The following is a 57,671-nucleotide window of genomic DNA, read 5'->3' as shown; positions in this document are numbered from 1 at the left end:
TAACCCAGTTTAAAAACAACCAAGCTTCTTCAGGATGCTTCGATTTCGCCGTAATAGCCATATTCCAGCTTCCGTTCGGCGTCACCTGCTTCGCTTCTTTCCACAGCGGAGCGACGTCGTAATCTTCGCCAAGTTTGAAGTTCGGGAAATTCGCAGCCAGGCTGCCGAACGCCCACGGTCCGTCAACGTGGATCGCCACTTTGCCGTTAGCGAACGCATCCTGCGGAAGCTCCTTCGGAGCGACCTTCTCGCTGTTATACAGAGACCTCCAGAATTTCAGCGCATTCTTGTTCGCGTCGGAATCCAGAAAGCCCTTCGCTGTCTTCGCATCCGGGCTCAGCACGTCGCCGCCGGCTTGCCATAGAAACGTCATTTCCGAGAACGGAGCGCCTTCATGACCGGCGAAGCCCCATGGCGTCGGATTCCAGCCATATACGCCCTTTGCCGGATCATTCAGCTTCTTGGCCGCATCGAGCACCTGCTCCCACGTCCATGCCTCGTCAGGGTTCTTGGAAGGAAGCGCGATACCCTTCGCCTTGAACATCTTCTTGTTGTAGAACATCGCCAGACTCGCGTCATTATTCGGAGCGGCGTAAATCTTACCGTTATACGTCAAGCTCTCCAGCACCGGCTTCGCAATATCGTCTTTGTTGCCGTCCTTGTTCATGTAATCATCAAGCGGCAGCAGCGCGCCTTGATGTGCGTAAGAAGCCAGCGTCGGCCCGTCAAGCGCCATAATGTCCGGCGGATTTCCGCCCGCGAGCGATGTACGGATTTTTGTCTCGTACTGATCGTTCGGGATCAGCTCCATCTTCACCTTAATGTTCGGATACTTCTCTTCGAAAGAAGCGATTCGCTTCTTCAAGGAATCGGCCTCCGGCGCGAAATCATGCCGCCAGAAGCTCAGCTCCACCGGCTCCGCGTTCGCCGTATCATTCGCATTCACAGCCGTACCTGCATTTGCATTCGTGCTTGCATCGGCGGATGCCGCCGTATTATTCGATGCTTTCCCGCCGTTTGTTTCATTGTCGGAGCCGCAGCCGACCAGGCTCATGCTCACTGCCGCCGTAAGAAGTAGACCCGCAACTTTTTTCATTTGCCCTATGACCCTACCTTTCGTAAACTCTTATGTTATGCTCGCAAGTTCATGTTACCATCGCTGGCCGAGCAGCAGAATTCAATCGTTTAGGTTAATTGCATACAAAATTATCGGGTTGGCGCGCCTATGCTCCGGTTCCTGTATTCATTCGGACTGACCCCATACATTTTCTTGAAGACGCTGCTCAAGTAGCTGGAGTTCGCGAACCCGACCAGCTCCGCAATATCGGCCAGGCGCAAATTCGGATCGGCCAGCAGCTCCTCCGCTTTGCCGATGCGGACCTGGATCAAATAATCGCTGAATGTCGTGCCGATCTGCTTCTTGAACAGCTCGGACAAATACGTTGTATTGATATGAAAGCGGTCTGCCAGCATCGATAGGCTGATTTCGTTCATATATTGCGAATCGATATATTGGCGTACCGTCTCGACGACGGCTGCGCCCCCGCTTGTCCGAGACCGCTTCATTCTTGCGATCGCAAAGGAAGCGAGCTCCTCCAGGTATTCAGCAGCGGCTTGCGGCGTCGTGAACTTCCATTGCGTGATGGGGAAGAGCCAATCCTGCGTTTGCTCCAGCTCAAGCCCGTTCTTCGTTAGCGCCTGATGCAAAATAAAGACGACACGCAGCATGAAGGAATGGATCTCCTGCAAGGAAATGCCACACATCTGCAGCGGAAGCGCAATCGCTTGAACGAACCGTTCCAACTCCCCTTCATCCAGCAGAAGCAGGAGGCGCTTCTCCAGCTCCGGCTGCAGCGGGTCCGAGGTGTTTGCCCCAGGCTTTACCATAATCGTCTGTGTCACTGCTCCAGCCTGGCTCCTGCTCCACTTCACAAAGGAGGAGACGAATGCCTGCCTGACGGCGGTCAATTCACGCACAGCATCCCCGACGGCAATGACCGTCTCTACCCGGAGATGGCCATGCAGCGAAGCATGAATTTGCGCAATAAGCGCCGAAAGCACCCGCTCCTCCTGCTCTTCGGTATCCGTAAATAGCAAATAATGCATCATGTTCGGGTAGCTCGGATGATGAAAGGCAAAGACATGCTCCTCGAACGCATCGTGCTGCGCTATTTCGCGGCATACCATCTGAAAGGCAAGCCGAAGCAGCCCGCGGCTTCCTTCCGCCTCCGCCACCCGTCCCTCCGGAAGCCGCATCTCGACGCACAGAAACCGCAGCCGGACGTTATCCCGGGAGAACGGCTTGAACTGAAGGGTCGCAATATCACTGCGCAGCGGCAGCAGATGATCCTCGCCTTCGTCGCTTATAAGCGCGAGCATCAGCTGCTCTTTGGCCGCGGACATCGATTGCTGCAGCTGCCGCTGCACGTCCCGATGCTCCCACTCTTTCACGATCTCTTCATCCAACTCGCCACGAATCTTCTCGATGATTTCCCTCAGTTCGCTGCGAACGACCGGCTTCAGCAAATAATCGCGGGCTCCGCATTGCAGCGCTGCTTTCACGAAGTGAAAATCGTCGAACCCCGACAATACAATCACTTTCAAGTAAGGGAACTTCGCCGAGGCTCGCTTAAGCAGCTCCAGCCCGCCCATGACCGGCATCTTGATGTCGGTAATCATGAGATGATAGTCGCTCTCGTCCAGCCGATCGAGCGCTTCCTGACCGTTGTTGGCCTCGCCCGCCACTTGAAAGCCAAGGCCGCTCCAATCCATTTTGAGTCTCAATCCCGTGCGAATTTCCTGTTCGTCATCAACGAACAATACGTTGTACATTCACTTCGCCCTCGCTTCTCGGAATCTGTAAAGTAATTTCCGTTCCATGCTCGGGAGAAGAACGAATGCTGACTTTCAAGCGTTCGCCATAATACAGATGGCAGCGCGCAAGGACGTTGCGCAAGCCGATTCTTCTTCCCGAAGCGCCCAATACGTCCGACATTTCCCCTTGCGTCATTTGGGCGTAAATCTCTTGTATCATTTCTTGCGGCATACCAGGGCCATTGTCCGAAATCTGGATCAGCAGATCCTTTCCCTCGCCGCGGACGCCTACGCGTACGAGTGCCGTGCTGGCATTCTCCAGGCTGAATTTAACCGCATTCTCTACAAGCGGCTGAAAAATAAACTTCACGATCGACTCGTTCCCAAGCTCCGTCTCCGCCGAGATGGCAATATCGAGACGATTGCCGAAACGAATGCGCAAAATCGACACATAGTGGCGGATGTAGCGCAGCTCCTCCTTCAGCTGGACCAAATCGTTATCCGTCCGCAACGAGAAGCGAAGCATCTGACCGAGCGATTCCGTCACGTCCACAACATCGTCTGTTCGCCCCTGGGCAGACAAGCTCCCGATCGCTTCGAGCGTATTGTAAAGAAAATGCGGATTAATCTGCATCAGAAGCGCCTTGTACTCCGCATCCTTGCGCCTCATGTTCGCATGAAACTCCGTCTCAATGAGAAACCGCAGCCGCGTAACCATCGCATGGAACACCCGGGTCGCATAGCCGACCTCCGTTCGTTTGCGCGGCATGCGCTCTACAATTTGCCGTTCCGCAGCGGCGAGCTCGCCTCTTTCCGCCAGTTTCATCGACTGGACGAGGAGTGACAACGGATTGGCGATACTTTTGGACAGCCAGTAAGCCGCAGCAATCGTAAGCAAGAGAAGACCGCCTGCTACCGCAAGCATCGTCTGCTGGACGCGTGTCATTTTTTGAAACAGCTCCGACTCGGGTACCTCGCCGATAACGACCCAATCGGAACCGAGGAGCTTCCGGTAGAGCACGAGATGGCGTTTTTTGTAAGGGGTTACAATTATTTTGCCTCCGGAATGCTTATCGGCCTGAATAGCTGGCCATACGGACGAGAAGCCCGACATCTCCGGCGGGAGCGTCTGGTTCAACACCGGCATCCCCTTCGCATCCAGCAAATAGACGCGCCCCGTCTCGCCGAATTTGATCTTCTGCAGCGGCTTCAGAATGTCCTCGGACAGCACGTTCACCTTCAAAATACCGATGTTCTGGAAGGAGCTGAGGTGCACCAGATTGAACAGGAGGCTGTTCACCTGCTCATGCTGCAGCGAGCTTGGCTGGTATTTATCGAGATGGGCCGACGTCCATCGCCGCTCCTCCTGCTTGAAGGCCGTGTACCATTCGCTCTTCATGTAAGAAGCGTCGCGGAAGGTTTGATCGCTGATCCCTACCGCTACCCCGTTACTGTCAAACAGCGTGATGGACGAAATATAAGAATGGTTAAGCGCGATGGAGGACAGAAATTTGCGCAGCTCCGCATCCAGCAGAACCTTCCTGTTCTCCGGGAGGCTCGGGTTCATCTGGCCGCCGATCCATTGCTGGGTAACATCGTTGCTCAATACCTGATTGGCCACGTCTTCCACCTGATTGGTCAACGTGTTCACAAAGGACGCATACTGATCCATCGTTTGGGAGGTCGATTCCTCGATTGAGTTGCCGATCTCCTTATTGGACATTTGCGTAAGCACGAGCACCATCGCCGTAAAGGGAATGATGAGCAGTACGATGAACGTGATGAGCAGCCGCTGCCGCAAAGAATAAAACATGGCCCTTCCCTCCAAAAACGCGCATGGCTCCCCTCAGAACCGCTGAAGGGAGCATCGCATATGGCTTCTGTTTAATTGGTTGCTTCGTTGAATAGCGAATAAAGGTTGTAAATCGACTGCACCGTTTCGATGCGAAGCGCATCGGACTTCGGAGCGAACATTCCTCCGCTCTGCCCGTTCATGAGGCCGAGCGCCGCCGCCTGCGCCACTGCATCCGCGGCCCAATCTGACATATTCGCCGCGTCCTTAAAGGAAATCGGCGAGCCGGACGGTTGCCCGTCTGCGGCAGAAGCTCGCATCTTGTAGTGAAACGCCCGGATCAGCATGACTGCAATTTGCTCTCGCGTAATCGGAGCGTCAGGATCGAAGCTGCCGTTGCCAAAGCCCGTAATGATCCCGGCCTCGCTTGCTGCTGCTACGCTGTCTGCATACCAGCTGTCCGACGCAACGTCTGTAAATGCCGCTTCGTGCTCTGCGTGCAAGTCAAGCAGCCGGGATAGCATCGCAGCGAATTCAGCTCTAGTCGTCTTCGCTTCCGGCGTAAATGCCGTGCTTGACGTTCCTGTAACCAGATGCTGCGCTGTCATCACCTTGAGTGCCGCGTTCCCCCAGTGAGCGGCAGCGACATCCTCATACGTTTTATCGTATTGGAGCAGCGCCACATGCACTAAAGCGCTGCCAGCCCAATTCGCTTGATGGCGGTTCCGGTCAATCGCGCCGGGGATGAACACCCAGGACTTCGCCGCTTCATCATAACGGTACGCGCCAAGCAGGCGGTCATCCACTTGCTTCGGATCATAGTGCAGCGTCAATTGTCCCGGAATGTCGCCGCTGCCTGCTAGTTCGATGATCTTGCCGTCCTTATCCACCGCCGAGAACGCAACGCTTGTCACGCTGCCTACCAGCCGAAGCTGTAAGCCAGGCACGCCCGCTGCATTCGTAAGCGCCGCGCCTTGCTCCGCCGGAAGCGTGCGGATGGAAATGACAAGCTCCGCCCCTTGACCAACTGCTTGCAGCAAGGACTCGGCGGCCGCAAGCGCAGAAGCGTGAATTGTCGCCGTGCCTGCCGTTCCTTGTACGATCAGGTCACCTTTACCCAGCTTCGCGAGCGTATCTCCCGGCAGCAGAAGGCCGTCTTTGCCTGCCGGCAGGCTGATCGTCACTTTGCCCGCCTGCGAGGAATGCCACTGTTCCTCGGAAATCGCGGTCAGGTTATCCGGCAGCGGCTTCGCCGATGCCGTTACAGGCGGAAGGACCGGAGCCGATGCGGTTTGCACGGTCAAGATGAGCGAATTCTCGCTCCAGTTGCCCGCGGCGTCACCGGCTTCAACCTTAAAGCTGTAGGTGCTGCCTGCGCTCAGGCCGGTAACCGGATACTGGCGCGTATCGCCCGCTACCGTTGAAAGCAATCGACCGTCCCGATATACGCGGTATGCTTCCACGCCGGTATCGTCGGCGGCCTCGCTCCATTGCAGCTGCACGCTTGTTTGCGTCACGGCAGATGCCGTAAGCGCCGCACCGTCTTCCCAAGCGGGAGCCGCCAAATCCTCATTCTGCTGCTGCAGCGTCAACGCATGCGCAGTCGGGCCGTTCGTGCTCCAATTGCCCGCTTCATCCTTTGCTTCCACTTTAAAGTCATACGCCGTGTTCGCGGTCAGTCCGGCAAGCTCGTAGTCGGTTACACTTGCCGGAACGGTGGCGATGACCGCGCCGTTTTGATAGATGCGATACTGAGACAAGCCGTTTTCGTCCGCCGCACCGCTCCATTGCAGCTTCATGCCTGCAGACGTGACATCGGATGCGGACAGCGTGCCATTCACCCAGACCGGCAGCTCCGTGTCCCACGGCTGTACCTGCAAATTGTCGTATTCAGCCGTACCCTGGAACGCGAAGAGGCCGAATTGTCCTGAGGCGTATGTGTTGTCGGTGTAATCGATCGCTAGCGCGTCGTCCAAGTACACTTTCATATTAGCGCCTTTCGCGACAACCTGGATATGGTATGTGCGATCCGTCTGTTTCGTAAAACCTGTGTAGCTTGCCAAGACCGCATACGGCCTCTTCGCCAGCTTCAAGCCATCGAAGATGCTGAAGATGACGTCATATCCTTGCGAGCCGCTTCCATTCGTGCGGAAGCTGATGCCCGCCGAGTTGCCGGAGATAAGCTTAACATCCGCGCTGTAGCTGAAGTCCTGGCCTTTCTTATTGAAGATATTCCAAGCGTCAAACCAGCTGTTAGGGGTATCATACTGCACCTTCATGCGATCCCCTGCGTTGCTCCACATACCGCCGTTCGGCGACCAGCCCGTCGTGTCACCATCCTCAAAGTCCTCTGTGAACGTCTCCGTTCCCGCGACGGTGACGTTCGCCGCATTCGAGAGCTGCGTCACGCCGTCCAAAGTTACGGACGCCGTAATTACAGCGGTACCGAACCCTTCCGCTGTAACGGTTCCGCCGGCAGATACAGCCGCGATCGACGGATTGCTGCTTGCATACACAATGTCAGCGGAGGCGAGATCGGCGGCAGTGTCATCCGTCATCGTACCGCTTACGACAGCCTGCATCTCGGCTCCGATGTTAAGCTGATCGGATGCAAGCGTCAGCACGGTTTGTTTCAATATCGGCCTCTCCATATCCTCCGAAACATAGAGTATCGCAGCGTTAGAGTGAACGGTAGTTCCGTGGAGTGTCACGTCCGCGCTAATGCTTGCACTCCCTGCTCCGACAGCCGTAATGTGGCCGTTCTGATCGACCGTTGCCACCGCTTCATCGCTGCTGGCATATACAATCTGCGCTTCGCTAAGATCCGCGGCCTCCTCCGTGTTCAGCTTGCCCGTGAGCTGCACATTCGTCCTTCCGCCTCTCAGCAGTGTCGCGCTATCCAAAGTGGCGGTCACCTGATCCAGCTTAAACGACGTTTCCGCCAGCAGATTATCGAATAGCACCGTGCTTTGGAACGAGAACAGGCCGAACTGGCCGAATGTGTAACCGTAGTCCGTCTCGTTGTAATCGAGCTTCAGCACGCCATCCAGGTAAACCTTGATATTGGCGCCCTTCGCCACAACTTTGACGTGATACGTTTGGTTGTCGGCGAACGACGCAGATGCCGTTTTGAACGCACGATACGGCCTTCCCGCGAGCTTCACGCCATCGTACTTATCTAGAATAAGGTCATAGCCGACTGTGCCCGTTTCATTCGTTCGGAAGCTCAGGCCTGCCGCCGAGCCGCTAACGAACGTCACATCTCCGCTGTAGACGAAGTCGCCGCCTTGCGCGTCTACGATATTCCATGAATCCCATCCCGTCGGCTGCAAATTGTTCACCTGTGCCTTGCCGTCGACGACGCTCCATACGCCAGGCCCATTCTGCGCCCAACCATCCATATTCCCATCGTCGAAGCTGTCCGAGAAGCCTGTAAATTGCGAAGGATCAATGACCGTTACGGATACGGAATTAGGCGAGACTACCGTAATGCCGTTCACCGTCACCGCCATCGTAATCGTCGCCGTTCCGGCTGAGAGCGCGTGAAGCACACTGCGATTCTCCGGATCGCTGTCGGCCGGATCGTACGTTACGCTTGCAACGCTCGGGTCGCTGCTGAAATACTCTATATTCATGCTAGCCGGCATATAGCCGAGGAACCACCACTTATCATCCTGCAGCTTCGCCCAAGGCCATACCTGGGCGATCTGTCCCACGAGCAAAGTCAAGCTCGTCGCGTCGTTCTTGAAGTAGATCTCCGCATGGGACAGCTCCTCCACGTTCAGATGAAGCGTGTTGGACTGCTTCGTCACCCCGTTGATCGTAACAACCGCATATACATCCGCGGAGCCAACCTTGCCTGCCTTCAGCGCCGAGCCGGTGTCCTCCAGCACTTCGGGATCGCTAATGACGTACTGGCGCAGCGCTGGAACATGAGTCACATCCAACGTTTCTCCGTTATCGAACGTCGCGATGACCGGAATTTCTTTCTCCTGAGTCATCAGCAGCGTATTGGTCTTGTAGCTGGAGATCGAGACGCTCTCCAGTGCCGGAATGCTCACGGAAGCTGCGCTGTCCAGCGCAAGCGCGTTATCGAACGCGGCGCTGCCCCGCACGTACAAACCTGCATGCCCGCTGGCATACGTCGAATCGATAATATGGAATACTTTGGTGCCGTCCAGGTAGCCCATCAAAATCGGACCCGATGCTACAACCTTCAACGTATAGGTCCGATTCACATTCACATGCATCGGCTGCTCATAGAGCACCGTGCCGTTTCTATCTGCAAGACGAAGCTCTCCTTCCGTACCCGCTGCCGCATCAAGCACGAAATCATAGCCCTGCGTACCCGTCTCGTCCGTTCGGAACGTCAAACCGGCCGCGCTTGACTGTGCGAGCAACACATCAGAAGAGTAGATCAAATCCTGCTGCACATTAGCATTCAGGAACGAATCGCCGTCCTCACTTTGTCCCTGCAGAACGCCTTGCTCCGTATCAACGGTCCAGCTATCAGCAGCCTGTGACGACCAGCCGCTCCAATCGGCAGCTTGAGAATCGCTTGAAAAGCTCAAGTGCGGAAGATCAGCCTGTACCTCATAGACAGAGGAAGCCGTACCGACATCCCCTTCCACCCATACCCATTTGGAATCCCCGGAAATCTGTTCCTCATACCGGCTTGCATTCAGTTCCGTTCCATCCTCTATAACGGCGTCAATCACGGCGTCTTTCGCAAAAGGACCGAACCGGAACTTCGCTCCCGAAATGGCTTGCTCCGCAGAAATTTCAAGCTTTGCCCGCTCCGGCTTGATATCGTAGTCATACGAAATCTTCGTTTGCGCAATGTCTCCGCCATCCGTGCGATAATGCGCGGACCAGCCGTTGACGTCCACACCGTCCCAGCTGCTTGGTAGGCGGGGCACGATAGCGAGATTGTCCGTTCCTTCGAGCGAATCGTCCAGCCCCGCCATAATACGGACATTTTTTAAGGTCACGATATATTCAACGAGGTTCATATCCTCGTTACTTCCGCCATTGCCGATTTCATTCGGCTCCGCGATGCCGTGATCAGACTTGTTAACCTCACGCACTAGCAGCCACGGCGACGTTTCTTGGACCCCTTCATTGTCGTTTGCAAAATTCAGGTCCGTGCTGTTCCAAATGATGTGCTGCAAGTTTTTCTTAGCCATCTCCATCCGGTCACCCATTAGCATGGACAGCAGCGGCCACCCGCCGCGTTCCGAAAGAACGCCGTAATCGGTCCCAAAGCCGCGATTATGCCCGTAAAGCTTCCAATCCTCCCAGAAGTTCTCCGAATGATAATTTAACGTGTTGTTCGTTACTTCGCGCCAATCCTCAACAGCATGATTACGGGTATCCGCCGGGGCTTTATAGCCGTAGTACAGCTCCTCCTGGCCTCCGACGCCGAACCAGCCAGCATTAATCCACGGTGCATCGCTGCCGTCCGACGCTTCGCCGTTCAGCGAGTAACGCCAAGTATCCTTCTTGATCGTATGTCCCAGCCACGAAATATCGTCATGGGCAATCAGGTTATTGTCGATGCCATCCGCTAACGAATCAGCAGCCGCAAGCCAGCTGGCTTGTTCGGACGTATAGCCCATCTTGCCCGCCGCTTCCGCTCCGGCAAGGAGCACAAAATAAGCAATCGAGTTATTGTAGATCCCGTATCCTTTATTCGTCGTTTCCAGACCCGTTCCTTTAATCAGATGGTACGGATTATTCCCGATCTGTTCCACATAGTAATCCAGTCCGTCCTTCATGATCGGCCAAGCCTTATCCGCGTAATCGCCGGTATAATTGTCGCCTTTGATCAAATACGCGATCGTGGCGAATACGAGGCCGGCAGCTCCGTTGTCGCCGGAGTAATGATTGCCCGCGCTGCGGAAGAGCGACGCCTGCTTCGCTTCGTCCGTGTAGCCCCAGCGCGCCATCTCCAGCATGGCAGGAGCGCTGTCGGCAACCCAATAAAGCAGCGGAAAAATCCCGTTCGGAAGAGACGAGTCGATAAATCCGGTGCTCTTCTCCGTCATCATGTCCATATGGAAAAACATTGTATTATTTACAAGCCGCGTCCAGTTGCGCGCCATTTCGTTCCCTTTAAACACCACTTTCAGCGCATTGTCGGAAGTCGAGCCATCGGTTACTTCGACCAGACTGACGAAGTCATAGGATGCGCCGGGAGCGGCTTGAATTTGAACCGAGTTGGCCCCGTCCTTGATGTAAGACGTGACGTCCCAGTCCGTAATCCGCTCCTTGCTCGCTTCGCGCGTCGTCTCGACCGAGCCGTCGCTCCCCATATCGAAGGTGTGGCTGCCGGCGCCGCCGATCAAGCCCGCGAGCAAATAGTATTTCTTCCCTGCCGCGGGAGCAGGCTGATTCCAATTGAAGGTTAATTTCCCTGTCGAGCTTGCCGTTGTGACGTCCGTAGTCGCGGAGGTCAGCTGAAGCGAATTGGCCGAGCCCTTAAACTCACTTGCCGTGCCTTCATAGTAGCCGGCCTGCCAAACGATAGCCGACGTGTCCCAGACGATATGCTTGATGCGATCCCGCCAGGCGGACGACCGGCCAAGCTCCAGCCAGAACAGATTGACGCCTTCCCCATCCGAAGGATCGGCATCCTCGAACTTCAGCTCCACGTAGCCATCCGCCCACAGTGCCGGATCGTCCAGCGTAAATTCCCATGGCGTCTGTACGCCAAGACCGCTGTTGCCCGTATTCAGCAGTGTCGTGCCTTCGGCTGTCAGCTTTGTTTCGCCGATCGTTTCCATCGAAACATATAAGGGTGCCGGAGTCGAAGGGTCGATCGGAATGCGGTAGGAGAAATACGCATCCCCGTTCGCCACCCGCTTCGTTACCTTCTTATGCCAACCGTAACGTGCGAAACTCTCGACCCCATCGCCCTGGCTTGCGATTTTCGCTTCGGAGCCGAAGTTCTGATTGAGGTAGCGCTCCTTCACGATCGAGCCGACCATGCGGTTGCCCTGTGTGTCCGAATTGCCTGCATCCGCTCCTGCATAGATGCGAATTTGCCCAGGCTGCGGCGAATCGGCAAACGTTCCGGCCGTCTCCGGCTGGGAAGGCTCGCTCGCATACGCAGCGCTGGCGAATACAGGCAGAGCCGAGCTGAATACGATTAGTGCAGTTAGCCACACCGCTATCGTTTTGTTGAATCTTCTGTTCAATCCTGTCACCCCGATTAGGATATATATTTGATAGCTAAAACTTTACCCGATAATGAAAGCGCTTTGAATTTCAAATATTCGGGACTTTCAGTACAATCTTATCGGTTCAGCTTCATATCCAGCGGGGAGCCGTAGGCCAAAAAAGCCGAGCGAAATCAAGGCAGGAGCCTGATTTCACTCGGCTGTTGGAATGTATCCGGACAAAATCCGGGATTCAGCTCGCATAAAGCCTCACAGACAAAACAAAATCCGCGTGTGGTAGGCTGTTACTTGCTGTATGCGGATTTATGTTGGCATTAATCTTCCTCATCATCTACGACGTAAGTGTAATACGATCCGGCCAATTCATCGTGGAATCCCCATCCAATATGACTTGTATCCGTTACAATTGCACTTAGTCTTTCCTTGAAGAGATGCAACAACCCTTCGTTGGTGTCTTGATTGATCTTTTTTAATGCATTGTGATATGTGGAAGCGATACTATTATAGAATGGCTCGTTGATATCCCCATAATCATTGGTAAACCTCACACCCAGTTCAACATAATGAATCATTAATTCGATCGTTCTGGCCTGATTGCCGCTAAGCTTGCCAAATTCAGAGATTGCTTTCTTCGCTTCTGCCAGTTTAAGCTTAGGATAACCTCGATCAGGGTAGAACTGTTGCACAATTTTCTTTTTCGCTTCCTCAAACAACTGATCTTCCGTATTCTCGGGCTCCAGCAGCATATGAATGTACTTCTTAACCTCGGGGTTCGATCGATAACAATCGACTATTATGGATACCAATTCTTCCGTTTTATAGGTTTTTAGCTGTTTCTTCAGCGCTGGAATTGAAAGCTTGCTCATGTTTCTCCGCTCCCTATTAATTTAAATTTACGTTTCTCCTTTACAACTCCATCCCCCTATAACCCATTGCACGATAACCTTTTACTCTTTTCTTGTACATGCTCATCAGCAGAGGTACCTGGATATCGATATAATCATAAATCCGGACCTCTTGCTTATTCGCATGTGATCGGTGCAGCCTGCCCGCATACTGCTGCAGACTACCTTTCCAAGAGATGGGATGGACTAGAAATAACGTATCCAACCTGGCATCGTCGAATCCTTCACCTATCAATTTGCCAGTTGCAATGAAGACCCTCTCTTCCGTATCAGGGATGCTCGCTATCCGCTGCCGCAGCTCCTCTCGCTGCTTTTTCCCCATCCCGCCTCGCAGCACAATCACATTCTTCGCGAAATTATCCAACTTCTTCTCAAAATACTCCACATGTGCTGTCCGCTCCGTGAGCAGAATTGGCGATCTTCCTTCCTCCAAGCACTTCAGAATATCGTCAAAAATAAGTTCGTTCCGCGCTTCATCTTCAATTAACTCCTGATAGATCGTCTGTATTGATGGAGTTGGCGTTTGAATGGATAACTGGAATGTCGTGTACCTCGGCAGCACTTTATGTTCAAATCCTCTAACATAAGCTTGCGACTTCGCATCAATGCGAGTACGAATAGGACCGCACTGCATAAGCACGATAGGTTGCTGTCCATCCTGCCGGGTAGGAGTAGCCGTCAGACCAACAACGTATTTGGCATTTGCCTTCTTCAATACTTGCTCGAAACTAAATGCCGATATATGGTGGCACTCATCAACAATAATTTGGCCATACTCCGTTATATAATCTTTAATCTGGCCTTTATTATTTAAGCTTTGAATGACGGCTATATCGACGATCCCTGTTCGCTTCTCCTTACCGCCTCCAATAATACCAATATCTTGTGGACTCCGATCTAGAAAAGTTGCTAATCTTTCCTTCCACTGATCCATCAATTCTCGCCGATGTACCAGTATCAAAGTATTTACTTTTCTAGAAGCAATTATGGATGCTCCTACCACCGTCTTCCCAAAAGCTGTTGTAGCCGAAAGAATCCCCGTATCATGCGCAAGAATGGACCTGGCTGCAGCATCCTGAAGGATTGAAAGCTGACCAGTAAAATTCACGTCCACTTCTATCCCCTTGTTTCTCTCATCGGTGATTACCAACTCCACGTCATGCTTCTCGAATAGATTAATAACCAATTGCAAACAACCTCTTGGTAAAGCAATATGTTTGGAATAGTCCTCCGTGCAGCTTATTACACGCGGTTTTCCATACGTAGGCAGCCGCATCGCTTGCGTTTTATAAAAGTCAGGATTTTGAAAGGAAGCAAGCCGCCTGATTTGATTCATGAACTTCACCGGTAAGCCATTCTTCTCAACATAAATCATATTCGAATGAACAAGATACACCTTCGGTGGAAGAGGTAAATTAACCAAGACTTCATCCATATCCGGCTGCTGTTTCTCCCATGGTTTGTCTTCGTCCATTGTATCGTCCCATGTACCGACGTTTAAGAGGCTCGAATTTCTAGTCAACTCATGAACGCGATTCTGAACCTCGGCAAGGGTCATTTTACTTAAACCAGACAAGAAGCTCCACTGATCCTCGTACGGAGTAAAGTTCTCGTCTATGAAAACCGTATTTCCGTCTTTGCGGGGACCTCCTTGCAGCGGTAGAGCAATCAAATTGCCGAACCCACCTCTTGGCAGCGTATCCTGATTGGGAAATAACCTGTCGTATGAATCCAAACCAAGCTCATATCTTGTTTCCATCGTTCTCGTTAAAAGCGCACAACCGAATTTTCGAGCCAAACTGGCTTCAATGGACTGGTCGAAGAATATCCAAATATGCCCTCCGTTCCCTGAACGGGAACGTTCCAAGGCAGCCGGCACCTTAGATTGTCTGCATGTATCCATGACAGCAGCAGCGTCCTGCTTCCAATTGTGCTTATCGAAATCGATAGCGAGAAACCAGCACTTTTCATCTTCAAGCATGGGGTAAATTCCGATCGTCCTATTAAACTTGGCATCGAGGTGATTAGAAATAGTCTCATCAGTTACAGGAATAAACTCTCTATGCGAGCAGTCCGAACATTTAATCTGAGGCTTCTTACATACAAAAGTCCACTCGTTCTGACAAGCAGGTGAGTATCCTGACTTACCCGCCTTGTTCTCCCATCTGTTTGGGTATAAGTCATCACGGCCTCGAAATAAGCTGCGAAATAATTGAATCTTCTCCATCGGAGTTGAGTAGTTGTGGACACTTCCCTTGATAGGTTCTATATTAGCCTCAGGAACTTTTACTACGGAAGTATCGGTGTATATAGAAATTTGACTCGCATTAATCAACCCTGAATTGTCCTTAGACATCTCTTCAATTTGTTGCTTTAATTGGCGATTCTCAAGACTCAATCGTTCGACCTCTCTCAATGCCATCTCAAGCTTTATTTCCAGATCCTTCATAGTTCCTCCGGTGCATGAGCGTTAATATGACCAGTTTATCATATGAAGAATGACGACTATAACAAGAAAAACCGTCCATTCACTAAGTTAGTGATAAACGGTTAGTCATAGTAGCTATAGCTACATCGTGGATAAAGCCACGCGGAAAGGAATAGCTCGGCTTTCATAACTCCCTCAGCAACAGCAGGGTCCTGTTGCATGAACTGGCGAGCTTCTCTCTCGCCTGTTGCTTTGAAGATGACAATCCCGAACGTCGTCTCATCCAGCGGCGACGTTCTTCCCGCCATAATCAGCGTGCCTTGCTCCAGGTGTTGCTTGAGGTATTGGAGTGCTTGCTTACAACAGCGTTATGGTCTTCGGTCCAGTTCGCTTCGTTGTGTAGAAGAGGGATTAGGCGGAGTGTGTAGATGTATTGTTGGTTTATATGAACAGTCCTTTACTTAGATTAAATTTATAACTTTAGCGCACCGTGGAGGAATTAAGCTAGGATACTTTAAGCCCTGATAGGATGAATCTGTAAAAAAGCCAGTAATTCCTCTAGCTGGGTGCCTAACAAACAGTCTCCTGCCATCACCTAACGTCAAACTCCAATTGTCAGGCATCATGAACCTCAATCAGGTAGATATGATCTTGACTTTTCGCACTTCCTCCAACTGTTCTGGTGTAAAGCCATGGGATTCTGACAATGCGTAGAGCAACTCTAGGACATCTGCCAGTTCTTCGAGTGCTTCAACATCCGACTTTGCGGATAAGTACTCCTCTGTCTCTTCGTTCAACTTAACTCGGAGTTCCTTCCGATACTCTTCTTCATCCAATTTACGTATCGACATCGTACTCCCATTGTTGCTGATAATTTCCGGAATGAGATCCCGGACAAGTTTATTATAAATTGGCATGTTATTAGCTCCTGGCTATACTTTTGAGTTCATTTCAATGTTATTTCATTTCGAATCGTACAGTTTTTGAAAACAACTGGGATAATCCATACATATCATTTGCTTCACAGGAAAAATTTTGTTTAGTTCTCTATTATTTCTAGCTATTTAAGAGAGTTAACTACTTAATCGGTACGACTATTCAGCGCTCCTCCTTAACTCCTTAGATATAACGACCTAAATAAAGAGCAATGCCTTGTGGCATCGCTCAAATATGTTCCTATCTATCTGTCCATATTAAATAAAGTTCTGTTATTTTATCCCCTTTAAACCCGCATTCCACCGTTACTCGATTAAATAATGTTCTGCTAAAAATCCGTGATTTCCCCCTTTTTCTCCTCACCTTTTTTATCACAACTTTATTTGAGTTTGAATAATGTCTTGATAAAAAAATCGGGGAAAGGCTTATGGGATAAGGGTTTTCCCTTTTTCCACTTGTCCTTTCCCCTTGTTTATCACGAGTTTATTTAATTTTTAGCAGGACTTTATTTGATATGGCAAGACTTTATTTATTGTTCACACTATCATAAATTAACAATACTACCGATTCCACATGCACCGTATGCGGGAACATGTGGGAGTTGTTTGAATACTGTGTTAGTTAGATAAGACCCTTGATTTATAAGGGTTTTATCCAACTCGTATTGTTCGATTTGTTTGAGTTTTATTGGTTATTGACGATGTTCGTCAACAAGTCGTCAACAAAAAACGAAAGTTTAAAAAGTGCTCGAGAAAAAGTTGAACCTTTACAAATTCATGTTTAAGAGGCAAGCAATAATTAGGAAGTACTTACTTCATTTAAATTAGTTGATCCTTTAATCTAACGGTCTAATACAGATTGATAATCTTTTGCACTGTTATTTATAAGTTTATCAATCCAACCCTAGAAACAAACGAACTCAGTTTATTTTTTATTTCAGTTAGAATGAGTTCTCTGAAATGTAAAAGCTTATCTTCATTCTTCAAATCGATTTGGGATTCGCTTTGTACAAAATGAAAATTAAAAACCATTTTAACGATTCTACCTTCAATTAGAATATTGGGAGTGCAATAAATGTCATCAGTTTCATTTATGTACAAGAAATTGGAGTCCTCTACCATCATTCCGTATAATGATCGCACTCTCTTTAGCTTAGTTTGTGCATAATCGCATGCTGAAGAAATGTCTAACTTTATTAATGTATTTTTCTCAGAATTAATACTCTCCGAATTTTTAAATATTGAGCTGCTCATTTCAGCAAACGATGTACCATTCTCAATCTTGTATAAGCCCCCTGGCTTACTAGCCTCTTCTTTAATAGCACTTTCGCAAAGTAATTTAAAATTACTATGGCCCGTCATAGTCAAATATTTGTTATGTAACTTTATGAGTATCTCATTATCTGTATGAGTTGAAATATCCGAAACTGATTTAAAAGATATATGATCAGCAGAGCCACTTTTCTTCACAACAAATTTGCTTTTCTTAGTAATTGAATACTCATCTTGACCAAACATTTCCTTTATAGCAGGTTCTTTAATAAATATATAATCTTCTTCATTTATTTCGAGCTGAACTAACTGATTCCAAAGAGCGTCAGGCAACATGTAATTTAATGTTGAAAATGCATTAGTTATGTAGGCTTTAGCTGTTTCACCCAGAGACTTTCCAGCATTGGCTGCCGCCAAATGCTGAATCAGTGTTTTTATATTATTATCCCAGTGAGCATCAAGTTCGGAAAGCAATGAAATCTCATTCACAAGGTTTTGGGTTGATTTATTCACCAAATCTTCCCACATCAATAGAGCTGCTAAAGAATTCATTCCCTTCAGTTTTTCATCTAAATGTTGAAGCAATCTATCAATTATATCATCTTTAAAATCGACCCGCTCAGAAGTCTCTAACCCCTGGTTTTGTAATATTTGTAACACGTGTTCCTTAATTTCGGTATTTTTGTTATCTTCTAGTGTAGCTGCTATTTCCTCGTATATTTCATTTTTTTCAATAATTCGCTCAATAAATTGGTTTTTTTCTATATTTGTTATTAAAAAAGGTCTGGGCACATCAGTATGATTTTCTAGCTCCATTTTAAAGTCTGTAAAATATTCATTCGTGTGCTTACTCCAAACACAAAGAATGTAAGGTCCATTGTTAATACTTATTGAGTGTTTCATTAATGTAAATAAATGACTTACTATTGACCTAGAATCTGTAACATAAGAAAATCGCATATCAAGAAAAACTAGTCGAACTCCTTCGAGTGGTTTTAATGGTTTTGAATGGACCTTCCCGTCCCAATATAATGTATAGATTTCTCTCTTTGATAAAGATTGCATTATTGGTAAGGCTTCTTCAATTCTATCGTCAATGATTAATACTTTGTTAAAAAATGATGCTTCCAAAATCACTTAGCCTCCTTAAAAGATAGTGCGATAATAGCGCCTTGTTTATACTCGGTAGGTAAATGTATGTCATTAAAATCTGGAAAAAACAGGTTGCCCCCATGTTGCTTCATAATTTCGCTAGCCAAATGAAGCCCTAATCCCATTCCGCCTGGCCTATCAGTTATAAATGGTTTTGTTATTATTTCTGTAGGTATAGTGAAGCCTTTCCCATTATCAGCTATAATCACGCTTATATATCCCGAGATATCTTTAGTTATATCAATATATATCTTTTTATTAGGAACTTTTGCATAATGTAGCCACCAAATCGAATTATCAATAATATTTATAATAGTACTTGCTAAAAGACTCTCATTACCCTTAACTTTTTCATTTATATTGAGGTATGACTTATCAATCTCAACTTCATGTGCTGAAAGTCTAAAATCAACCATATAGAGGGATTGATCGATCATTTTCTTTAAATCAAATGATTTTATTGATTTAGATTTAACGACAGAAGCATAACCGTCAGTTAAATTCCCTAATCTTTTGACAAGGGATTTTACATGGTCAGAAGTTTTCTCTGAATTTATAACGTATTCAAGCTCTGCAAGTATTTTTTCTATTTCATGCAAAACCACGCTCATACTCAATCCTGCACTTGAACTCTTTTGATAAATTTCTGTAATATGCTTATAATCCCTCTCAATATTTTCTAAACATCCGTAAATCTCTTTCTTCACCGCATTATCTTGAATTTTATTGTTAATTTTTTCTTTTAAAGTCGCAATTTCAGCCATAACTGGCTCCGATTTAGATGTTACCCCATAATACTTTCTTAAATATTGTTTATCTTTTGCTCTGTCTCTTTCAAATTTCTGAACCGCAAAAGTAACAGCATCCCGAAAGGTTCTGTAGGCAGTGTCCTCAATGAAACCTTCTCGATTAGTTTTTTCTCGCAGATCCGAACTTTTATCCCTGTTTACATTGACACTACCTAAGACAAGGTTAGCACTTATTTTATCTCCGGGAGCATTTACGCGACTAGATTCCAGACCTAGCCAATCGTTTTCACCGGACGTATAAATTTTAATGTTATCTCTATAGACAAATATCCCACCATTTGAGCCCATGTATTTTTTCAATCCACTTAAATCCCGGTCACCTAATTTATATATTGAAGAATCTAAGTCAAAGCTAAGTAACTCAATCTCAACATCACCAATGTTATATTGGGATATATCGATAGGTGCGAGTTCCTTCCTTCTCTTCCCTTTTTCGGTTACTACTCTCTGTTCAAGTACCATATCAATTTCTTCAATCTTATCAATTCTTTTCTCAAGTTTAGAAAGCGAATTCCAAGGTATAAACTCATATTTATAATCTCTGATTTTATTACCAGAAAGCTTCATACTAGCTTTGAATAAGGCATAGTCTTTTATTTCTTCAAATTTCAACAATCCTTTTAGCCAATCTTCTTTATCAACTCTGAAATCAATACTAAAAGAATCTAGAGCTTTAAATGGCGAATTCAATGATGTAATTGAACGTTGTAAATCTCTGGTTTTGCCCCGTGTCCAAGTACCCTTAAGTTTTTCAATAATAATCTTTGTCCCTTTTGGACTATTGTTTATATATTTGATTGTCGGCTTTCTTTCGATAATATTTATCGGAACATCTGAAAGATACTTGCTTGAATTAAATTTCTCCCAATCAATATGTAAAAAGACCTCATTATTTCCCTCTGAACGGGTAATCAAAGTAATTTTGTTTCCTAATTTATGAACACCAAATCTTCCTATTCCTTTTTCCCCCATAGGAAGTCTATTAAGTTTACTTTTCAACTTTTTTCCTAACATTTCCTTAAGTTTCTCTTCTTTAAAGTCAGTCCCAGGTTCCATCCAACAATTCTTTACAATTTCTAAAGACATTCCATCACCATCATCTTCGATAACAATCCTTGAAAGATTAGGTTCATCTAAATTTTCTATAGAAATCCTCACATTTTTGGCATCTGCGTCATATGAGTTTTTAATTAATTCTAATACGGCAATATTTTCATCTTTTATTAGTTGTTCTCCTAATTGGGACATTAATCTAGCTCTCGGCTTAAATGCTACTGCTTCCATTTATGGTCTACACCTACCTTTTCAGATACTCATTAAATTCATAATTCGACATAAGGGACTATTTACCTGCACCTAGTTTATTGAAGATCCTGATATCCGATTCTTAAATAATTAACCTTGTATTTCAATCAACCATATAACCACTTCTTAAAGGGCAATTGAATCAACCAAATTTGAATACTTTATTTAAGTAAACAATATATTGGACAGTAACTACTTATTAAAAAAGCTATCCTTTTTTTCATCAAAAGGATAGCTCTATTTGCCGATCTAATTTATTCTCTAACATCTGCTTAATTTTTTCGGCGATTTTCTCTGCCATCAAAGGCGGGACTGCATTTCCAATTTGTGTAAAAGTCGCAGTCCTTGGTCCTTCAAAAAAAAAGTTATCAGGGAACGACTGAATTCTTGCCGCTTCTCGTACAGATAAAGAACGTAACTGTTTAATATCTGGATGAATGTAATAATGGCCGTCCTTCGCAATATGTGCAACCATAGTATGAGAATAATTCAAGTCCATGGCTACAACCTTAAAACGATCCAAAAATGCGGTAATATTTTTATGAGTTCTATTTTCCTCTGGAATATCCGTGTATTTCAAACGCTTTTTCTCAATATCCCATTTATCTATTGCTAGCCTGTAAATTCCTCTGTCATGTTCATTATGAACCCTACTAATATGCTGTACTAAAATGTCGTCATCCGATCGGATACCGTATTTTGTAAGATACTCGGAAGGTGGCGTAGCATAAAGATAGTCCTTTGTCTCTCCGGGTTGAAGTGCAGGCACATCATTAAGAATATCTGAGACTAAGTATTTATGATTACTTTCACCAAACTCTGGGTAGAAAAAATCAGTCCCCTTCACCCACCCAATCAATATAACACGACGTCTTTTTTGTAAGACTCCAAACATGCTTGCATCAAGAATTCGCGCTTCAATATTGTATCCAGCCTCATCCATAATCCTTTTTACATCTTCGAATAACATTCCCTTTCCCGCGGTCAGAATACCAGGTACGTTTTCGAAAACAAACAACTTGGGTTTGTACTTCTCTAAAAATTTCACATACTGCTGATATAAATAATTTCTAGGATCGTGCTCTTTATTATAAGGATCTCGCGCTCGACCAACTAATGAATAAGCCTGGCAAGGGGGGCCCCCAATTAGAACATCTACAGCTGAGTTTTCTTTATTTTCGAGACTTTCGTCAATGGTTTGGAATAATTCATCAATACTCTGATTAGAAATTTCTCTATTCAATACAGTTTTTAATACCTTAGAATCTACTTCCTGATAGAGTTCATCTCTGCTAATTAGATTTTCAAGGTATCTATGATATACGTCTAATCTGCCGTTTTTTTTAAGATAGTGATATGCTGCACGTGTTTTAAGAGTCTGAGCAGCGTAAGCATCCATCTCAATATGGGCCACCGGTTCAAAACCTTGACGTATAAATCCTTCTGATAAACCACCGGCACCTGCAAATAAATCGATAAAATTCATAGACAATACTCCCGAAATCAATATTATAACTCATTATACCAGGTTAGGAGACAAATATAAACACTACGAAGTAATTCGCTGATCATCCAAGAAAAATCCAAGCATATCTAAATCAGCTAATATTTTTTCAGCATGTATCGCTTGTTTAATAGAAGGCGTAGTTCCTTGCTTAGCTATTTTCCCCAAACTAAAGGCGAGACTTCTCTGCCAAGGGAGCAAGCTATTAGTTTCTTTACTCCAAGCCGCTATATCAAACCATATTTGTGAATCAATTTTTTTGATCTTATCAATCAGCCTTAAATGCTCACTTTTATCATCACTTATCTCTGTCTGTTCAACTTCAACCAATTCTTCGAAGAGTTCGGCAGAAAGTTTAATCTCGTGTTTTTTAAAGCCATCCCAACACTCGGCCTTCTTACACCATTCGGTTACGTTTCCATTTCCAGGGGCATTAATTATGTGACGATGAGCATACCCAGAAATTTGAATAATCGCCCTCTCTAGCGCAGGTGAAATATCTTGTTCTCTCCAAATTCTATCAAGGTTTATCCTTTTTTGAGTGGCATGGGTTAACCACGCCAAAGTATAGGTTACAATATTTGCTCTATATCCTCCATACCTCTGTTCATGAACGAGTTTCTCAGTTTTATGAAATAATATTGCCTTGGCAACAAGCCTTTCAAAATATCTTTGATCTGGAAGAGAAGAGACCGATTCTTCGCTATTAATAACAGTAAACTCATTAAAGTTTTTTTGGGCGCCTCTGCTCACAAAATAAGGTAACTGATTCCAAGTATTCTCAAATTTAGCTAAATCAGTTTTAGTAAACAACTGACTTTTGGGGTGAGTAAAATCAAACTGCTTCTTTTGTGCTGCAGTAGAGGCACGACCTTTCTCATCCAAGTACTGACCTCTGGCTCTCTCATAGAACCATCTAGTCTGTCTCTGCAAGCCATTTTTCGCGGGTGCCCAAATCGTCCTTGAAAGTTCTTCAACTTTGCGATGAAAAGGATCGTTCGCTGAAAAATCAGCTGTTTGAATTTTATTTTGATTATTCGCATATTCAGAAATACGAGGGACAATTTCGTCAATTTTACTTGAGTCTAATATTACGGTCAGTTTAACTTGTACATACAAATCATTCATATCTGCCTTGTCTTTTTTAAAAGCATGATAAATTGAGGCGGTGGTTTGACCGCCATTTACAATCTGGAGATCCTTTACAGCTTTCATGGCTATTGTCCCATTATCTAAATTTATCAATTCGATGTTCTCGGCAACAGCAGAAAGGCCGTTATTGTATGCTAAGAACATGTGTGGTTCAAATCGGATAGTGGAACGAATTCCTTTATTGACATTGCCTCTTGCCTGCAGGAAAGACCTCACATTGCGTTCCAACAGTCTGGGACCAAATTGGCCGTAAATACTCACAAGAACCTGTCCGGGAAATATAGCTAAATATGTCATATAGTCCGGATTTTCTTCGGGCATGGGCAAGCAAGGAATTGCTTGCCCGTGCTCAGCGAAATCGATTTCTATCGCTTCCCGTTTCTGTCCGGAACTCCATGAACGATATAGCCTCTCAATATCCCACACCTGTATCTGTATCGGGATGCCATTTACCGAAGGCTCTTCCAAAACAACTGACTTTGCTAATCCATCTGTTATGTATACAATTTTCAATTCTGTTAATGTTTCTTTGCTCTCAAATAGTTGTAATGCTAAATCAAATACAGGTGATGCTTCCTCTAGTGAAGTATGCAAACCAGACAAAGCTTTTTTAAAAAAATTTATACCCCTTTTGGTTGCAGCCTCCACATCACTTTTACGTACTGATTCAGGGGGACATGCCGCAGTGTAATTTGCCATAAAAAGAACCATTTGGTCAAGCTCTTCAGAAAAGCTATAACCATTAATCTGCATGCCTCTTCCACGGTAAGAGCAGACATCACTGTCTTCAATTTCATCGAATTCAGATAAGTAGTCCATAAATAGTCTCGTAAACTGGTCCTCACGGAAATTCTCTTCGCCGTCCATTTCCGATAAGCTAATAATCTCTTGTTGAAAGTCTTGTGCGAACTCTAACAAATTATTACCCATAGGAAGCAGCATCCCCTATCATGCTCAGCACAGCATTTTCTTGCACCAAGTAATGTTTACATTCAGATATCATAATCGAGTACTTGACGTCTCCAACACCTTCAATTAGGTCATTTTCTACGATCCTCGGGAAGCCTTCAGTTACCTTAAAAAGATTGTATTCCCTAATGCTATAAACCGGAACTTTATAACGCTCAGAATGTATATCCAAATAGCCTGATTCAAACAATTTATCCTCAAATAGTTCTGTCACTAGAGGGGCATTATCAATTTTTTCTCTAATAACTTGAATAATTTGATTCAGGGAGAACCCTAGACCGGATTGATTATCCAAGGAAAAATGGCATAAATACAATTCTCCAGACTGACTATTATCTAATTGCCTTTCGCTTGAAATATATACTTTCTGGTGCTGTTTACTTATTGAAGTCTTCACTTCTAAAGCGCAAGTCTGAAATATGAAGTCATGAACGGTTCTTTCCGGACCTCTCCAAGACCTGATGACAGTATGACTGTTTACTCCAAATTCAATTAAACGATTCAGGAAATAAAGTTCACCAAAGAGCCCCCTCTGGGCTTCTTCTCCAAGCCCCTCAAAGTGGAACCTCTCCAAAAATTTTTGCCACCTTAAAAGCCTCGAGATAACAATTTCTACTGAGCGCTCAGTGTCCTGTGGACCAAGATGCCCCAAGATATCTTTTATTAATGATACAAACAAATCATGAAACTGCGTTTTTTTAACAATAATGAAAAGCGAAAGATAATTCTCCTGTTCATCTCCCAGATACCGAATGCTTGCCTCAAAACCGTTTGTTTGAGGCAATGCGCCTAAATTTCGTAATACTTTATACGGAGCTTCGAACACAAATAATCGTTTTCCAGTTTCAATCTCAACACCCAGGAAAAGATTATTTTTCCATTGAGGCATAATAAGTCTCTTAATTATGCCATTTCTTCCGTCTCCTGCTTCAATAGATTCTTCTATCTGTCGCCAAACAGACTCAATATTGCTCTTCATCGTCGCCATATACATTTCTCCAATAAGTGGTATCAACAAGGTATTCAATCTGTACTGACTTATGGCTTTTCGGAAAACTAATGGAATAACCGATTATGGGTTTTTCAGAATCTGGGTAAGGAGCACGCAGAGGATAAAGCAATAACAGTCCTTTTTGCTTAGACCTAACAGCTCTTATATATGGTCCACTCGGCTCCATCGGTTCTTCCATCCCTCTTCTTTTCGGATTGTTCCTCCAAGCTGTAATGGTCATTTCTAAAGCAGAGGTTATTTCTGATTCATCTAAATCATACTTGTATTCATCAACAGGACTGAGCAATCTGCCTTTTGGTAACATCCATTTTTTTGAATCTTTCTCACTATCGTCTCTTCTTTCTATAAGTCCAACGTCTAAACCTGCTATTTTATCCTTCGTTCCTCTTCTGCTGGATATTAATATCACAGTCCATTCCTTAAGCTCATCTTCAAGTAATAACTTTTGGATATATTTGCATAAAGTTGATGGTTCAGCTTTTCGGGACAAGGGATGCGTCCTATATCCTTCAAGCAATTCAATTATTCTTTTACCTGTAATTCCCGTCCACCGCCATGAGCCATCAATAGGTTCTGGTGTACTTAATTGGGAAAGCCAACTGTTTACGTGCGAATAATTTTTCTCCGCAATATCTTTGTTCTTGTGGAATACTACCGTCTCACTAATCCCCCCTGAAAATGAAACTGCCATTTTTGTTCCATGTTTCAATTTGTTTGAGGCAGTGATTTGCAATCCATCAGGATGAGTACGAACCCTAAGACCATAATCCATAGGGGTTCCTCCCGTAGCTGCCATGTAATCAAATTCCTTGCGAAGCTCTTCATTAGCCATAGCTATATGTTTATACCAGCCTATAAGCTCCTCGCTGGTATAAAGTCGGCATAAGTCCAAATATCCTGGCCTGTATCCAAACCATCTTCCCATCTGCATTAGGGTGTCGTACATTTTAGATGCACGTAGATAATAACTTACACTTAAGCCTTCCAAAGTAATACCGCGGGATAATTTGTCACCACCAATAGCGATAACACTCATACCGTTCGGGTGGTCCTTATAGTCTAAAACATCTTTTGCAGAACCGTTTATGGCTTTAATTTGAATTTTCGCCGCGGCGTCATATAGATGCTGTTCAACCTTTTCCCACTCTAAGTTTGTTATTTGGGGATCATCCACAACTTTCTGAATTTCAACTGTTGCATTCGAAAAATCTTCTTCCCAGATTTGTTTTAGTTCATCAATTATTGGGTTTGTGGAATTCCCGGAACCAAACTCTAATAGATTTTGAACTCTTGTCAGTTCTTGAAGAACAAGATCCTTTATCAATCCCTGAACAACCGTAAAGCGTGTGATATGAATTAGCATCGACTTATGGTCAGTATTTTGCCCTCTTGCCATCCTTGCTGCACATGAAATAACAAATACTTTAATTGCTTTTTTAAGTGTAGGTGGGAGTGATTTTACAGGAAAATCTTTTTTATGCCGATCCGGGATATGAAGTTCATAATCATCAACTTCCTCAACAATGGGTAGCCCCGGATGTTCATCTAATCCGAGCTCTCCATTATCGTCTAATCCAAATACCTGCACTGGACCTATGTAGTTAGAGGGAGCCGGCAGATTAATGATAAAACTCCGAGGGAAGAGGTCCTCCCCGTATTTTTTTACATTTCCACTGTCGTCCGGTGGATATATAAATATATTAGCAAATGGTGTTGCAGTGTAGCCTACATAAGAACTTTTTTGAAAGGTTTTTAAAAGCTGTCTAATTAATCGGTTTATTGTGGTGGGATCGGTATTTTCCAGTATTGTTCCGTTCTCATCTCTTTTAGCTTGCTTTCCATCGACTGAAGCATTATCAGCTTCATCATCTATAACCAACAACGGAATATTATCGCGCGTTATCTCTCCCGTTTCGGGATCAACCCTTCCGTCACTTTGAATCCATCGTAAAAGATTCTGAAGCACCGAAGCATTCTTTTTTACTACTAATATAACCGGGTCACCACCCAACATAAATCCAACATTTCTGGCAATTTGGGTTCGGTAATCCCCGTCTTCGGCACTGCTAGTTAATGAATGAATAACCAAATCACCATGTTCAACAAGTTTGCCAACACCGACTTTTCTGTTAGAATTGCTGTATTGCCTACTCAACCGCGTATCATAGCCGAGAAAATCCTCGTCTAGTCGGAGCTGTGTTTGACTACGCAAATCATTATGTATTCCCGCCATAACAATGATAAGTTTATATCCCGCATCAGCAGCCTTACATATGAGTCCTGTATAGTTAAGGGTTTTACCGGACTGCACATAACCTACCACCATGCCTCTTCTGTCCCACTCCCCCTGTCTTTTAGGATCTTCCAAGCTGCCTAAAATATTATCTGTGAGTCCGTGAAGTTTAGAGATAACAATAGAAGGATATGATTTGACATCTTCTAAATAATGTCTATATCGATTCCAAAACCCCCAAGTTATCTCACTTTTTCGATCAGGTAACCAAACAATATGATCGCGATCGTCTCTGAGTTGAGTTTCATTTGCAACATACACATTATTAATACTTAATAAATCCCGATATAATCTTTCTTCATCAATAATTTGATCTGGATAAAGTACATGTAACATTGCCAATACAGGTTGTATTGAGTTTTTAATAATATCCGATGTAACAATATCGTATTGCCTTAATATTACCATGACATGGCTTTTGGCAACGTCCAATAAATTCATGTATTCTCCTCCTCAAATTCTTCGCAACGGGCTATAACGTATTCCTTATACAAATCAAATGGCTCCATTGCTAACAATCTTTTTTTTATATCATTTATCGTCAAACCTTGATTTAATAACGCCTTAATGCTATTTTCCAATGCTGCATTTAACTCTTTGGGTGGCTCATCTTCAAAAGGGCCTTTTATATTATCTGATTGCTCCGAATAGTTAAGTAGAATCATTGGGATTGGAATTGTCTCCTCCAGCATTCTTAGTAATGATTCTAATACCTGGTTTTCATTATTGCTTTTACTACATTCGCGAATTAATGGATGTTCACGATTTATCTTATAAGATACCTTGCCATGCTTTAAACTCTGTTTCCATAAATATATAAATTCTGTACTAGTCGTACGCGAGACAACTTTCCCTCGGTGCCTGTATATATTTGAAGCTCTTTCTCGAGTCAGCTTAGCTATCCTCTTAAGATCTTGCCTAATATTTTGAGGGGGACGTGCTTTCGATTTCTTAACATCTATTGACCATTCTTGATCAAGGCTATTAGGTATATCAATCTGGATCCGAGCTAGTTTATAATGTTCTTCCATTTGAAAACCAAGTCCCAGCCAATCGCCTGCTACTAGCATTCGCTTATTACGATACACATAGAAGCCTTGATGTGCATTCCATCCCTTTGTACCTGCACCATTTAAATGATCTTCTTGCGATATTTTTGAATGATGTGGTAGTATATATGGTCTTACCTCTATTCGTTTGCCATTTACAAATAACGGTTCAACAGTTAGTAATTCCGTCGCCTTCTGATCGATGAGAAATGGATTCCATGGGGACACCAGCTTGCCGTTAAACCAAATTTTTAGTGGATTGGGACCTTCCAAATATCTATGGAATACCATCGCCAAATGCTTCTTTACGAGAGCAGCTTTCTCTAGAAAATGGTCATGAGCCCGATCATCATCAACTACAGCTTCTTCATCCACAACCCTGTCAAGTTTATCCCAAACAACAAGTGTACCTTGCTCTATTCCCTCAAAAGATTCTGACTCTAAATTATTAGATCCCTTTTTCAACAAACGCCACTGCCCACAATTTGAAATATAATCCAAATCCCAACATCTTACTGATATATCTCTTTCCTTCATTTTTGAAGCTACGGTCAATTGTTTGCATTGCGAGAAAGTAGCAGTCTTTAACCCCAGTCCAAATCTCCCCAAGTCATTTGCCGGTCTTGGTAATAACGGATTTTTTGATCCAAGTATCATTGCCTTAACGAGTTCCTCTTGTGTCATCCCTATCCCGTCGTCCTTGATAGAAATCCAAGAAAAAGCTCCGTCCCAAAAAAAGTTCACCCAAACATTTTTAGCTCGGGCTGTAATGCTATTATCAATCAAATCTGCCAAAGCCGTAGCCAAATCATAACCAAACGACCTTATGGAATGAATTAGTGAATCAGCTTTCGGTTCGGCAATGTCATATTCTATATCACTTTGGGTTTCTGCCACCGCTATCGCCTCACTTCATTTTCATATTTATATCAAATGAAATTCGACATATTCCCTAGGTCTTCCTTCCTTAATACATTTTTAGGGAGCATTGTATAAGAATAATATTACCCGACATACAAGGTTGGACATTTGGGGAAATATCTTGATATTGAGGGCAATAAGTAATGGTTTTGATTTCGGGCCTAGACTATCATAAGTGCAGAATTAATAGAAGAAGTAATAGAGCCTCTAGTGCTTAAGGATTATATATGAAGACCCCATCATTACTGAAGGGGTCCTTGTTTCTGCTCTTTACGCTCAAAATGATGATGCAGCCTATAAAGGCAAATTTCTTTTGTCCAGCGATACAGGATAGACCGATGCTCATAAGCGGGCTCAATCTTTAGACTAAACACCCCATCCTCGAAGCGGGTCATACTCCCTTTAGCCGAACCCCACTTCGTCATAGGCATGCGTTCAATAAGCTGGCTAACTCCGGTCTCATTATATTCCCAGAGCCGTTTTGAGTCCTTGTCGGAGAAATCGATTCGTCTACGGTACTCCTTTCCCATAAGGTAACCGTGAAAGAACGCTGCTACCTCCTTAGCGGTAACGGACTCCGCCCAATGCTCCGGTCCCCGTTCGAGCATATAAAGGAGAACAATCATTTTATAGCTCTTGGTCATGACCGTCTTTTCAACATCACGGACCCAAGCTTCATATAGATAATATACTTCCTCTTCTTCCTTCGTTAAGCATTCGGCCCATTGAAGAAAACCAACGTAAGAACCGAACTCATTCCGATACTCCCAGCTGTTGGATCTGCCGTACAGGTGAAGCTCTAGATAAGTAGGAATTCGCCCGAGCTCATTCTTTAGATCAAGGAAAGAACGATGCAAACGCTCGCGATGCGGCAGCTTCTTACGGCTTAATTCATCGAGCAGGTTAATAACTGCCGTCTCCAGATGAAGCTCACATCCGACCGGTACCGATGGAATAACAGATTCCTTTGCTGTCCACTTTGCTTCCCCTTCACTTGCAAATAATCGAAGCTTCACATCTGCATTTCTGTAATTTCCAATTAAATCAATGATAGTACAATGTGACTTCTGCTCTAATAGTCGCAACCCCCGGCCAACCTGCTGTGTGAAAACCGTTAAAGATTCCGTTGGCCGAACAAATAGCAAGGTATCTACACTAGGTATATCTACACCCTCATTAAATAAATCGACGGTAAATATAACCTCTAAATCCCCTCTGGCTAGTCGTGCAATCGTCTCTTCCCTTGTAATTCCTGCTGTCCCAGAGTGAAGACTGACCGCTGATACTCCCTTATCTTCAAAATAGCTCGCCAAAAAATCCGCCTGCCGAATGGACGAGCAAAAACCGATCGTTCTAGTTTGCTTGTACTCTGTCCAGGCATCATAGATTTTGTCGGCCAGTGTTTGTTTTAGCTGCGCAGCAGTCAGCTGTTCATCATCATAGTGCGTTCCAAGCCATCGGATGGATGAATAATCGGTATCATCATAGACGCCAAAATACTGGAATGGGGACAACCAGCCACGACGAATGGCCTCAATAAAATGGATTTGGTAAGCAACGTTTCCGTCACAAAGAGCATACACATCCTTGCCGTCCATCCGGTCTGGTGTTGCCGTGATGCCAAGTAAAAACTTCGGTTTAAAATATTGGATCACCGATTGATACGAATTCGCGGCAGCATGGTGGAATTCATCTACCACGATAAGATCAAACTGATCCTGATCAAAGGATTCTCGATGCTTTTTCATCCCAAGGGTGTAAATCGAAGCAAACACACAGTCTGCATCTCTCTCTTTCATGACTCCGTTATAGATACCGAAGGTTTTGTCCGGCATGATGCGCTGAAACGATCGTTTCGCCTGAAAGAGAATCTCTTCACGATGGGCTACGAATAGTACACGATTAAAGCGCTGAGCAAAAAAGCCCGCAAGATAGGTCTTCCCAAGTCCCGTGGCCATGACAACCATGGCTTTATCATATTCTTCTTCTAACGTTCTCTCTAATGCTTCCAATGCATCGATTTGAGCAAATCTGGGATGGATAGGAGTTTGTTCGCCGTCCGATACTGTTTTTTCATCAGGTTTACCCGTATGTTCATTGCAGTATTCATCCTCTTCCATTTCGGTGATCATGCGGATTAACTCCGGATTTTTACGATGACAGGTGCGGTATTCCTCAGCATAGATAGCAATGGTATGCTCATTTAACGGTAATGTTGAATCGTGGTAGAAATTCTGCATGAACTTGTCCAAAGCTACTTGGAAGGTATAAGGCTCAGCTTTTGCATTCATCGCTAGGTTCCATTCCATCCCCATTCTCATAGCAGACATGGAGAAGTTGGAGGAACCGACGATAAGCAGCCCTTCACCATTTTCATAGTCAAACAGATAAGCTTTAGGATGGAAGGATGTTCCCATACTTCGCCATAGCCGTGCTTCCAGCCGTGCATCAATATCGAGTAAAGCCCGAAGCCCTTCTGGCTGCGTAACAAAAAGATAATCACCGGCAAGAACCTTAACTTCAGCTCCCCGCTCTATCGCACCTTTCAGATGGGGCGCCAACAAGCGCACCCCCGACTGCATGATAAAGGAAGTCAGAATATAGATACCGGATGCATTCTGCATCCCGGTAATCAACTCGTCAGCTAAGTTTTCTGTAATGAGTTTGACATTAAGCGTTGTCGTCGACATCGATTAGATACACCCGCTCCTGAAATCCGCCTCGCGCTTCCGCCTTCTTCTCTCTCAAGGCTTCAAGTTGCTCCCATGTTGCACCATGTACGGTGGCCAACGCCCGAATGATCTCAAGCATATCCGCAAGTTCTTCTAATGACTCTTTTGGACCTTGAGCTGAGAAGTATTCCTCTGACTCTTCCTTAAGCTTTATGACCAGCTCTTTTTCATACTCTTCCTCATCTAAAATACGTGTACGGCATTCCTTACCATTTGCTTTGATCACTTGGGGAATAAGATCACGAACAAGTTTATTGTAAACCGGCATGGGTATTTCATCCTTTATGGGTTTAATTAGTATTATTGTATCACATGAATGTCATTGAGTTTACAATACCCCGTCTGAATGGGTCAGTCATTCCGAATGATTCTCTGTCATATGAACTCTACTTAAAACTATTCAATTATTTCTACAAAAAAGGGATTCCTTCAAGTAGCTTACTCTACTTAAAGGAATCCCCGTTGTCCATTACGGACTTAATAAGTCTGATTCTGCAAATGCTCATTTCAAGCTTGAATAATTTTTATACTAATCCATTAAGTGAAAACCGTCAATAAACTCTCTCCTCAATAGAAACTTACACTTTTGTTTTTCTCTTTTTCAATGGAACAATGGAATTAAACTTATTTGCGGCTTCCCGGTCGGCCGACTGAAGTGCATGGCCATATACATTCATTGTGGTAGTGATGCTGGCATGCCCAAGTCTCTCTGAAATGATTTTCGCATGGACACCTTGATTTATTAATAATGTCGCGGAAGTATGTCTCAAATCATGAAACCGGATGTAGCGAAGATTATTCTTCTTCAAAAAGTTACGAAACCACAGATAAGGCGTCTCCGGGTAATATGCATTGCCTTCTGAATTTGAGAATACAAAGAAATGATCTCCTCCCTTCCAAGCATCACCTAACGTTAATCTCTTTTTGCGAGAGTATAAGTAGTATTCTTTCAAATTCTCAATGATCGAGTCCGGTAGAGATATTTTTCTTTTAGACTTTTTAGTCTTTGGTTCAGTTATGATTCTTTCTCCGTTCTCTGATAGTGAGATACTTTGCTTAACTTCAATAATTCCAGTGTCTACATTAATGTGTTTCCATTCCAGCCCAACTAGTTCCCCTCGTCGAAGACCAGTTGTTATTGCTAACAAAATTAAAATTTGCCAATGGAATGGTTCCTTTTCTAGAGCATCAAATAATATACTGATTTCATTTTCATCGTACACATCAATCTCTTTTTGTATCACTTTAGGCTTTTTAACATCCGCAACAGGGTTGTTTTTGATAATGCGCCATTCAGTAGCCCTTGAAAAAATATTCTTAAGTATGCGATAGAGATACTCTAATGTTCCGGAAGCAAGCGGACCTTCTTTCCCATCCTGCCGTTGTTCGCTGGAAAGGAAGTTAACAATATGAATCGGCATTATTTTGTCTAAACGAATATGTCCAAACACCGGCAGAATGCGATTTTTTAAGAACCTGTCATAGATATCAAGCGTTTTTACACCGAGCTCTTTTCGAGCGTGCTTTTCACGCCATTCATCTACAAACGCTGAAAAAAGCATTTTTTCAGGTGCAATATACTCACCCGCTTCAACTTCTGTCTCGAATTCAGCGAGCAATTTGCGCGCTTCGCGAATACCTTTAGCTTTCACGGTCCTTGTATACCGATTTCTTGTTCCATCAGCTTTGTTGCCGGCCTCGACTACTAATAGCCATGAGTTATCTCCTCGCTTTTGAACACTTGCCATTCAGAGATACCATCCCTTCGATATATGCTAATTGGAATAGGTTACATTTAGAGATTCTTGCTGCTTGAACCATGCCTCTAAGGTGTCACGCCGGAAAAGAATTTTCGATCCAATCTTTGCATGAGGAATGCGCCCCGCTCTGACTTCTGCGTAGAGCTTGTCCTTCGAAATCGCCTTTTCAAATACTTCATCCCATGCTTCAGAGAATGTTAGTACATTACGTCTACTATTTTGTGATACCTGGTTATGCTCTAATTGTGTGACGGTGTTCATACACGATGCCTCCTATATAAATAGAGTATTGTTCTTAAACGTTACCAGCAAATTTCAAAATGTTTTATTTCGCTGCTTGAGGCACGAATAAGTTATGAGTAGTAATGAGCTTAGTTAACACATGCCCTAAGGCCGTAAGATGCTCGATATTTTCGAGAAGTATCTTAACGTTTTGTTGTCCAACATCAGCTATAAAATCAGATCGAATCAGGCTCTCCAATTTCTCGGTTGATGTTTTGGTATCTAGTGCAAGGTCGATAACCTGTCTATTACTCAGTTCTTGCTTAGTAATAATACTTTGTTGCGGCGAAAGAAGACTGTCCGCAACCTTCTCTGCTACTGAGACTGGATTGGAGTAGAGCCTCTCTCCGTCCGTTTGTGGTTCTGCTGGCCCTGCAATATCATCATGACAATCACTTAAAAATGATTGTATGATGACCGAGAGTTCATTTTGTTTAATCTTTGACAGGTCACCTTCAACCTGGCTTATTCTTTCAAATAGGATCACTTGCTGTTCATGATTATGCTTACTGATCTCGGCTGCCAATAACAAACCAATCTTTTTACTCTTTATAAATGAGTGAAAACTTTCGTGAAGGTTAACCAACCGTCGATACCGTTGAATAGATCGCGGTGCTAGCCCAAACAAGCATGCGATATCCGCAATTGTAAACACGTCATTCTGTCGCGATTTACGTCCGTGTGCAATGTTGTACCTTGCACATAAAGCATCAATGTGACTGGCGACTTTTATCGCGTCTCTCTTGTAATTCTGGCTATAATCTAGATCGTGCATGAGCAGAATTTCAATTTCCCGCTCCTTGTCTACTTCATAAACTTCGATTTTACTAAGTCCCATCTGTCTGTACACCAGCCAAGTAATAGCACCGCACAGAACCTTCTTATCAGTTGAAATGCAAACAATGGGTAAAGCGGAATTTTCCTTCAGTACCTTAGCATACACCTCGAGCTGCTCAAACGATGGATGCTCATAATACTTGAAATAATCCTTATGAACAACAATCTCCTCAACGTCACATGAAATCTTTTCTCCTAACATAGGTAGGTACCCCCTTCAAGTTATGTTCACTAACGCCCTAGTTACCAATCGTCTCGGAGCGGGAGGGCAGACCGTTCCGATGTAAAAAAAAGAGCCACTGATTCTCCGATAGAGAGAACTCATTGACTCAATCACTAACCCGCTCGACCGTGTCGATTCCGCGGTGATGCAAACTTCCGAACGCTCCTTAGGCTGTCTGGCGGGAGCAAATGTAGATTAAATGGAAACTAGCCACTATATATGTGTGTTCCCTTCCCTTTGATAGTTTTATATTGAACAAAAATAACCCGCTAAGTCAGAGTTATTCCATGTTACACACTAAAGGAATAATTCTACCCAGCGGGTTAGTATATGTATTAGTTCATTTGTCTGATCGACATATAGGGTGAAGGAATTCTAAATTAAGCTCTTCTAGAGAATTTCGCATTTGCAAAAGGAACTTTAAAAGTTGACCAACTAATAGTTAGTTTAGAACGCATCTTATCGCCTGACAGATGCAATTGAAAATGAATCTTTAAAACTATTTATAACAAAAAACATTCTCAAATTCAATACCTATTTTCTGATATTTTCTGATTTTCTTAGATGCGGAACGTAACTGTTACTTCAACATTTGCCGGCCGCTCCTGAGGGTGAGTTTTTCCCCTCGTACACTACAATACCGCCAATCGGCTAACTGGAGCGATTATGATGCTCAATCATCAGTACTTCCACAATATTACCATATCCCCTATCAAAGTAAGAAATCATCAGTTAGATCCAATGTTCTGTTGCAGACGTCACATTGAACTGTAACTACTAAACCCAACCCTGTAGGAATAAATGTGTACGCAAATTTAGCACCAGAAACATCGCGTGCTTCACAAGAGTCCCACTGATTGATTTTATTTTTCATTTCTTCGTTAATTTCAAATATCATTCTTAAACCCCTTCCTTTAAACACGCCAAGAGATGGTTACGATAAGACTTTTATTCTATACCCCATTATACTTGCTTCCCTCTGTAAAGTCCTATTGTTCCATCTCAATAACATTATCCTCTTTTACCAAAGTAGTAACCCAGCCATCATGCCGCTTGCTTGTGTACACGTTATAATACCGGTATGGATAATATTGAGGTAATAGATTGTCCCGAACATGCTGCTGAATCTCGTGTAGAGTAAGATCGGAAGGCGCATCTGCTACTGGTATTGAAATGAAGTGCATGCCACGTTCATGCCTCTCAGACACGTATTCAAACCTTAGTGCCGCTCCTTGGGCCTTCCGCCTCCACTTACCCACACTTTCCTGTAGATGTCTTACTTGCCCTTCTAGTTCAGCAATCCGGTGCTGCAGCTGTTCAATATCTCCCATCATTCTGCATCCTCCTCCGTTGTTTCGCCCAAATAAATCCGAGTAATTTCATCCCTACGATGTCCGATTAATTTCGAAACCATTAACCGTGCTGCACCAGCAGTAAAACCCGCTCCTCTGAATTCCTGATATCGGTCAAAAGCATAGCGATGTCTCAATCCATGGAAAGTCATCCTTACCCCGTGTGACCTAACGCCCTGCTCCGCGACTTTATCTCGATGATTACGAATAAAATCCTGAACTGACTGAATAATCTCATGCGTCTTGCGGCCCTGCGGTACAAAGAGTTTAGCATCACCGGAAACACTAGAAGCTGTTGCCTTCAATAGATCAGCCATAGCTCCGCGGAGAGGAATATCTCGCTCTAATCCATTCTTGCCTTTAACATGTAAAAATCCTGTCCGTATAGCCCTCAAAGCATCAGGACGAGATAACCTCGTAATCTCATGAATTCTTGGACCCAGTCCTGCACCAAGTTGAATGATTTTAGCAATATCTGTGCGTCCTTTACGCATCGCTAAATCCGTCATTTCAGCAATCTCAGTGTCCGTCCATCTGCGGTTAACCTTTCCGTACGAGCGCAGATCTAGCGTAATGCCGTATCGCTTACATAAATCCACATTTTCCGGAATTCGATTACGCACTTCACTCCCGTATTGATCGTGAAAATAGCGGATCGCTGAGAGATCCAAATCAATCGCCGATGCGGATAATCCCTCCGACTGACGCTCCTCAATGTACGCTGCAATATGACGCCCGTGGATATTGGACAAATTTTGAAGCCCAAAATCGTCCGCCAGGAAGCGGGTAAACTGATCCATATGATTGTAGTATTGGCGCTGCGTTCTAATACCGAGACCTCCTTTTGTATGCTTGGCCAATCTATTAAGCTGCCTCATAAGATTAATGTATACCCCCTTATTCGTTATATCCTCTTCTCGATACGCAAATGCGGCCACCTTGTTATCGTCTTTGATCCATCCTCTACTTGCCATGACCAATCACCCTTCTTTTTTAAATTCGGACACACTTCACCCGTTGGCATTTACAGTGGCTTTTACAAGGCTCGATCCAAAAACTCTTATAAATCAAGCAAAGTCAAAACCGTCTATATGGAGTTGTGTCGTTAAGCAATGGGTTTGCACTTGCACGAGATCCTCGTGTGGCATACAAGAGCCGGTGCGGGGTGTCGCCCGCTTCAGCCTTTCGCTGATGGCCATAATTACTAGCCGGGCGACATCTTTTTTGATTAAATCTTTGCCTACCATCCCTTAGCAAAGATCGACATAGCCGACATTCCCCGACTATATCTTGCGCTTTGTGCTTCATTGCCTAACGCCCCTATCGGCCGGGCTAGCCAGATCGCCCATAATGAGCTGGTGATGCAGTAGCGGTTTTTGGGGATCCCGCTGAAACCCGAATATGATAACGCCCCGTTACTTTGTCCTGTGTAATAGCCGACGGACGATACTCGGCTATTACAAGCATCCCTACCTCAGAAGACAGCAAAAAGACGAATCAAGAAAATAGATTCGTCCCACTCCCTTATGAAGTTGGTTATGACAATCCGATCAGCAATAAGTTTTCCTCGACTGATAGACTGTAACCCTCGGCATAGCACCGACAACATTTATAAATACCTCTGGAGAATAATAAAAGCCCTTGAAGCATCTGTCACAGGATATACCTATCCCGATCAACAGTTACTTTAAGGGCTTACATCTCCGATAAATTGCTCAATTTGAGCATCGAATAAAACTTATAATCACACCTCAAATGAGGGGAATAACAGAAATTATGCGGATTTCTCCAGATATTGTTCCAGCAATTTGTGAATTGAATCCTCTTGCGCCGCTTGGCCAGAGGCGATACATGATTGAAGGTATGATCTCAATCTACATTATTCGCTTGTAATGTGCAAGCAGTTTATTTGCGGACATTTTTCATACTGTAAGATTGCAATATGCTTAGACCACATGAGAATATCAGTTAAGTTAATTGAGTTAAGTTAACTCAATTAACTTAACTTAAGAGCAGCCTTAAATTGCTCGTAAATCTCTGATTGCTCCATTGCGCTGCCACTCTCTTGATACTTGGAATAGAGATTCATAACTCGTGATAGCTCAATAAGTGTTTCCTTCTCTTCGCGAGATAACGAAACTTGAACTGAACCGTATTTTCCCTTCAGCTGATACAGCTTTTCCTCTGCATCCAGCCGTTGCTCAAGCGATCCCCGATAAAACGGGATAAGCAGGTTGGCTTGAAGCCTTTTTAGCTCCAGATACCTCTGTCCGGTCATCAGTTCCCCTCCCAATACTATCCTTAGTCATTTATGATTTTCAAAGATTCCTCGGAGAACAACCATTTCAAATTTATTAATGAATTTACTCCCATTGTAACTACCTGTAATTCCCCATCACCGTCAATCGAACCTGCCACATCAAATATATTGTAACGCCCTTTACGACGTTCTCCATGAATCCAATATGTGAATTCAATCGCCACATGAGAAAGTCGCTTAAGCGACTCTTCCAAATCAGCTTCTGTCATTGAAATGCCAGCATGCAGTATTTCCTCACTGACTGTGCTGAAAATTCTATTATCTACTACAATTTTCTCACCGCTACTCCAAATTGCTGTAAACACGACTTTGTCCAACAGCGTCAATTCCGGACACTCAATCGTGATAATGACATCGCTACTGACTCCAATGGATATACTGTCCTTCTCAAACTCAGAATTAAATATATCCATAAAATTAAGCTTGTTGACCTCGGGTTTCTGAATATCCATTTTTTCCATCTCCTTAGTAGAACAGTTGATATACTCTGCAGCATAAACTAGCTCATTGCTCTGTACGTGATAGATTTGGTAATCCGTTCGTTGAGGTTTTAGCTTATTCTCTCCGTAATTAAATGCCTCCATGTAACTCAAAAAGAATAGTTCTGACCCTTCGACAATCAATTTATGCACTCCTGCTGGCATCTCGTCCACACCGCGAGTCAGCATATTAGAAAAGTCGTCGTCAAACACTTTTCTTATCACGTCTAAGTGATCGAAAGTTACTTCATATGCGACTCTTTTCCCATTCTCCGAAAGAGTTTTGATCACACAGAAGTTATATTCTGCGTCAGCGATTTTCGTGTATACATTGAGCCCAAAACTCAATAGTTTTCTAATTCTACGGTACAGCTCTGCCTCATGCATGCCAACTCTTTTCATCAATAAATTAGACTCAATTCGGCATGTTAATCCGTTTCCTTCTATCCGTTTGCTGCTTTCATTTAACAGAGTGTATACGATCTGCTTGTCCAGTTGATCAAACTTACCATATATCAGTTTGACTTCCATATGCTCGTTTACTCGAAACAACCTTTCATTGTCAAAAGCTTCATCAAAGATACTGAAAAAGTCCAATTCCCCATGTTTGCTTGGTTCCATATGCCACGACCTCTCCAAGTTTTATTTTACGAATTCTACCGCTTCGTCTGTATGTAGCTTCAGTGCATAAAGACTCACATGTAGACTATAGTCACATTTACTATACGAAAATCTATTCGTAAAGTAAACAAAAGGAACCAAGACAAAATCCCAGTTCCTTAGCTAGTAGTATCCAACTTTTTTCTCAATTTCCTTTATAATATCAGATGGCCTTAGTTCTAACGCCTTGCTCAATGCAAACAAAGTCATCAATGTAGGCTGGCGCTTTCCCGTTTCCAGCAAACTAATATATGTCCGGTCAAGCTCCGCTTGGAATGCCAAGGTTTCCTGTGTCATTCCAGCTTTTAATCGCGCTTGTTTGAGGAGATCTCCAAATAGATTTTCCAGTTCCAAGGACTTACACCACCTTGAAACTAGTATTCTTCAGACTTGAACATTGCTCCACCGACTATAGTCACATGTAAATTAATGTAAATAAAAGCTCGGTGCACCTATAACTATTAGGTTCATATCCCCAGCTACAGGAACTGCGAAAGAAAGGATTGATGTCTGTAGCATTCTACAATATAATTTACGTATCGAATGAAACGCAACGTCTATGAAGCGAACTGCCCTGAGAAGGGGGTTCGCTTCTTTCATTATTCAGGTTAGCGGTGACGCTATTCTCTCTTGAATCCACGAATCAATTGCATCTCTATGAAACAATATCCTTCTTCGGATCCTCATGTGGGGAATCTGCTTCTCGCGCACCATCGTGTATATGGAGTCAGTAGAGACGCCAAGATATCCGGACAGTTCCATTACTGAAAAAACGGTTCTTTCCTGGCTACTTGCCTTTTGATGAACAAATTCCTCTACTTCATTCTCACAAGAATTTGCTTCATATTGATTATCGTGATTACGGTTGGTAGCCCGCTCCTCTTCTAATTCCAATAAGAGTCTTAATAATTTCACTCGCAACAGATCATCATTTTTCATGATTTCGCCCCTCAGTTTATTTAACTGCAAAGACTCCTTGATTTTCCTATTACTCTACTTCTATTAAGCATTCATGCCCATATTAATTAACTCTTAACCAAAACCACAATTCGCCGAAGTAATTTGGTAGTAAAAAAGAACTTTTTATAGATTATCCCAAACAGTCGATATTAGCCCCTATTGAATGAATTATTTAAATATACTAACATATAGTTGAAAACCAATTTTTGGAACGAAGAGGTGTTCTATGCTAAAGCAATATCTTGATATTTTCAATGAATTAATAGGGCGCCATTTAAAAGAATCATTAATTTTTAAGTATGACTCCTTCACTGGCTCACATGAATATACTCCATTTTTTCATTTTCACGACTACCAGACTGAGAAAAGAATAGGCGAATTTATGCGAAAATATATTTTTCTATACGCTTATTCTGAAAATGAAGTTATACAAGCATATAACAAGGGACGACTTGCAAATCTGGAATTTGCAGCGAAACATGCATTAAGAGAAAGGCTACCTAATAGAAGTGGTAGTAGAAATGGTTTATACAGCGAATTGCTATTAGACCTGTTACTAGTTATGTATCGTGGCAATATCAATAAACTGGCCACTCGAGCCATTTATAGACAGAGAACAGACAATCAAGAAATTAAAGGTTTTGATGGAATGCATATTGTCACAAACGATAACAACAACCACGAACTGTGGTTCGGCCAAGCTAAGATGGGTTCTCTCGGATACTGCTTAAGTGATATTGAAAAGGACTTAATTAATAAAACAAATATTATTTATGCTTCTGAGCAGTTATATTTCATTGCAGATAAAGAATATAGTACTTTAGAAAATTCCCTAGCCTTATTGGACAGGATTAATGATATTTCTTGGTCATCTGAAAATTCTTCTCTCTCCGAAAGAGCCCAACAATTGAAAAGTTTCTTTATTAGAGAGAAGCTTAAAATAGTATTTCCGTGCTTGCTAGCTTACTCTTCTCCTGGAACTTATGAAATTCCATCTAATATTACAAACGAGATAAAAAACGAGACTCATCGACTGATCCAAAGATTTGATAGCAAGTTCAGTTCGCTTATTGACATTGATTACAGTATTTATATTTGGTTTATCCCAATTAGAGACCTGGAACTTATAAGAAAGAGTGTGGTCGCCGAATGAAAAATATGATTTCTGATCTAGTAAAAAGTATTAACCATTTCAATGGAAGTGATAACTCTTTTGAGATTCTAAGAAATATAATATGTGATATTTCAGACAATAAAAGTTTGTTGAATGAACCTTTAGTCAAGGAACTGTTATACTTAGCTGCACAAAAGATGCGGACATTTGGATACAATACGATGAATCATCTCGATATAAGCATTTTTCAAAATGTATTGCAAGATAACTATTCTGAATCGACAGATGAAGAAATAGAACGCCACCATAACCTTTCTTTGATACTTCAAAACGAAGCAATTAACTCCTTGTACACAAGTTCATCTGGTAATCTACTGGACAAAGATCAAAAAAACATTATTGAAGTTTTCAATGAACGTCCGCGACTATTAGTAAGTGCACCAACTTCATTTGGTAAAACATATATTTTGCGGGAGATAATTTATCAAAATTATGAACACTTCAGAAATATAATTCTTATTTTTCCCACGGTATCTCTCTTAAATGAAAATGTACATGAATTCAAAAAGTTTAATCGAGATCTTGGTTTAGAATATTCTATTATTAATACAACTCAAAAAAAATTTGATCCCGATTCAAGAAATCTTTTTATTTTCACACCTGAAAGGGTGCTGCAATTACTTAATGAGAATCCAAATTTTAAAATTGATTTTTTCTTCATGGATGAGGTATACAAAATAGATAATTTCTTTGATTCAACTGATTCTTCTGAGGGCTCCTCAAAGGAAGAAGAAAGAGATAAAGTATTTAGAATTGTTCTATATATATTATCTAAAAAAGCTACCCAGTTTTACTTAGCTGGCCCTTATATAAACACTACTAAACTAGGGGAAGGCTTTCAACGCTTTATTAAATTATTCGACATTAGAATAATCGAGATTGGAGTAGAACGAGTAAAAAAGGACCATATACATTCGTGGGGTACACGTGCAACAATCGGCAGAAAACAGATAATATTTAAAGACAATAAAAAGATATCCAAATTAAATGAGATTATTAGCTTTCTTGAGAAGTCTGACGAAGGCAAGTCGATTATATATGCTGAATCAAAGAAGAAGGTATCTACTCTGGCTCGTGAAATAGTATCAGTAACTAATACAATTGAACCTCATTATAAACTTAATATGTTCATTGAGCATTTGATTAAACGATATTCTTATACTCATAGGAATCAACAAATCCATAAAAGCTGGACATTAATTGAAACTCTTAATAAGGGCATTGGTTTGCATCATGGTGCATTCCCTAAATATATTCAGAGTGAGATACTTAGCCTTTTTAACAACGGGCCATTAAATATATTAATTTGTACAACTTCAATAACAGAGGGGGTAAATACAAAGGCGAAAAATGTAGTTTTTTACGGTTCATCAAAAGGTGGTAAAGAACTTAAATGCTTCGATATTAAAAATATTAATGGTCGTGCCGGCCGTTACTACCACCACTTTATAGGTAGGATATTCTATTTAGATAAAAAAATACACGAAAAAGTACAACAAAACGATGATACACTAGACTTTATCACTTTTAGTAATCGTGAAGTTACAGATATAGATTTAGATAATGTTGCAATAAATGATTTATGGGGAGATAACAAAGCTAGAAAAGCTGATCGTGAGTTAGTAATTCTAGAGTCGGGTGTAGATAATAATGTCCTTAATAAAAATAAACTTATAGATAAACTAAAACAAATCGAATTAGTAAATTTACTTAAAAACAAAAATATTCTAGAACTCAAATCTATAGTGACCCAGTGTTCTAGTCTAAAGAACTTTCTGGAGAACAAAACAATCTACAAAATACTTGGCTATTTCGAAGAAGTTGGTTTATTAACTGAATTTGATGTTAAAAAATTCGGAATAATTACATCGAACTATTCCAACTCCGATGGAATGTATAGATTGATTAAATACCACCTAGATAGTTTAGATGAAATCAATGCAAAATCCATTGATTCAATATACACTACTGTTTTTTCTGATATTAGAAACATTGTAGAATACAAAGTCCCAAAATATTTAACGATTTTTGGTACCTTATTAGAATATGTATGTAGCTTACCTGAAATTAATATTGGCACTGAAAAAATTGCTATCGACTTCATAATTAGATTTTTTGAAATTGGTGTTCAAACAGAATTAGGTACTGAATTAGCGGAAATAGGATTCCCAATAACAACAATAAAAATGTTAGAAAAAGAAGAAAGAGATTTAATGAAGTATAGTTTTGATGCAGTAAAATCTAATTATCATTTGTTAAAACACCAATTTCAACAATCCCTTGATTCATATGAAGTTTATTTATTGGAAAATATAATTGCCGAAGGATAGTCTGGTGCCACCGAAGAAAGAAAAGAGGAACGGTTAGATGAGGCTGTGCTGGATCTTCCAGCGCGGCCTATTTTTATATCCATGACACTAAAGAAGGGACCTAAGACAATTAAAGCGTCTAAAATAAACTACAATAAAACAAAAGAAAAAAGCGATCACCCACCGCCAAAAAGGTTGACCGCCTTACTTTGGATCCGCTTTCTTCTCATTCGAAACATTGCAGCATCTCTGTGGGGTAGCCCTCTACTTCTTTTACTTATAACGGTCTGGCACCCGTTTAATTAATCAAAATACATCAATTTCTTTTCAACAAGCTGATCCAAAATCACTATCATTCAACCATAAACCATATCATCCATACGTTCCAGCTTGGTTAGTTCGGACTTAGGAAACCCCATTTCCCTCGTCTTTTTCCTGCAATTAGAACAAGAACAAGGAATCTTACCTTTTGCAAACTCCCCTACGCATTTTTCATGCCATCCAAGCTGTTTGGCAAGCATACTCTTGCGCTGCATCACCCTATTTCGATGATGACGATAATAAGCTCGATTACGATTACATGATTGTTTTTCATTCCATCACGCCTCTTGGGATAAGGCCCAGCCTGCAAAGGAGCCAAGAGGATTTAACTCATCCCTTACAGGCCGGGCGTGATGAGACTAATTACTCGAATGAACACAATGAATCAACTTAACCCGATTTATTGTCATGCATCCATCAACCATTATCTTTCCACAGACCTCCTGTCCCTACGGCTCCCATAAGCAACAGATTTCCTTTCGCTTCGACCAGTGAAAATCTCGTAACACGGGTAAGGTCAGGAGAGGAAATATGTTCTTCTACATAGCCTATTAGGAAATTCTGCTTCTGTACGAGTTTGCTTAGCTTCGCACGCCGTCTGCCTCCTTTTCCAGGAGAATATGTTTAAACTGTTGCTCGTAGACACAGTTCCCACGTGAGCTAATCATAATTGCTGCATAGGTGTGCTAGGCATCACTCAGTCAAGCGTTGTACGGCAAGACTGTAATTGGATGACCCTGAGTAATAATCATTTATAACATTCAGTTTTAGAGCATAAAAAGCCCTTAGAAAATAGTAGCTTCTTTATATCAAAAGTTAACATTAAAACTCAAATTCTATCCTTTCAACAATTTCAGTTTTACGGAATTTTTTATCTTCCCAAAATTTCATAGGTAATTCAGTACACTTAGGATTTTCACTATCAATTTCATGTACTAAGAAAAGTTTATAATGATTCGAGTTCTGTTTTGCAAATTCCAATTCACCAGGACTAATTATGAAAGAATTCCCGTCACCTGCTTTTACTTCAACAAAGTATTCAATTCCCCTCTCATCTTTATAGGAAAGATCAAACTGTCCTGATTTAGCCTGACCAGGTTTTAATATCCCAATTTCAACAAATGCTTCCGATCTAGGATATACATTATCTTCACCAAATTGTTCACATAACAGATTATAAACAAGCAATTCTCCTTTATTACCGAAAACCTTTTGAGTTCTATTTCTACGCTCTGCTGAACTAGGATTATAACTACCGTTCCCTCTAGGTTTATTTCTTTCTTTTATAATTTCAAGATTTCTGAATAATGGTTCTACTTTTTGAGGAATAACATCCTTATACTTTGAATAAGCATCATCCGTTACGGTTTCATTTGCAGATTGGGCATTCTTTTTTGCAACTAACCAAGCTTCAAATTCTTCTGTTTTATTAAAATAAATCATTTTTCGGACATCATAATTGTTTGCAATGTCATCTTCAAAGAGTCTGTCAGGGTTTAGCAACTCATAGTTTTTCGAATATTGAGCATCAGAATCTATTATTTCGTTGTCAGGCAATTCGTTATAGTACCAGCTTGCGAAGGCTTTTTTTACGATTAATTCAACATCGAAATAAATTGAGTTTTCATAGTTCTCAATTTCAAAGTTCTCAAACTTCATTACAGTACTTAAGAATATTGCCTGTAAACCTTCGTTCTTAACTGCCTTAGTATATAAAACGTTTTTAAATTTTCGTTTTTCCTTGTTAATAAATCTCACCAATTTAGCTTTATAGTATGGAATTAAATTAATTGAATATACAAAACCTTCATCCCTAAATTGATACACATCAACCCCAATTTCCATCAAAAGATTGATGATCTTTTCGGCATTTTGATCGCTGTGAAAATCTTCAAAATCAATATTAATTTCTTTGACAGGATAATTTTTATTAATTTTCATTACAGTTTCTACAAAATTATTTCTCTTCTCATTATTATAAGACCTATCTGCAATGACATCTAAAGAGCCAAATTCCTTTTTTATCAGAAATTCTCGATCTGTTTTTTCTTTAGCTCTAAATAATTCTCCAAGTTTTCCAGACTCAAACCCAACTGTATTGGCAATGTTAGCACATATATTTTCTATCGCTTCCGAAACTAGATTAATTTCAAACTCATTTCCAAAAACGGTAATATACCAGCTCGTAGCAGTTTCCCTAATGCAGATATATTCATCTGTAATTTCTGCCACTTGATCATTTTCAATAATTGAAATTTTATCCACCAACACAACGGAAAGTCTTTTAATATCACGTTCAAAATTTTCATTTCGCTCACTATATGATGCGGCATACTTTAGAAACTCATTGAAATAGAGTTGAAAGTCAGGATTACTTTTACTTTCTGAGACTGACTCTTTTATAATTGCGTAATCTTTATTGTACAATTGGCAACCAAACGTTCTAATAAAATTGTCATTATTGGTACGTTGTCCTTTTTCAACAATTGGCACATTATTCTTACTAATTATCCTCGAACTTGGCAAATATGCTTTTTTAGCTGGATAGTGTTGGAGTACACCTTGGAATTGAACTAATACCTTACCAGCCTCAAAAAACCTCTTTTTATTTTCAGAGTCTTCATATTTTTTTGTGAAATGTGATTGTTCAATGATTCGATAAATTAACTTTGACAATTCCACACTTTTTTCAAAATTATACTCGGGAAGTTTCAGCATCAAACTATAAAAATCATTAGAAGAAAGATCCGTAACTTTGTCGCAGAAGTCAAAAAGCTCTATAATTCCAAGAACTTCGTAATAATCGATCCCTAAACGATATGCTATATCCTGAATATACTGAACGTCTATTACTGGTATTAAATCAGAGAATTTTCCGTTATTCCTTGAGTTTATGTCTTTCAAAATTTGCTTTGGTGCATATCTCTTTCCACCTATTTCAATCCATTTGACTTCATTAAACACGCGCAATAGATAGTTTTTAATTGGACCTTGATATCTTCTTTCATATTGTTGTAAATTACCTTGATATGTTATTTCAGCATTTTCAGAATAGTATGGACTGGTCAAATATGATCTTAGCGTATAATCTTCATATATCCACTTTATAATATCTGTTGTAGTTATATTTTTTAACTTGTCTTGGAGATGGGATATAAATGGCAACTTACAGCGAACATAAATAGTAGTTGAAGATCCGAGATCTGCATTTTGTTGAATTAACTTCTTATACTCTGTTACGTAAGAATCTAATGGTGTTACGATCTGCACTGTTGCAATTGCAGGAAACTTTTTCACTCCAAATTTTGATATAAAACTTACAAAGTCTAAAGCTTCCTCATTGCTGATTGAAAAAAGATCGGGAGACGGAAATTCTTCATATGTGTCATCAAATAGATTTCTTACCCACTCTCTCTCATACGCACGTCCAAAATATAATTGCTGGCTATTTTGTACTTTGTTGTCTTTCGCATTGGGGAAATTATATTTGATAGGAGATTGTTCTGAACCTTTTGGAGGTGTCCAACTGTCCTCTTCTTTTCTATAATTACTCCAAAGCCACTTTACAAAATCTATTGCTTTGCTATAACTATCTACTGAACTATTTACCGTAGATATAATATTACTACGATCACGATAGGTAAATTTAACCAATGGATATATTTTTCTTTGAGATATTATACGTGAAATATGTGTTTCCTTATCAGTTTCTCTAATTTTACGTACCTCTGGTAATTGTTCTGCACCTTTAAATAATAGCTGCTGATACTCACTATCTAAAGACGGTACGTTTACCCATGAAGGAAGTCCTTTGTTAGAAAATTCTCCTACTAAGAAATAACAATCCATATCGAACTTTAACCAATTACCATTTTGTGTTTTTAACAATTCAGGTAATGATTTTGAATAGTTACGATTCCACCAGTTAAATACTTCAACCCTTTGTGATATTGTCCATTCATTTGTTAAGCTATTAATTATTGGCAATAGTTCAAATTCATCGGCAGTTAGACTTTTAAACAATCGTCTCAACATAGATTGAATAAACATAGCACTCTCACTGGGTAAAGGCTTTAGAAAAGTTTTAAACTTCTCACCTAAAAAAAATTGAGGATACCCAGTATCAAAAATTTTCGGATTATCTTTAACTGAGATATATTCATCATTTACTGTTTGCAAAACTTTAGCATGTTCAAGTAATTGAAAATAATAATCTTCTAAATCTCCAAATTGCGAAAACGAAAGCGGAAACTTCCAATTCGTTTGCTTTATATTAACTGGAGTTAGCAAACGTAAAGCTGTATCAGCATATTGGTTGGATGTGAATTTTTCACCAACCTCAACTAAAAATTTTAATTGCTCTATAATGATCATCTTATTCGCATCAGTTCTGCTTATTGAATCACGATGGTCCCCCAAAATGTATGACGCATGCATCACACAATTAAATGGAGACTCCACATTTAATAAAGGAAAGAATGAATATATATTTCCTGCTTGGAAACTTTTAAAATTCTGCGGCACTGCGATTGCTAAACGGATATCCTTCTTAATGTCATCCTCTTCAATTGCATTTTCAATTACTTTATCAAAAACGTAAAAAGTCTCTAGTATTTGGTTCTCATCGTTAACATACTTTTTTAATGTTAAACATCTAAGTTCACCATTATTTACTTCTCTCTCATAAATAAAATTCTTCTCTTCAGTTTCAATAGTAATGCGGCTAATGTTAGGGAGAAATAGAAGAATTCTCAGATCAATATTATTAATTTGTTGTAATACTCCAAAATCATCTAGCGTTTTTACTGGATTCACAAAAATTTCTATCGATGTCATTCTATCTTTTTGACAGGGTTCAATATTTTGGGGAACAGCTAATATTGGAATATATAAGTTAAGCTGCTTATTTAACTGCTTAGCAATTTGTTTTTCTGATTTATTTTTTTGAAATAGTTCATCAGCAATTTCTTTAGCAAACCTGATATTAAATTCTCCTGAATGTATTCTTATCTCATCAGCCCAGTTTAATACTGAACGAAAACCAGTCCCCTTATTGCCAATATACTTACCTGATTTTGAACTGTTATTTCCTTGTACTATAGCCTTAATGCCATCCTTATCAAAAAATGTACCTGTGTTTGAAACTTTAAGTATATTATTTTTAAACTCAATTAATACTTCTAGTTCACAGTCTGGTTTATTTCCTTCATCAATACTCTTCTGGTAAGCATCATCTGCATTTTGCAGCAATTCAAGAATTTCTCTTCCATGATACCCCTTAATATCACGCTTTTCTATGTTATTTTCATGAATAAGCTCATCACGTTCTTGTTCCTTTATATGCTTTTCTATGTATTCATTACATAAGGTTTCTATATATTTCTGACTTTCACTCATTTTTACGTAACTATATGAACTAAACACCATATTAAACCTCCATAACATCCATAAAGAAATTAGTTACCAAAAACTAAAACATTCTAAAGTCCTATATACATATTACGACATTTTACCTGATATCCTGTAGCCACTTTTGGTTAGGAGCTGAGGATTTGAAGTCTCTTTGGATCGGGTTCTCGCTCTTTTGAGCTGAGGTATCCCGCGCGTGTAATGCTGTTTGGATGTCGCTGGGCTCTCTTAAGCATTATTTCTTCAAGCAAAATCCCCCCGAAAAATCGTGCAATTTTCCCCAGCGTTCACATGGCTATTTCTCTTCGCGGTTTTGGCTTCAAAAATCGAGTTCTGCAGGTTCAGTGAGCTTACGGCACAGCGCTAGACTTCCTTCTTCGAGAGCGTCGCGTTGCTTTCAGTTGTCGGAATTCTTTTCGCAAGCGTTCAATGGCAACTTCCATTTCGGCGAGACTATTGCTATCCACTCGTAGGTTCGTTCGAGGTCGTCTCCTAATGTTCTTTCATCAGGGCATGCTTCATCCGGTAACTCTCGCCTTCAAATACGAGCAGATGGCAGCGGTGCGCCAGCCGGTCGATCATGGCCACGGCCATCTGGTCGTCGGTGAAGACGGAGCCCCATTTGGAGAACTCGAGATTGGTGGTAATGACAAGGCTGCAGCTCTCGTAGCTGTCGGCTATCACGCGGAAGAGCAACTGCGAGCCTTCCTTGTCAACGGGTTGTAACCCCACTCGTCCAGAATGAGGAGTTGGGTCCGTTGGATCTCGGTCATGAGCCTCTCGAGCGTGCCGGCTCTTTTGGCTTCGGCCAGTCGCATCACAAGTTCAGCCACGGTAGAACTTTACGGTCATGCCAAGTTCGCACGCGCGGAGCCCTGTCTCAATCGCAAGGTGAGTCTTCCCCGTACCGACGGGGCCGTAGAGTACAAGATTCCGGCCGCCTTGAATGAAGGTGCCCTCCGCTAAATCGCTCCATTACAGCGATGTCGGCAGCTTGACGCCATGCCGGGCATAACCGTCGAGCGTCTTGTAGACCGGAAACCCGGCCGGCTCATGAGGCGGCTGCGGCTTCGCTCCCAGCTCTCCATTTCTTTGGCGAGTACGCGGTATAGAAACTCCTCCTGCTTGGGCGTAGCTTCCGTCTCGTATAGAGTTACCGCACGTTAGCTGAGCACGAGCTTCTTGCAGAGGCGGAAATCTCGTCGCGATCGTGGGTCAAGCTCATTGCAGTGCACCTCCCACATACTCAAGCAAGCAGTCGTATATGCCCAGATTGATGTGGATTAAAGTAAATTGTCCTTTCTGCCACAACGGTGATGCATTGTCACTATGGTGAGCACAGGCTTTTTTGACCGTGGCGGCATAGATGACGAATCCAATACTCTCGCCCTCGTCCCAAATCGTTTTTCCAGCTCGATACACTTTCCCATCTTCTCGCTTCCTCAATCTTTTTGAATTCTTTGGTTACGTCGGGCTAATTTATTTATTGGCATACGGCATATAAACTTTCAGTTCCATAACATAAACATAAAAAGAGACACCTTCCTAGTCCCCCTAGAAAGGATGCCTCCATAGTTCCAACTTCCTCAAGTATAAACTTTCGAGTGTAAGGTTAGTGACGATGCTCAGAAAAGCTATTCATTTTAGCAACCATTTTCGTCAACAATCAGTCAACTCACTTATTTCCTAGCCTCTGTTTCACACTTCCGTACCATCTGTACTACTCCCCAAAGCCGCTCCACCACTGCAATCTCAGCGATCTGTACCATTCCGCACCAACAAAGCTACGGATTCTACGTGCACCGTATGCGGAAACATATCCACCGGCTGCACTTCTACCGTGCGGTAGCCGCCGTCTTCCAGCACACGCAGGTCGCGTGCCAGTGTCGACGGATTACAAGACACGTACACCACGCGCTCCGGCTTCATTGCCAGAATCGTCTCCAGAAGCGCTTCGTCGCAGCCTTTGCGTGGCGGGTCGACGACGATGACGTCAGCTACGATGCCTTCTTTGCGCCAGCGCGGGATGACGACTTCGGCTGGGCCGGCTTCAAACGAAGTGTTCGTGATGCCGTTCAGCTCGGCGTTGCGCTTAGCGTCTTCGATGGCTTCCGGCACGATCTCTACACCGTAGACGTTACCAGCTGCGCGGGCTAAGAATAACGAGATTGTCCCGATGCCGCAGTAGGCATCGATGACACGCTCGCCGCCGGTGAGTGCGGCGTATTCGACCGCGCGGCGGTAGAGTTCCACCGTCTGCACGGGATTCACTTGATAGAACGAGCGTGCTGAGATCGCGAAGCGGATGCCGTCGAGCTCGTCGTAGATGACCTCGCTGCCCCAGAGGACGCGGGTCTTGTCGCCGAAGATGACGTTCGTGTCACGCGTGTTTACGTTTTGCACGATACTCTTCACGCCTGGCACAGCCGAACGAATCATCTCCACCCAACGCTCCACCTGCGGAATGCGCTCGCCGTTCGTGATGAGCACGATCATCGCTTCGCCGGAGACGAAGCCGACGCGCACCATCACATGGCGCAACAGACCGCGGCCTGTCTCTTCGTTGTAGGCCGTGATGCCGAGCTCGCGTCCGATGTCCTTGACGCGAGCGACGATCTCGTCATTGCGCGAGTGCTGAATCATGCACTCGTCCATGTCGATAATGCGGTGGCTTCCGCGCGCGTAGAAGCCGCCGATCAAGCGCTCCGGCGACACTAAGCCATCGCCGTCGCCGCCTGTTACTGCAGCCGCCATGCCCATCGGCACGGCTGCTTTGTTGCGGTAACGCCACGGCTCGGACATGCCGAGCGTCGGATGCACTACAACCGCGCCATCTGCCGCGGCTTCCCCAATCCGGAGCTTCCCAATGCGCTCCAGATTATCCACCACATGCTGCCGCTTCCACGCAAGCTGCGCCTCGTAGCTCAGATGCTGAAGCTGGCAGCCGCCGCATTGCTTATAGATCGGGCATCGCGCCTCGACGCGGTCCGGGCTCTCCACCAACAGCTCCTGCAGCTTCGCATAGCCGTAAGTTTTCTTCACTTTCAGCACCTTCGCGCGCACGCGCTCGCCGGGAAGTGCTCCCTGTATAAAAAGGGTAAAGCCGTCTGCACGGCCTACCCCTTCGCCTTCATGCGTCAAGCCGACAATGTCGACGACGACCTCTTCATTCTTCGCCACTGGCGCTTGCACTGCTTTGCCCTTCATCGTTCCCTACCCGCTCCGTTTTCCATAAGTGATGGCTCTTGATCTTGCCTCTGCCATCCCGTTCTTGATCTTGCCCTTGCCATCCGTTCTTGCTCTAAAAACCCCTATTTATAAGTAGAATTGCCTGCTTCATCGACAAAAATATTCAAATGCGACGGCAGCATCGTGAACGTGCATGGCAGCGTGCCGCCATACTCGCCGTCCAGGTTCAGCTGCACGTAATCCGGTGTCAGCACCGAAAGCTCGCTTGTTTGGAAATGCACGACATGCGGATCGTTCAAGTGCTCCCCGCGCAGCGCCAGCGACGCCAGGCGAATGAACTCGCCGAGGTTGCACTTCTTAATCACCACGACATCAAACAACCCGTCATTGAGGCTTGCATCCGGGGCCAGCTTCTCGAAGCCGCCGACCGAGTTGCTATTACAGATGAGGAACATCATGATCTCATCATGGATCTCGCCAATTTCCTTCGCGCGCAAGCGAAGCTCCGTTGGACGGAGGCGGGTCATTTTCTCCAGACCCTTCATATAATAGGCCAACTGGCCGATCATCGTCTTCAGCTTGCTCGGCACCTCATAGGTGAGCTCCGTAAGCGAGCCGCCGCCGGCAATATTGATAAAATACCGCTGATTCGCCCGTCCGAGATCGATCGGCCGCGCGTATTGCTGGATAATCAGATCGCACGCGTACTCCCAATGCTTCGGAATGCCAAGCGCCCGGGCAAAATCATTCGTCGTCCCAAGCGGCAATATTCCGAGCGGGGGCCGCACGTCCTTCTCCGCCAAGCCGTTGATCACTTCATACAGCGTACCATCTCCGCCCGCCGCAATGATCATATCGAACCCGCGATCCGCCGCTTCCGCAGCCGCGATCGTCGCGTCGCCTTCGCTGGAAGTCGCATGGCAGCTCGTCTCGATGCCGCCGCGTTCCAGCCGTTGCAAAATGTCGGGGAGCCGCTTCTTAATCTCTTCCCGCCCCGACGTCGGGTTATAAATCAGTCTTGCCCGTTTAATTGTCACTCCGCGACCACCTCCAGTACATCCGCACCTTACACACTTACCTTCTACTATACACGATAACGGGCTAACTTCCCAAACTGCCGCTTCCAGCGCTGCCCATATCATCCATCTTATCTATATCATCCAAATCCCGAAGCCATTCCCGAATCTGCCGCTCCATCCAGCGCGCAATTTGCGGTGACGGCAGCAGCGCCCGCCCGTTATACCGATAATTCAAACCGGCAAGACGAGTCGGAATGACCGTACGCGTAAAAAAGCCCTCACTAAGAAAAAGCGGCACCACGATGAACGCATCATCTGGATACCGCCGCTGCAATGCCCCGAGCTTGCACGCCGCCTGATTCGGCAGCAGCATCGCGCTATGCGCGCCCGCGAAGCCGCCGAGCTCGCGCACCCGTTCCGCCAGCGCCGCCATACCATCGCGCCAGCGGCCGTGAAACACCGCTTCGCGCGAGCCATGCGCGACGAGCAGCAAGCGCTCGCGCCGCCGCACCGGCTCAGCTCCCGCGCCCAGCGCGCCTTCCCGCGCCGCGCCGAGCTCCCACGCCGCCTCCGACGACAACCCCTCAATATTGCGCAGCAGCAGCTCCGCAATATCTCCGTCGTCGTCGATCGGCGCGCCGAACCGCACGCGCATACCCTCGCGCACCGCGAACGGCTCAAGCTCGCCTGCACGCGTCGCCGACACCGGCGCCATGCCGAATGCTTGCGCAATGTCGTCCACATGCGTGCTTCCGGACGACACAAAAAGCGGAAGGACGTACAGATCCGTCACGTCTTCCGCTTCCAATGCATTCACGCCGTCCTGGATCAGACGGCCTTCAACAAGCTCTAGAAAAGCAGACACGACCGGCACCTCGCTGCCCATAAGAGCCGAGCAAGCTGCCACCGCATCATCCACGAGCCGCACCCAATCCGCTTCGCGCGAGCCGTGGCTCACAACCAGCACTCCCGGTTTCACGGCTAGTTTCACTTCTGGTCTTACTTCTAAGTTTACACTTGGCTTCATCACATTCATTTGCTCACCCGGACTGAAGCGGAACCTAGCGTCCCGAACGCTCCAGCGCCATTTTGTATCCGTCGTTGCCGTAGTTCAGGCACCGCTTCACGCGCGAAATCGTCGCCGTGCTCGCGCCTGTCTCCGCTTCGATCTGATTATAAGTCGCGCCCTTGCCAAGCATGCGCGCCACTTCAAGCCGCTGGGACAGCGACTGAATCTCGTTCACCGTACAAAGATCGTCAAAGAAAATATAGCATTCTTCCACTGTCTTCAGCGTTAGAACCGCCTCGAACAGCTGGTCGATTGTCTTGTCATTCAGCTTCTTAAGTTGCATCGTCCGCTCACTCCTGCCATGAACTAATATGCTCATTGTAGTCCTTTCTAGTAGAATTTTCAAGCGTCACCGCTTTACAGAATAGAAGGGTTAGACGTTTGCACGGAGGCAAGCGCGGAAATTATTTATCCAAATACGGGCTATCGTCCAATCCGTATGTTCGCCTACCCCATAGACTAATGTATAAAATAAGGCACAAAGGTGTGATCTCCCGTGAACTACCGCTACGATCCGTACGGCCGCAACACGCCGCCGCAAGGCGGTCCAGGGCCAGGTCAAGGCCTGCAAAACCAGGGGCAAAGCCAATTCCCGGGCATCTCCGACCCTTTCATCGGCAAAAACATCAATAAAAGCGTCGGGCTCACCTCGCCCGTTCCTTTTAGCACGACCGAAATGTCGAATGAATTCTCGAACGGTGTCCCTACCATTACGATTCAACCCGCTTCGAATACGCAGATCATCCCGCTTCCCGAGTCCAATACTTCGGTCCTCCCGGCATTAGCGACGGAGACGAAGACGGAGAAGTCCGGCTTCAATCTCGCGACCAGCCTGAATGATCTGAAGAGCGTCGTCGACCGGATGGGCGGTCTCGACGGCATCGTGACGACGATGGGCAAAGTACAGAAGGTCGTCGGAAGCATCTCGCAGATGGCGCCGCTTATCAAGGTGCTTGCCACATCGTTCACGCCAGGCAAGAAAGGCGCAGCCAAGATCTCGGATGATGACGATGATGAAGCACCGGTCAAACGCCGCCGGAAGAAAGCGCGCAAACGGACGACAGGCAAAGGCAAGGGCAAAGGCACGAGCAGCGTGACCCCAGGAAGTCCACGCCCACGCCCGAAACGCCGCCCGCCAAGCGTCTAACCGTATCAACAATCACTAATAAAGCCGGAAACCTCACCAAGAGCGATGCGCGTCAAGCGCCCCGCCTCCCGAGGTTCCCGGCCTTTTTCACATTTTAGATAAACAAGGCAATAACTTGATAGATCAGCGCCGACAGAATCGCCGCGATCGGAATCGTGATGATCCACGACAAAATGATTCGTCCAGCGAGATCCCACTTCACGGCGGAGAAGCGCTTCGCGCTGCCTACGCCGAGAATGGAAGACGTGATGACATGCGTCGTACTGACGGGCAAATGAATGCTCGTTGCCGAGAAGATAATGCTCGCAGATACGATATCCGCCGCGAAACCGTTGATCGGCTCGATTTTGAATATCTTCGTGCCCATCGTCTTGATGATCTTCCATCCGCCGATTGACGTACCAAGTGCCATCGCCAATGCCGCAGAGATCTTAACCCACATCGGGATATGGTCCGTCGTGTCTTGAATGCCAGCCGCGACAAGGGCGAACGTAATGATCCCCATCGCCTTCTGCGCATCGTTCGTGCCGTGCGTGAACGACTGGAAGGCAGCTGTCAGAATCTGTCCGGAGCGGAAGCCTTTGTTCACAAGATGCGGATTCGATCTGGCGAATATCTGCTTCAGGATCCACATGACGATGAAACCACCGGCGAATGCAATGAGCGGCGAGAAAATAAGTGCTTTCACGATATCTGTAAAGCCGCTTGCATTAACCGCGCCGAAGCCGGCAGAGCTAATTACGGCACCGGTCAACGCGCCGATGAGCGCGTGGGACGATGACGATGGAATCCCTAGCCACCACGTGATCAAGTTCCACGCAATGGCTCCAATCAATGTAGCGACGACAACTTGCACACCGTGATCAAGCGTTGCCGGATTCGCAACCTTGCCCCCGATCGTCTTGGCGACGCCTGTAAACATAACCGCACCGATGA

Annotated in this window: 35 protein-coding genes and 1 pseudogene (2 of these 36 running past the window's edge); 3 read left to right on the top strand and 33 right to left on the bottom strand. The window is 43.8% G+C overall.

Translation table 11 applies throughout. From position 1 onward, the window contains the following. From A8990_RS07380 to A8990_RS32570, 26 genes are all read right to left on the bottom strand, one after another. Positions 1–1,096: the 5' portion of an ABC transporter substrate-binding protein gene (locus A8990_RS07380; RefSeq protein WP_116188366.1), read on the bottom strand. The gene continues 284 nt to the left of window position 1, outside the view; the window shows 1,096 of its 1,380 coding nt (coding positions 1–1,096); the start codon lies at positions 1,094–1,096; its stop codon lies off the left edge, out of view. A 110-nt stretch (positions 1,097–1,206) separates the two neighbouring features. Next, complete coding sequence (locus tag A8990_RS07375; protein WP_116188365.1) at positions 1,207–2,832, bottom strand: response regulator; 1,626 nt, start codon at positions 2,830–2,832, stop codon at positions 1,207–1,209. Beyond that, positions 2,810–4,627 (bottom strand): cache domain-containing sensor histidine kinase, encoded by a 1,818-nt coding sequence (locus A8990_RS07370; protein WP_116188364.1) that lies wholly within the window; start codon positions 4,625–4,627, stop codon positions 2,810–2,812. Before A8990_RS07370 ends, A8990_RS07375 begins: the two co-directional genes overlap by 23 nt. Positions 4,628–4,698: 71 nt before the next feature. Next, the gene (locus A8990_RS07365) at positions 4,699–11,805 is read right to left on the bottom strand and encodes an S-layer homology domain-containing protein (RefSeq protein ID WP_116188363.1); all 7,107 of its coding nucleotides are present in this window, start codon (positions 11,803–11,805) and stop codon (positions 4,699–4,701) included. Between the two features lie 296 nt (positions 11,806–12,101). After that, positions 12,102–12,653, bottom strand: a complete 552-nt coding sequence (locus A8990_RS07360) for a DUF6155 family protein (RefSeq protein WP_116188362.1) — start codon at positions 12,651–12,653, stop codon at positions 12,102–12,104. Between the two features lie 40 nt (positions 12,654–12,693). Beyond that, positions 12,694–15,141, bottom strand: coding sequence for a TOTE conflict system archaeo-eukaryotic primase domain-containing protein (locus tag A8990_RS07355; protein ID WP_116188361.1), 2,448 nt, complete (start codon positions 15,139–15,141; stop codon positions 12,694–12,696). 101 nt (positions 15,142–15,242) lie between these two features. After that, positions 15,243–15,428, bottom strand: a complete 186-nt coding sequence (locus A8990_RS32000; RefSeq protein WP_245995882.1) for a YciI family protein — start codon at positions 15,426–15,428, stop codon at positions 15,243–15,245. A gap of 327 nt (positions 15,429–15,755) precedes the next feature. Further along, the gene (locus A8990_RS07345) at positions 15,756–16,037 is read right to left on the bottom strand and encodes a nucleoside triphosphate pyrophosphohydrolase (RefSeq protein ID WP_116188360.1); all 282 of its coding nucleotides are present in this window, start codon (positions 16,035–16,037) and stop codon (positions 15,756–15,758) included. A gap of 900 nt (positions 16,038–16,937) precedes the next feature. Next, positions 16,938–18,458 carry a hypothetical protein gene (locus A8990_RS07340; RefSeq protein WP_116188359.1) on the bottom strand — a complete coding sequence of 507 codons (1,521 nt, stop codon included), beginning with the start codon at positions 18,456–18,458 and terminating at the stop codon, positions 16,938–16,940. A gap of 2 nt (positions 18,459–18,460) precedes the next feature. Further along, on the bottom strand, positions 18,461–20,572 hold the full coding sequence (locus A8990_RS07335; protein ID WP_116188358.1) for an ATP-binding protein: 2,112 nt from the start codon (positions 20,570–20,572) through the stop codon (positions 18,461–18,463). Between the two features lie 244 nt (positions 20,573–20,816). Beyond that, complete coding sequence (locus tag A8990_RS07330) at positions 20,817–22,079, bottom strand: DNA cytosine methyltransferase (RefSeq protein ID WP_116188357.1); 1,263 nt, start codon at positions 22,077–22,079, stop codon at positions 20,817–20,819. A gap of 63 nt (positions 22,080–22,142) precedes the next feature. Next, positions 22,143–24,179 carry an AIPR family protein gene (locus A8990_RS07325; protein WP_116188356.1) on the bottom strand — a complete coding sequence of 679 codons (2,037 nt, stop codon included), beginning with the start codon at positions 24,177–24,179 and terminating at the stop codon, positions 22,143–22,145. Next, entirely contained in the window at positions 24,172–25,206 is a 1,035-nt protein-coding gene (locus tag A8990_RS07320; RefSeq protein ID WP_181909445.1) for a PD-(D/E)XK motif protein, read from the bottom strand. Before A8990_RS07320 ends, A8990_RS07325 begins: the two co-directional genes overlap by 8 nt. After that, positions 25,181–27,964 carry a Z1 domain-containing protein gene (locus tag A8990_RS07315; protein WP_116188354.1) on the bottom strand — a complete coding sequence of 928 codons (2,784 nt, stop codon included), beginning with the start codon at positions 27,962–27,964 and terminating at the stop codon, positions 25,181–25,183. Before A8990_RS07315 ends, A8990_RS07320 begins: the two co-directional genes overlap by 26 nt. Continuing rightward, positions 27,961–29,469 (bottom strand): ATP-binding protein, encoded by a 1,509-nt coding sequence (locus A8990_RS07310; protein WP_220376787.1) that lies wholly within the window; start codon positions 29,467–29,469, stop codon positions 27,961–27,963. Before A8990_RS07310 ends, A8990_RS07315 begins: the two co-directional genes overlap by 4 nt. A 266-nt stretch (positions 29,470–29,735) precedes the next feature. Beyond that, complete coding sequence (locus tag A8990_RS07305; RefSeq protein WP_116188353.1) at positions 29,736–32,183, bottom strand: DEAD/DEAH box helicase family protein; 2,448 nt, start codon at positions 32,181–32,183, stop codon at positions 29,736–29,738. Next, positions 32,164–32,493: a nucleoside triphosphate pyrophosphohydrolase gene (locus A8990_RS07300; protein WP_116188352.1), complete on the bottom strand. Its 330-nt coding sequence runs from the start codon at positions 32,491–32,493 to the stop codon at positions 32,164–32,166. Before A8990_RS07300 ends, A8990_RS07305 begins: the two co-directional genes overlap by 20 nt. A 310-nt stretch (positions 32,494–32,803) precedes the next feature. Then, on the bottom strand, positions 32,804–33,973 hold the full coding sequence (locus tag A8990_RS07295) for a site-specific integrase (protein ID WP_116188351.1): 1,170 nt from the start codon (positions 33,971–33,973) through the stop codon (positions 32,804–32,806). 27 nt (positions 33,974–34,000) lie between these two features. After that, positions 34,001–34,246, bottom strand: a complete 246-nt coding sequence (locus A8990_RS07290) for a helix-turn-helix domain-containing protein (RefSeq protein WP_116188350.1) — start codon at positions 34,244–34,246, stop codon at positions 34,001–34,003. A 64-nt stretch (positions 34,247–34,310) separates the two neighbouring features. Continuing rightward, positions 34,311–35,306: a hypothetical protein gene (locus A8990_RS07285; protein ID WP_116188349.1), complete on the bottom strand. Its 996-nt coding sequence runs from the start codon at positions 35,304–35,306 to the stop codon at positions 34,311–34,313. Positions 35,307–36,316: 1,010 nt separating this feature from the next. Continuing rightward, positions 36,317–36,661, bottom strand: coding sequence for a hypothetical protein (locus A8990_RS07275; RefSeq protein WP_116188347.1), 345 nt, complete (start codon positions 36,659–36,661; stop codon positions 36,317–36,319). Then, on the bottom strand, positions 36,658–37,653 hold the full coding sequence (locus A8990_RS07270; protein ID WP_116188346.1) for a tyrosine-type recombinase/integrase: 996 nt from the start codon (positions 37,651–37,653) through the stop codon (positions 36,658–36,660). The genes A8990_RS07275 and A8990_RS07270 overlap by 4 nt, the downstream gene beginning before the upstream one ends. A 1,022-nt stretch (positions 37,654–38,675) precedes the next feature. Further along, entirely contained in the window at positions 38,676–38,957 is a 282-nt protein-coding gene (locus A8990_RS07265; RefSeq protein ID WP_116188345.1) for a hypothetical protein, read from the bottom strand. 23 nt (positions 38,958–38,980) lie between these two features. Next, positions 38,981–40,099, bottom strand: a complete 1,119-nt coding sequence (locus tag A8990_RS07260; protein ID WP_116188344.1) for a hypothetical protein — start codon at positions 40,097–40,099, stop codon at positions 38,981–38,983. 162 nt (positions 40,100–40,261) lie between these two features. Further along, positions 40,262–40,492, bottom strand: a complete 231-nt coding sequence (locus A8990_RS07255) for a helix-turn-helix domain-containing protein (protein ID WP_116188343.1) — start codon at positions 40,490–40,492, stop codon at positions 40,262–40,264. Between the two features lie 249 nt (positions 40,493–40,741). Continuing rightward, positions 40,742–41,077 carry a helix-turn-helix domain-containing protein gene (locus tag A8990_RS32570; RefSeq protein ID WP_342772801.1) on the bottom strand — a complete coding sequence of 112 codons (336 nt, stop codon included), beginning with the start codon at positions 41,075–41,077 and terminating at the stop codon, positions 40,742–40,744. A gap of 247 nt (positions 41,078–41,324) precedes the next feature. Here A8990_RS32570 and A8990_RS07245 point away from each other — a divergent pair, with 247 nt between their 5' ends. Then, entirely contained in the window at positions 41,325–42,251 is a 927-nt protein-coding gene (locus tag A8990_RS07245) for a Hachiman antiphage defense system protein HamA (protein ID WP_116188342.1), read from the top strand. Then, positions 42,248–44,602, top strand: coding sequence for a DEAD/DEAH box helicase (locus A8990_RS07240; RefSeq protein ID WP_116188341.1), 2,355 nt, complete (start codon positions 42,248–42,250; stop codon positions 44,600–44,602). Before A8990_RS07245 ends, A8990_RS07240 begins: the two co-directional genes overlap by 4 nt. A 1,122-nt stretch (positions 44,603–45,724) precedes the next feature. Here the strand turns inward: A8990_RS07240 and A8990_RS07235 are convergent. From A8990_RS07235 to A8990_RS07205, 6 genes and pseudogenes are all read right to left on the bottom strand, one after another. Next, complete coding sequence (locus A8990_RS07235) at positions 45,725–50,329, bottom strand: sacsin N-terminal ATP-binding-like domain-containing protein (RefSeq protein WP_181909444.1); 4,605 nt, start codon at positions 50,327–50,329, stop codon at positions 45,725–45,727. A gap of 474 nt (positions 50,330–50,803) precedes the next feature. After that, positions 50,804–51,259: pseudogene (locus A8990_RS31995) on the bottom strand (ATP-binding protein). An 804-nt stretch (positions 51,260–52,063) separates the two neighbouring features. After that, positions 52,064–53,518: a 23S rRNA (uracil(1939)-C(5))-methyltransferase RlmD gene (rlmD, locus tag A8990_RS07220; RefSeq protein WP_116188338.1), complete on the bottom strand. Its 1,455-nt coding sequence runs from the start codon at positions 53,516–53,518 to the stop codon at positions 52,064–52,066. A 104-nt stretch (positions 53,519–53,622) separates the two neighbouring features. Next, on the bottom strand, positions 53,623–54,537 hold the full coding sequence (locus A8990_RS07215) for a diacylglycerol kinase (protein WP_245995881.1): 915 nt from the start codon (positions 54,535–54,537) through the stop codon (positions 53,623–53,625). 64 nt (positions 54,538–54,601) lie between these two features. Further along, positions 54,602–55,546 carry a sirohydrochlorin chelatase gene (locus tag A8990_RS07210; RefSeq protein ID WP_116188419.1) on the bottom strand — a complete coding sequence of 315 codons (945 nt, stop codon included), beginning with the start codon at positions 55,544–55,546 and terminating at the stop codon, positions 54,602–54,604. Positions 55,547–55,580: 34 nt separating this feature from the next. After that, positions 55,581–55,871 (bottom strand): YerC/YecD family TrpR-related protein, encoded by a 291-nt coding sequence (locus tag A8990_RS07205; protein WP_116188336.1) that lies wholly within the window; start codon positions 55,869–55,871, stop codon positions 55,581–55,583. A gap of 213 nt (positions 55,872–56,084) precedes the next feature. On the opposite strand from A8990_RS07205, the gene A8990_RS07200 reads away from it, so the two are divergent. Further along, positions 56,085–56,735: a hypothetical protein gene (locus tag A8990_RS07200; RefSeq protein WP_116188335.1), complete on the top strand. Its 651-nt coding sequence runs from the start codon at positions 56,085–56,087 to the stop codon at positions 56,733–56,735. 94 nt (positions 56,736–56,829) lie between these two features. On the opposite strand, the gene A8990_RS07195 is transcribed toward A8990_RS07200, so the two are convergent. Continuing rightward, on the bottom strand, positions 56,830–57,671 hold the 3' portion of the coding sequence (locus tag A8990_RS07195) for an inorganic phosphate transporter (protein ID WP_116188334.1). Its footprint extends 160 nt past the window's final position; only the last 842 of its 1,002 coding nucleotides appear in the window; its start codon lies off the right edge, out of view; its stop codon occupies positions 56,830–56,832.

The sequence above is a fragment of the Paenibacillus taihuensis genome (genome assembly GCF_003386535.1).
Taxonomy (GTDB): domain Bacteria; phylum Bacillota; class Bacilli; order Paenibacillales; family Paenibacillaceae; genus Paenibacillus_Z; species Paenibacillus_Z taihuensis.
The sequence above is the reverse complement of the archived record's forward strand: the minus strand, read 5'-3'. Positions and strand labels throughout refer to the sequence as shown.

What these genes read in the sequence shown, in the direction of transcription:
- A8990_RS07360 (WP_116188362.1), bottom strand. Translation starts at nt 12,653, where the DNA reads ATGAGCAAGCTTTCAATTCCAGCGCTGAAGAAACAGCTAAAAACCTAT.
- A8990_RS07325 (WP_116188356.1), bottom strand. Translation starts at nt 24,179, where the DNA reads ATGGGTAATAATTTGTTAGAGTTCGCACAAGACTTTCAACAAGAGATT.
- A8990_RS07240 (WP_116188341.1), top strand. Translation starts at nt 42,248, where the DNA reads ATGAAAAATATGATTTCTGATCTAGTAAAAAGTATTAACCATTTCAAT.
- A8990_RS32000 (WP_245995882.1), bottom strand. Translation starts at nt 15,428, where the DNA reads ATGGCGGGAAGAACGTCGCCGCTGGATGAGACGACGTTCGGGATTGTC.
- A8990_RS07260 (WP_116188344.1), bottom strand. Translation starts at nt 40,099, where the DNA reads ATGGAACCAAGCAAACATGGGGAATTGGACTTTTTCAGTATCTTTGAT.
- A8990_RS07210 (WP_116188419.1), bottom strand. Translation starts at nt 55,546, where the DNA reads ATGAAGCCAAGTGTAAACTTAGAAGTAAGACCAGAAGTGAAACTAGCC.
- A8990_RS07315 (WP_116188354.1), bottom strand. Translation starts at nt 27,964, where the DNA reads ATGAATTTATTGGACGTTGCCAAAAGCCATGTCATGGTAATATTAAGG.
- A8990_RS07275 (WP_116188347.1), bottom strand. Translation starts at nt 36,661, where the DNA reads ATGATGGGAGATATTGAACAGCTGCAGCACCGGATTGCTGAACTAGAA.
- A8990_RS07235 (WP_181909444.1), bottom strand. Translation starts at nt 50,329, where the DNA reads ATGGTGTTTAGTTCATATAGTTACGTAAAAATGAGTGAAAGTCAGAAA.
- A8990_RS07285 (WP_116188349.1), bottom strand. Translation starts at nt 35,306, where the DNA reads ATGTTAGGAGAAAAGATTTCATGTGACGTTGAGGAGATTGTTGTTCAT.
- A8990_RS07265 (WP_116188345.1), bottom strand. Translation starts at nt 38,957, where the DNA reads ATGACCGGACAGAGGTATCTGGAGCTAAAAAGGCTTCAAGCCAACCTG.
- A8990_RS07205 (WP_116188336.1), bottom strand. Translation starts at nt 55,871, where the DNA reads ATGCAACTTAAGAAGCTGAATGACAAGACAATCGACCAGCTGTTCGAG.
- A8990_RS07335 (WP_116188358.1), bottom strand. Translation starts at nt 20,572, where the DNA reads ATGGAAGCAGTAGCATTTAAGCCGAGAGCTAGATTAATGTCCCAATTA.
- A8990_RS07290 (WP_116188350.1), bottom strand. Translation starts at nt 34,246, where the DNA reads ATGAACACCGTCACACAATTAGAGCATAACCAGGTATCACAAAATAGT.
- A8990_RS07295 (WP_116188351.1), bottom strand. Translation starts at nt 33,973, where the DNA reads ATGGCAAGTGTTCAAAAGCGAGGAGATAACTCATGGCTATTAGTAGTC.
- A8990_RS07375 (WP_116188365.1), bottom strand. Translation starts at nt 2,832, where the DNA reads ATGTACAACGTATTGTTCGTTGATGACGAACAGGAAATTCGCACGGGA.
- A8990_RS07345 (WP_116188360.1), bottom strand. Translation starts at nt 16,037, where the DNA reads ATGCCAATTTATAATAAACTTGTCCGGGATCTCATTCCGGAAATTATC.
- A8990_RS07270 (WP_116188346.1), bottom strand. Translation starts at nt 37,653, where the DNA reads ATGGCAAGTAGAGGATGGATCAAAGACGATAACAAGGTGGCCGCATTT.
- A8990_RS07320 (WP_181909445.1), bottom strand. Translation starts at nt 25,206, where the DNA reads ATGGCGACGATGAAGAGCAATATTGAGTCTGTTTGGCGACAGATAGAA.
- A8990_RS07245 (WP_116188342.1), top strand. Translation starts at nt 41,325, where the DNA reads ATGCTAAAGCAATATCTTGATATTTTCAATGAATTAATAGGGCGCCAT.
- A8990_RS32570 (WP_342772801.1), bottom strand. Translation starts at nt 41,077, where the DNA reads ATGAAAAATGATGATCTGTTGCGAGTGAAATTATTAAGACTCTTATTG.
- A8990_RS07305 (WP_116188353.1), bottom strand. Translation starts at nt 32,183, where the DNA reads ATGTCGACGACAACGCTTAATGTCAAACTCATTACAGAAAACTTAGCT.
- A8990_RS07300 (WP_116188352.1), bottom strand. Translation starts at nt 32,493, where the DNA reads ATGCCGGTTTACAATAAACTTGTTCGTGATCTTATTCCCCAAGTGATC.
- A8990_RS07370 (WP_116188364.1), bottom strand. Translation starts at nt 4,627, where the DNA reads ATGTTTTATTCTTTGCGGCAGCGGCTGCTCATCACGTTCATCGTACTG.
- A8990_RS07330 (WP_116188357.1), bottom strand. Translation starts at nt 22,079, where the DNA reads ATGAATTTTATCGATTTATTTGCAGGTGCCGGTGGTTTATCAGAAGGA.
- rlmD (WP_116188338.1), bottom strand. Translation starts at nt 53,518, where the DNA reads ATGAAGGGCAAAGCAGTGCAAGCGCCAGTGGCGAAGAATGAAGAGGTC.
- A8990_RS07355 (WP_116188361.1), bottom strand. Translation starts at nt 15,141, where the DNA reads ATGAAGGATCTGGAAATAAAGCTTGAGATGGCATTGAGAGAGGTCGAA.